The organism is Candidatus Filomicrobium marinum (genome assembly GCF_000981545.1).
Taxonomy (GTDB): Bacteria; Pseudomonadota; Alphaproteobacteria; order Rhizobiales; family Hyphomicrobiaceae; genus Filomicrobium; species Filomicrobium insigne.
Genome location: NZ_LN829119.1, coordinates 3,320,130 through 3,376,774, shown reverse-complemented (window position 1 = coordinate 3,376,774; position 56,645 = coordinate 3,320,130). Strand labels below are relative to the sequence as shown.

General features: G+C 56.1%; 54 protein-coding genes (2 of these 54 cut by a window edge). 38 read left to right on the top strand and 16 right to left on the bottom strand.

Annotated features, from left to right (window positions below):
* The 11 genes from ccmE to YBN1229_RS15720 form a co-directional block, all read left to right on the top strand.
* Positions 1-358: the 3' portion of a cytochrome c maturation protein CcmE gene (ccmE, locus tag YBN1229_RS15770; protein WP_046478375.1), read on the top strand. 101 nt of this gene lie to the left of the window's left edge; 358 of the gene's 459 nt are visible here — the last part of the coding sequence; the start codon falls outside the window, past its left edge; the stop codon is at positions 356-358.
* Between the two features lie 24 nt (positions 359-382).
* The gene (locus tag YBN1229_RS15765) at positions 383-2,362 is read left to right on the top strand and encodes a heme lyase CcmF/NrfE family subunit (protein WP_046478376.1); all 1,980 of its coding nucleotides are present in this window, start codon (positions 383-385) and stop codon (positions 2,360-2,362) included.
* Between the two features lie 19 nt (positions 2,363-2,381).
* Positions 2,382-2,885, top strand: a complete 504-nt coding sequence (locus YBN1229_RS15760) for a cytochrome c-type biogenesis protein (RefSeq protein ID WP_052744008.1) — start codon at positions 2,382-2,384, stop codon at positions 2,883-2,885.
* A 148-nt stretch (positions 2,886-3,033) separates the two neighbouring features.
* Positions 3,034-4,605: a Do family serine endopeptidase gene (locus YBN1229_RS15755; protein ID WP_082101173.1), complete on the top strand. Its 1,572-nt coding sequence runs from the start codon at positions 3,034-3,036 to the stop codon at positions 4,603-4,605.
* A 214-nt stretch (positions 4,606-4,819) separates the two neighbouring features.
* Entirely contained in the window at positions 4,820-5,500 is a 681-nt protein-coding gene (locus YBN1229_RS15750) for a response regulator transcription factor (RefSeq protein ID WP_046478377.1), read from the top strand.
* On the top strand, positions 5,484-6,902 hold the full coding sequence (locus YBN1229_RS15745; protein ID WP_046478378.1) for a HAMP domain-containing sensor histidine kinase: 1,419 nt from the start codon (positions 5,484-5,486) through the stop codon (positions 6,900-6,902). Before YBN1229_RS15750 ends, YBN1229_RS15745 begins: the two co-directional genes overlap by 17 nt.
* A 64-nt stretch (positions 6,903-6,966) precedes the next feature.
* A complete protein-coding gene (locus YBN1229_RS15740) occupies positions 6,967-9,933 on the top strand; it encodes a bifunctional [glutamine synthetase] adenylyltransferase/[glutamine synthetase]-adenylyl-L-tyrosine phosphorylase (RefSeq protein WP_152024990.1) in 2,967 nt (988 codons plus the stop codon).
* A gap of 108 nt (positions 9,934-10,041) precedes the next feature.
* Positions 10,042-11,037, top strand: coding sequence for an EF-hand domain-containing protein (locus YBN1229_RS15735; protein ID WP_052744007.1), 996 nt, complete (start codon positions 10,042-10,044; stop codon positions 11,035-11,037).
* A gap of 57 nt (positions 11,038-11,094) precedes the next feature.
* Complete coding sequence (locus YBN1229_RS15730; RefSeq protein ID WP_244464908.1) at positions 11,095-11,775, top strand: sigma-70 family RNA polymerase sigma factor; 681 nt, start codon at positions 11,095-11,097, stop codon at positions 11,773-11,775.
* Positions 11,776-11,791: 16 nt separating this feature from the next.
* Positions 11,792-12,310 carry a hypothetical protein gene (locus tag YBN1229_RS15725; protein WP_046478380.1) on the top strand — a complete coding sequence of 173 codons (519 nt, stop codon included), beginning with the start codon at positions 11,792-11,794 and terminating at the stop codon, positions 12,308-12,310.
* A complete protein-coding gene (locus YBN1229_RS15720; RefSeq protein WP_052744006.1) occupies positions 12,307-12,792 on the top strand; it encodes a periplasmic heavy metal sensor in 486 nt (161 codons plus the stop codon). Before YBN1229_RS15725 ends, YBN1229_RS15720 begins: the two co-directional genes overlap by 4 nt.
* Before the next feature lie 2 nt (positions 12,793-12,794).
* Here YBN1229_RS15720 and YBN1229_RS15715 read toward each other — a convergent pair whose 3' ends face one another.
* From YBN1229_RS15715 to YBN1229_RS15705, 3 genes are all read right to left on the bottom strand, one after another.
* Positions 12,795-13,874 carry a sensor histidine kinase gene (locus YBN1229_RS15715; RefSeq protein ID WP_244466777.1) on the bottom strand — a complete coding sequence of 360 codons (1,080 nt, stop codon included), beginning with the start codon at positions 13,872-13,874 and terminating at the stop codon, positions 12,795-12,797.
* 212 nt (positions 13,875-14,086) lie between these two features.
* Positions 14,087-16,738 (bottom strand): aminopeptidase N, encoded by a 2,652-nt coding sequence (gene pepN, locus YBN1229_RS15710; RefSeq protein ID WP_046480328.1) that lies wholly within the window; start codon positions 16,736-16,738, stop codon positions 14,087-14,089.
* 209 nt (positions 16,739-16,947) lie between these two features.
* A complete protein-coding gene (locus YBN1229_RS15705; protein WP_052744004.1) occupies positions 16,948-17,856 on the bottom strand; it encodes a diacylglycerol/lipid kinase family protein in 909 nt (302 codons plus the stop codon).
* Positions 17,857-18,001: 145 nt separating this feature from the next.
* Between YBN1229_RS15705 and YBN1229_RS15700 the strand changes: the two genes are divergently transcribed.
* Positions 18,002-18,751 (top strand): phosphatase PAP2 family protein, encoded by a 750-nt coding sequence (locus YBN1229_RS15700; protein WP_046478381.1) that lies wholly within the window; start codon positions 18,002-18,004, stop codon positions 18,749-18,751.
* Here the strand turns inward: YBN1229_RS15700 and YBN1229_RS15695 are convergent.
* The 3 genes from YBN1229_RS15695 to YBN1229_RS15685 form a co-directional block, all read right to left on the bottom strand.
* A complete protein-coding gene (locus YBN1229_RS15695; protein ID WP_082101171.1) occupies positions 18,730-20,034 on the bottom strand; it encodes an NAD(P)-binding domain-containing protein in 1,305 nt (434 codons plus the stop codon). The two genes, YBN1229_RS15700 and YBN1229_RS15695, sit on opposite strands and share 22 nt — an antisense overlap.
* A gap of 70 nt (positions 20,035-20,104) precedes the next feature.
* Positions 20,105-20,725 carry a GNAT family N-acetyltransferase gene (locus tag YBN1229_RS15690; RefSeq protein WP_052744003.1) on the bottom strand — a complete coding sequence of 207 codons (621 nt, stop codon included), beginning with the start codon at positions 20,723-20,725 and terminating at the stop codon, positions 20,105-20,107.
* A gap of 46 nt (positions 20,726-20,771) precedes the next feature.
* Entirely contained in the window at positions 20,772-21,593 is an 822-nt protein-coding gene (locus YBN1229_RS15685; protein WP_046500930.1) for a HalD/BesD family halogenase, read from the bottom strand.
* A 339-nt stretch (positions 21,594-21,932) separates the two neighbouring features.
* Here YBN1229_RS15685 and YBN1229_RS15680 point away from each other — a divergent pair, with 339 nt between their 5' ends.
* The 9 genes from YBN1229_RS15680 to YBN1229_RS15640 all read left to right on the top strand — a co-directional run bounded on the left by YBN1229_RS15680 (position 21,933) and on the right by YBN1229_RS15640 (position 33,991).
* Positions 21,933-22,928: an isopenicillin N synthase family dioxygenase gene (locus YBN1229_RS15680; RefSeq protein WP_052744002.1), complete on the top strand. Its 996-nt coding sequence runs from the start codon at positions 21,933-21,935 to the stop codon at positions 22,926-22,928.
* 17 nt (positions 22,929-22,945) lie between these two features.
* A complete protein-coding gene (locus YBN1229_RS15675) occupies positions 22,946-24,187 on the top strand; it encodes a hypothetical protein (protein ID WP_152024992.1) in 1,242 nt (413 codons plus the stop codon).
* Positions 24,188-24,197: 10 nt separating this feature from the next.
* On the top strand, positions 24,198-25,157 hold the full coding sequence (locus tag YBN1229_RS15670) for a DMT family transporter (protein ID WP_197540859.1): 960 nt from the start codon (positions 24,198-24,200) through the stop codon (positions 25,155-25,157).
* Between the two features lie 48 nt (positions 25,158-25,205).
* The gene (locus tag YBN1229_RS15665) at positions 25,206-26,990 is read left to right on the top strand and encodes a carbamoyltransferase family protein (protein WP_046478383.1); all 1,785 of its coding nucleotides are present in this window, start codon (positions 25,206-25,208) and stop codon (positions 26,988-26,990) included.
* A gap of 29 nt (positions 26,991-27,019) precedes the next feature.
* Positions 27,020-29,098: an SGNH/GDSL hydrolase family protein gene (locus tag YBN1229_RS15660; RefSeq protein WP_046478384.1), complete on the top strand. Its 2,079-nt coding sequence runs from the start codon at positions 27,020-27,022 to the stop codon at positions 29,096-29,098.
* A 197-nt stretch (positions 29,099-29,295) separates the two neighbouring features.
* Positions 29,296-30,288 carry an ABC transporter permease gene (locus tag YBN1229_RS15655; RefSeq protein ID WP_052744000.1) on the top strand — a complete coding sequence of 331 codons (993 nt, stop codon included), beginning with the start codon at positions 29,296-29,298 and terminating at the stop codon, positions 30,286-30,288.
* A gap of 54 nt (positions 30,289-30,342) precedes the next feature.
* Positions 30,343-31,368, top strand: coding sequence for a sugar ABC transporter substrate-binding protein (locus YBN1229_RS15650; RefSeq protein ID WP_052743999.1), 1,026 nt, complete (start codon positions 30,343-30,345; stop codon positions 31,366-31,368).
* Positions 31,369-31,469: 101 nt separating this feature from the next.
* Positions 31,470-32,498, top strand: coding sequence for an ABC transporter permease (locus tag YBN1229_RS15645; RefSeq protein ID WP_052743998.1), 1,029 nt, complete (start codon positions 31,470-31,472; stop codon positions 32,496-32,498).
* Positions 32,495-33,991, top strand: a complete 1,497-nt coding sequence (locus YBN1229_RS15640) for a sugar ABC transporter ATP-binding protein (protein WP_046478385.1) — start codon at positions 32,495-32,497, stop codon at positions 33,989-33,991. The genes YBN1229_RS15645 and YBN1229_RS15640 overlap by 4 nt, the downstream gene beginning before the upstream one ends.
* 8 nt (positions 33,992-33,999) lie before the next feature.
* On the opposite strand, the gene YBN1229_RS15635 is transcribed toward YBN1229_RS15640, so the two are convergent.
* Positions 34,000-34,824 carry an IclR family transcriptional regulator gene (locus YBN1229_RS15635; protein ID WP_046478386.1) on the bottom strand — a complete coding sequence of 275 codons (825 nt, stop codon included), beginning with the start codon at positions 34,822-34,824 and terminating at the stop codon, positions 34,000-34,002.
* Positions 34,825-35,036: 212 nt separating this feature from the next.
* Here YBN1229_RS15635 and YBN1229_RS15630 point away from each other — a divergent pair, with 212 nt between their 5' ends.
* Positions 35,037-35,888, top strand: a complete 852-nt coding sequence (locus tag YBN1229_RS15630; RefSeq protein ID WP_160298723.1) for a pentapeptide repeat-containing protein — start codon at positions 35,037-35,039, stop codon at positions 35,886-35,888.
* On the opposite strand, the gene YBN1229_RS15625 is transcribed toward YBN1229_RS15630, so the two are convergent.
* Together YBN1229_RS15625 and YBN1229_RS15620 are read right to left on the bottom strand one after the other, a co-directional pair.
* Positions 35,885-36,235 carry a DUF488 domain-containing protein gene (locus YBN1229_RS15625; RefSeq protein ID WP_046478387.1) on the bottom strand — a complete coding sequence of 117 codons (351 nt, stop codon included), beginning with the start codon at positions 36,233-36,235 and terminating at the stop codon, positions 35,885-35,887. The genes YBN1229_RS15630 and YBN1229_RS15625 overlap by 4 nt on opposite strands.
* Positions 36,236-36,250: 15 nt before the next feature.
* Positions 36,251-36,721, bottom strand: a complete 471-nt coding sequence (locus YBN1229_RS15620; RefSeq protein WP_046478388.1) for an RrF2 family transcriptional regulator — start codon at positions 36,719-36,721, stop codon at positions 36,251-36,253.
* A gap of 89 nt (positions 36,722-36,810) precedes the next feature.
* Here YBN1229_RS15620 and YBN1229_RS15615 point away from each other — a divergent pair, with 89 nt between their 5' ends.
* The 3 genes from YBN1229_RS15615 (at position 36,811) to YBN1229_RS15605 (ending at position 38,589) form a co-directional block, all read left to right on the top strand.
* Positions 36,811-37,134 (top strand): DUF1971 domain-containing protein, encoded by a 324-nt coding sequence (locus YBN1229_RS15615; protein ID WP_244466776.1) that lies wholly within the window; start codon positions 36,811-36,813, stop codon positions 37,132-37,134.
* A gap of 48 nt (positions 37,135-37,182) precedes the next feature.
* On the top strand, positions 37,183-37,857 hold the full coding sequence (locus tag YBN1229_RS15610; RefSeq protein WP_046478389.1) for a 5-formyltetrahydrofolate cyclo-ligase: 675 nt from the start codon (positions 37,183-37,185) through the stop codon (positions 37,855-37,857).
* Between the two features lie 102 nt (positions 37,858-37,959).
* A complete protein-coding gene (locus tag YBN1229_RS15605; protein WP_046478390.1) occupies positions 37,960-38,589 on the top strand; it encodes a hypothetical protein in 630 nt (209 codons plus the stop codon).
* 27 nt (positions 38,590-38,616) lie between these two features.
* Here YBN1229_RS15605 and YBN1229_RS15600 read toward each other — a convergent pair whose 3' ends face one another.
* Positions 38,617-39,000, bottom strand: a complete 384-nt coding sequence (locus YBN1229_RS15600) for a hypothetical protein (protein ID WP_052743996.1) — start codon at positions 38,998-39,000, stop codon at positions 38,617-38,619.
* Positions 39,001-39,083: 83 nt separating this feature from the next.
* Between YBN1229_RS15600 and pqqA the strand changes: the two genes are divergently transcribed.
* Positions 39,084-39,173, top strand: coding sequence for a pyrroloquinoline quinone precursor peptide PqqA (gene pqqA, locus YBN1229_RS15595; protein WP_046476472.1), 90 nt, complete (start codon positions 39,084-39,086; stop codon positions 39,171-39,173).
* Positions 39,174-39,248: 75 nt separating this feature from the next.
* Here the strand turns inward: pqqA and YBN1229_RS15590 are convergent, their stop codons facing one another.
* Genes YBN1229_RS15590 through YBN1229_RS15580 form a run of 3 tightly spaced genes read right to left on the bottom strand, consistent with a single transcriptional unit; the run spans position 39,249 to position 41,958 of the window.
* Complete coding sequence (locus YBN1229_RS15590) at positions 39,249-39,899, bottom strand: response regulator transcription factor (protein ID WP_046478391.1); 651 nt, start codon at positions 39,897-39,899, stop codon at positions 39,249-39,251.
* Positions 39,896-41,410 carry a histidine kinase gene (locus YBN1229_RS15585; protein WP_046478392.1) on the bottom strand — a complete coding sequence of 505 codons (1,515 nt, stop codon included), beginning with the start codon at positions 41,408-41,410 and terminating at the stop codon, positions 39,896-39,898. Before YBN1229_RS15585 ends, YBN1229_RS15590 begins: the two co-directional genes overlap by 4 nt.
* A complete protein-coding gene (locus YBN1229_RS15580) occupies positions 41,407-41,958 on the bottom strand; it encodes a hypothetical protein (RefSeq protein ID WP_052743995.1) in 552 nt (183 codons plus the stop codon). The genes YBN1229_RS15585 and YBN1229_RS15580 overlap by 4 nt, the downstream gene beginning before the upstream one ends.
* Before the next feature lie 433 nt (positions 41,959-42,391).
* Between YBN1229_RS15580 and YBN1229_RS15575 the strand changes: the two genes are divergently transcribed.
* From YBN1229_RS15575 to YBN1229_RS15520, 12 genes are all read left to right on the top strand, one after another.
* A complete protein-coding gene (locus YBN1229_RS15575; protein WP_046478393.1) occupies positions 42,392-44,272 on the top strand; it encodes a methanol/ethanol family PQQ-dependent dehydrogenase in 1,881 nt (626 codons plus the stop codon).
* Between the two features lie 222 nt (positions 44,273-44,494).
* Complete coding sequence (moxJ, locus tag YBN1229_RS15570) at positions 44,495-45,385, top strand: methanol oxidation system protein MoxJ (RefSeq protein WP_046478394.1); 891 nt, start codon at positions 44,495-44,497, stop codon at positions 45,383-45,385.
* Between the two features lie 108 nt (positions 45,386-45,493).
* A complete protein-coding gene (gene moxG / locus YBN1229_RS15565) occupies positions 45,494-46,090 on the top strand; it encodes a cytochrome c(L), periplasmic (RefSeq protein WP_046478395.1) in 597 nt (198 codons plus the stop codon).
* 118 nt (positions 46,091-46,208) lie between these two features.
* A complete protein-coding gene (locus YBN1229_RS15560) occupies positions 46,209-46,493 on the top strand; it encodes a methanol dehydrogenase [cytochrome c] subunit (RefSeq protein ID WP_046480360.1) in 285 nt (94 codons plus the stop codon).
* A 196-nt stretch (positions 46,494-46,689) separates the two neighbouring features.
* Positions 46,690-47,766: an AAA family ATPase gene (locus tag YBN1229_RS15555; protein ID WP_082101168.1), complete on the top strand. Its 1,077-nt coding sequence runs from the start codon at positions 46,690-46,692 to the stop codon at positions 47,764-47,766.
* Entirely contained in the window at positions 47,763-48,650 is an 888-nt protein-coding gene (locus YBN1229_RS15550) for a DUF58 domain-containing protein (RefSeq protein ID WP_244466775.1), read from the top strand. The genes YBN1229_RS15555 and YBN1229_RS15550 overlap by 4 nt, the downstream gene beginning before the upstream one ends.
* Positions 48,647-49,573, top strand: a complete 927-nt coding sequence (locus YBN1229_RS15545) for a hypothetical protein (protein ID WP_052743994.1) — start codon at positions 48,647-48,649, stop codon at positions 49,571-49,573. The genes YBN1229_RS15550 and YBN1229_RS15545 overlap by 4 nt, the downstream gene beginning before the upstream one ends.
* Positions 49,570-50,577 carry a vWA domain-containing protein gene (locus YBN1229_RS15540; RefSeq protein WP_046478396.1) on the top strand — a complete coding sequence of 336 codons (1,008 nt, stop codon included), beginning with the start codon at positions 49,570-49,572 and terminating at the stop codon, positions 50,575-50,577. Before YBN1229_RS15545 ends, YBN1229_RS15540 begins: the two co-directional genes overlap by 4 nt.
* Positions 50,578-50,643: 66 nt before the next feature.
* Positions 50,644-51,276, top strand: a complete 633-nt coding sequence (locus tag YBN1229_RS15535) for a hypothetical protein (protein ID WP_152024993.1) — start codon at positions 50,644-50,646, stop codon at positions 51,274-51,276.
* A gap of 5 nt (positions 51,277-51,281) precedes the next feature.
* Positions 51,282-52,265 carry a vWA domain-containing protein gene (locus YBN1229_RS15530; protein ID WP_052744138.1) on the top strand — a complete coding sequence of 328 codons (984 nt, stop codon included), beginning with the start codon at positions 51,282-51,284 and terminating at the stop codon, positions 52,263-52,265.
* Between the two features lie 16 nt (positions 52,266-52,281).
* Entirely contained in the window at positions 52,282-52,821 is a 540-nt protein-coding gene (locus tag YBN1229_RS15525; protein ID WP_348270689.1) for an SRPBCC family protein, read from the top strand.
* Positions 52,822-52,823: 2 nt separating this feature from the next.
* On the top strand, positions 52,824-53,792 hold the full coding sequence (locus tag YBN1229_RS15520) for a YncE family protein (protein ID WP_076605405.1): 969 nt from the start codon (positions 52,824-52,826) through the stop codon (positions 53,790-53,792).
* A gap of 31 nt (positions 53,793-53,823) precedes the next feature.
* Here the strand turns inward: YBN1229_RS15520 and YBN1229_RS15515 are convergent, their stop codons facing one another.
* The 3 genes from YBN1229_RS15515 to xsc all read right to left on the bottom strand — a co-directional run.
* The gene (locus YBN1229_RS15515; RefSeq protein ID WP_052743992.1) at positions 53,824-54,375 is read right to left on the bottom strand and encodes a cytochrome P460 family protein; all 552 of its coding nucleotides are present in this window, start codon (positions 54,373-54,375) and stop codon (positions 53,824-53,826) included.
* 200 nt (positions 54,376-54,575) lie between these two features.
* Entirely contained in the window at positions 54,576-55,574 is a 999-nt protein-coding gene (locus YBN1229_RS15510) for a phosphate acyltransferase (protein ID WP_082101166.1), read from the bottom strand.
* 48 nt (positions 55,575-55,622) lie between these two features.
* Positions 55,623-56,645, bottom strand: the 3' portion of a protein-coding gene (xsc, locus tag YBN1229_RS15505; RefSeq protein ID WP_046478398.1) for a sulfoacetaldehyde acetyltransferase. The gene runs 765 nt beyond the window's last position; the window shows 1,023 of its 1,788 coding nt (coding positions 766-1,788); the start codon falls outside the window, past its right edge; the stop codon is at positions 55,623-55,625.

Here is a 56,645-nt window from a genome sequence, read left to right as displayed (position 1 = left end):
TTTTTTTCAGACGCCGAGCGATGTCGCGGCTCACAAGGTTGAAGCTGGTAAACGCTTTCGGCTTGGTGGGTTGGTGGCGGAAGGATCGGTGAAGCGGGGCGCTGGAACCAAGGTCCAGTTTGCCGTAACCGATACACTTGAGACTGTGAATGTCACTTATGAAGGGATACTTCCGGATCTTTTCCGGGAAGGCCAAGGCGTGGTGACGGAGGGCAAGCTGACGGATGCCGGTCTCTTTGTGGCCGATACCGTGCTTGCGAAGCACGACGAAAATTATATGCCGCCGGAAGTGGCGGATGCGCTGGAGAAGAAGGGCGTGAAGCTCGGGCAGGGTGCGACTCATCCGGGCAATCAGTAATCGGCAGGAAAGGGTCTCAAGGCGATGATCATTGAATTGGGCCACTTCGCGCTTGTGCTCGCGGTCGTGGTTGCACTCTTTCAGATGATCGTTCCGATGTGGGGGGCGCGTACGGGTGATGTTCGCATGATGGCGACCGGCGAACCCGCGGCGCTCGCGCAGTTCATCCTTTTGCTTCTCTCATTTTGTGCGCTCACCTACGCGTACGTCACATCGGATTTCTCCGTCGCGAACGTGACCGCTAACTCGCACTCAGCGAAGCCGCTGATCTATCGAATTTCTGGTGTATGGGGAAACCACGAAGGCTCCATGCTTTTGTGGGTGCTTATTCTGGCGCTGTTTGGCGCTCTGGTTGCTGTCTTCGGGGGTAATCTACCCTCGCGACTACGAGCCAACGTCCTGTCAGTGCAGTCGTCGATCGCCTTGGCGTTCGGTCTGTTTATTCTGTTTACGTCGAACCCGTTCTTACGACTTGACCCTGCCCCCTTCGAGGGACGTGGTCTCAACCCAATCCTGCAGGATCCAGCCCTCGCGTTTCACCCGCCTTTTCTTTACGCGGGCTATGTCGGGTTTTCGATGGCGTTCTCTTTCGCCATCGCAGCGTTGATTGAAGGCCGGACAGATGCGGCCTGGGCGCGCTGGGTTCGACCATGGACCTTGGCGGCGTGGATGTTTTTGACGCTCGGCATCGCGATGGGGTCTTGGTGGGCTTACTACGAGCTCGGTTGGGGTGGTTGGTGGTTTTGGGATCCCGTCGAGAATGCTTCGTTTATGCCTTGGCTTGCCGGTACGGCGCTGTTGCATTCAGCACTTGTCATGGAGAAGCGCGAGGCTCTGAAAGTCTGGACCGTTCTGCTGGCGATCCTGACGTTTTCACTCTCTCTGATGGGCACGTTCCTTGTACGCTCCGGTGTTCTGACATCCGTGCACGCGTTTGCTGTTGATCCCGAACGCGGTGTTGCGATTTTGGGGATCATGGTGCTGTTCATTGGCGGCGGGCTAACGCTCTATGCGTTCCGTGCGGGCCAGTTGCGGCAGGGCGGCCTGTTTGCGCCGATCAGCCGTGAAGGCAGTCTCGTGCTCAACAACGTGCTGTTGACGACGGCCACGGTTACTGTCCTGGTCGGTACGCTCTATCCACTCGCGCTAGAGGGGGTTACCGGAGAAAAAATTTCCGTAGGGCCGCCCTACTTTAACATGACGTTTGTGCCCTTGATGGTGCCGTTGCTCTTGGCGATGCCTTTCGGTCCGTTATTGGCGTGGAAGCGTGGCGATATCCGCGGAGCGGCGGAACGGCTTGCGGTTGCGGCGCTTGTGGCCGTCTTGGTCATGGTTGCCGTCTTTGCGATGTTCGGACGTGGTCCGTGGTTAGCGCCTGTCATGTTCGCTATAGGCGTTTACATCATGGGTGGAGCGATCTCGGAATTGGCGTATCGCGCGAAGCTCGGATTGGTCCCCTTTGCAGAGACGCGGCGGCGTTTCTGGAATTTTCCACGTTCTGTTTTTGGCACTGCGTTGGCCCATTTTGGTGTCGGTTTGATGGTCGTCGGAATAACGGCGACAACCGCCTATCAAAGCGAGCAGGTTATCTTGATGAAACCAGGAGAGAGCCGGGAAATTTCAGGATATGATCTGACATTTCGGGGTGTGGCGCCCCAACGCGGACCTAACTACCGCGAGCAGGTTGGAAAGTTCGAGGTTCATCAGAACGGTGCTTTCGTTACAACGCTGTCGCCATCCAAGCGGGTATACGACGCGCCACCGCAAGCGACCTCAGAGGCCGGCATCCATGCTTCTTGGCGCGGAGACCTGTACACAGTGCTGGGTGATGCGCAGGAGGATGGCGGTTATTCGATCCGGCTCTATTTTAATCCTCTCGTACGCTTTATCTGGCTCGGAGCTCTGATCATGTTTGTGGGCGGAGCGGTGTCGTTGTCGGATCGTCGTCTGCGTGTGGGGGCACCACGTCGCTCGCGCGGGTTTGCAGTGGCTCCTGCCGAATGACCGGAGGCATATGCTTCTAATGGCAACCTTCATACGGAAAGTGCGCGTTGGTATTTGTTCGCTGGCATTGGCGACCACGATGTTTGCCGGTGTTGGCGCGGCCGTTGAGCCCGATGAGATACTTAAGGATCCGGCTCTAGAAACGCGCGCCCGAGAATTATCTCTCGAGCTACGGTGTTTGGTTTGTCAGAATCAGTCGATTGATGATTCCAATGCGCCGTTGGCACGGGATCTGCGGCTTCTCGTTCGGGACCGTTTGAAGGCCGGAGATACGAACCGCGAGGTTTTGGACTTTGTGGTTGCGCGGTACGGCCAATTTGTGCTGCTTAAGCCGCCATTTAACACGCATACGCTGCTGCTTTGGCTTGCGCCGGCCCTGGCTTTGATTTCAGGGATCTGGCTAGCCTATCGTGTGTTTTTATCCAGTTGTGGACGCGATGCGGCAGCACAAACGATTTCGGCCGCTCAGTCACTCACTCCTGACGAAGAAGCTGAGTTGCGCAAAATTCTCGATGAGAAGTGAGGTTTTCAGGCTTGTGGTGTTTTGACGAAGAGAACACCCGCTGAATATTACGAATGTTTAATTCTCTCGAAAGGCTGCTGTAAGCGCGCACGCACTATCTCTTGTTGGTGAACATGCTTGTCGTTTCGCTAGATGGAGACGTGCCCCAATGCCTATCGAGACCAATGAGGTTTCAAAAACCCGCGCCGGAGGTATTTTCCGGTCAAAGAATCTTCGCAATGGTTGTGCTGCCGCGGCGCTTATTGCTGCTGCCGGTGTTTCGGCAGTATTTTTCAGCCCGCCCCAGCAAGCGGTTGCTCAGCTCAAGCCGGAAGCTCAGACAGCTGAAGCGCCGTTCCCCCGCGCGCCTCTGACCTTTGCGGACATCGTTGATAAGGTGAAGCCCGCCGTCGTCAGTATCTCTGTGACAAATGGCGGTAAAGCCATGGCGTCCAATGAGGAGAATCAACAGGGCCAGCCAATCCCGGGTCTGCCAGACCTCCCGGACGATCACCCCCTGCATGATTTCTTCAAGAATCTGCCTAAGGAATTCCGCGGACCAGGTGGTGGTCAGCCACGCCGTCCTAGCTTGGCGCAAGGCTCAGGCTTCGTCATTTCCGAGGACGGTTATGTTGTCACGAACAACCATGTCATCGATGATGCCAGCGAGATTCAGGTTCAGTTCGACCAGGATCGCAAATTCGAGGCTGAGCTTGTCGGAACGGATCCTCGCACGGATCTAGCGCTTCTAAAAATTAAGAATCCCGACAACATCAAGTTCCATTTCGTGAAGTTTGCCAATAAGCCTTCGCGCGTTGGTGACTGGGTCTTGGCCGTTGGTAATCCGTTCGGTTTGGGCGGTACTGTGACGGCCGGCATCCTCTCGGCGCAGGGTCGCGATATTGGCTCTGGTCCATATGACTATCTGCAGATCGATGCAGCGGTGAACCGTGGCAACTCTGGTGGTCCGACGTTCAACCTCAACGGTGACGTGGTCGGTGTGAACACCGCGATCTACAGCCCCTCGGGCGGCAACGTAGGTATCGCCTTTGCTGTTCCCGCAGCGACGGCGACTGACGTCATCGCGCAGCTGAAGAACAACGGTACGGTTAGCCGTGGATGGTTGGGTGTTAAGATCCAGAACATCGACGAGGATACAGCTGCCAGCCTTGGTTTGAAGGAACCGAAGGGCGCTCTGGTTTCGGAGGTTACGCCGAACGGTCCTGCTCAGGATGCAGGTCTTGAAACCCAGGACGCTATTCTGACGGTTGATGGGTCTGAGATTTCGGATAGCCGGGATCTTGCTCGTAAGATCGCAGCGTATTCGCCGAACACCAAGGTTGATGTTGGTGTCTGGCGTGATGGTAAGGAGAAGACCATCAAGGTTGATCTCGGACGCTTTCCAACCTCGAAGGACGAACTGGCGGCTCTGAATCAGGGGCAGCCGGCCGAGCCAAAGACGGCTGAGCTCGATCAGCTGGGTTTCTCGCTTGCTGCAGCTAATGACGATAATGAGGAAGGCGTTCGGATTACGAATGTCGATCCTTCATCCGACGCAGCTCGCAAGGGTCTCAAAGCCGGGGATCGGGTGCTTGAAGTTCAGGGCGTGAAGGTGTCGAGCGTTGATGACGTCGTTAAGGGGCTCAAACAAGCGCGCGAAAAGAACCGTCCCGCGGTGTTGCTGCATGTGATGTCCGGCAACGATAAACGGTTCGTCGCTGTTCAACTTAAGAAGAGCTGAGCGCATTGTGCTCACGCAGCCAAGTGAGTGCCACATAGACTAAATGTCGGGAGTGGTTCGGGTCATTAGGACCACTGAACCACTCCCGTCTTCTTTTTTAAGAGCGTTCGCATTTTGGTAGGGCTTATGAGAACCCTGGCGGTATCATAATCGTATAAAATTCAGGCCGATAAGGTTTTAATCGGATATCTGCCGGAAGGGTGGATTAGAGACGATGCGCGTGCTCATTATTGAAGACGACAGCGAAGCAGCCAGCTTTCTCGTAAAGGCGTTGAAGGAAAGCGGGCACTCCGCCGACTGGGCAGAGGATGGCGAGACCGGGCTCGAAATGGCCCGTGAAGGCGGCTATGATGTTCTGATTGTTGATCGAATGCTGCCGAAACTCGATGGTCTAACAATCATCAAAACCTTGCGTGAAGAAGGAAAGCAAACTCCAGTCCTCGTGCTTTCCGCGTTGGGCGCTGTCGATGACCGCATCAAGGGCTTGAAAGCCGGCGGAGACGATTATCTCACGAAGCCTTATGCCTACGCTGAACTGCTAGCGCGAGTTGAAGCGCTCTCTCGGCGAACCGTGCCTGAAGAGCAAGTCACGCGTTATGCGGTCGCGGATCTGGTGCTTGATCGTTTATCGCATCGCGTAACCCGTGGAGGTGAAGCCATACAACTTCAACCTCGCGAATACCGTTTACTTGAGTATCTCATGAAGCACGCTGGGCAAGTCGTAACGCGGACTATGCTTCTTGAAAATGTCTGGGACTATCATTTCGATCCGCAGACGAACGTGATCGATGTGCACGTGTCCCGGCTTCGGGCCAAGATTGATAAAAGCTTCGATCGGCCGCTGCTGCATACGGTGCGCGGCGCTGGGTATGTGATCCGTGACGGTAGCGAATAAGCGGACAACAACAGCTTTCTATACGACCGTCTTCGGTGTCACGGCGGCGGCTGTGGTCGCGTTTCTTGTCGTCGCGGCACTCGTTGTTGCCGGTCTTGTGTGGCAGACGAACAAAGTGCTGAGCGAACAGGTTTTGCGGACACTTTCGTCTGAGGCGCAGGTCTTAAGTGCGACGGAGGCGACGGGGGGGCTGGATGCTATCACGCGGGCGATCAATGTTCGCTCTGAGTTAAATCAATCCAATCTCTACTATCTGACGGACGCTACGGGTTCCAAACTCGCGGGCAATCTTTCTCGTTTGCCGTCCGAATTGGCCGATGGGATGACGGGTGGGGTTTTCGACTACACCTCGAATGGCAAAAAGGGAGGATCGGAGCGGATTGCCGCTGGTCTTCCCGTAAGGTTGAGCGGCGGCGGTCTTTTGATTGTCGCGCGTGACATTGAGGATCAGCGGGCGTTGGCGGCCCGCATCCGTATCTTGGCGCTCATTGGCTTTGGCTGCCTTGGCGTTGGTGGTTTGGTTCTGGGTCTGGTGATTGGGAAGAGCGTTCTGTCGCGTGTTGAAGGGATGCGCCAGGCGAGCCGTGCCATTATGGCCGGAGACCTTGCCCAGCGATTGCCCCGCTCGCATACGGGAGATGAACTTGATCGTCTCGCCGAGAGCTTTAACACGATGCTGTCTCGAATTGAGCAGCTAATGACGGGCTTCCGCGAGGTCTCAGATAACATTGCTCATGACCTGAAGACGCCTTTGAACCGACTTCGCAACCGCGCAGAAGCGACGTTGCGAGATGCCACGACGAGTCAGGAATTGCAGGATGGTCTGGGACAGACTATCGAAGCGGCTGACGAGATTATCAAAACCTTCGACGCATTGCTTCTGATTGCGCGGTTGGAGGCCGGCGCCGTATCTTCCACTTTGGAGCCTGTTGATATTGGCGCACTGATACGGGATGCGGTGGAGCTCTATGAGCCTGTGGCGGATGATGCCGGGCTGGCACTGACGTCCAAGGTTGAGCATGACGTGAAGCTCAATGCCAACCGCCGGTTAGTCGCTCAGGCAATAGCTAATCTCATCGACAATGCCATCAAGTATTCCTCCCGACGCAGCCGTGTTGATGGCGACAACCGGCTGGCTGGTCACGTGGAGGTTAACGTACGCCGTTGTGGCGGCAATCGCGTCGAAATTAGCGTGAGTGATGACGGACCAGGGATTGAAGCTGTTGATCGGCAGCGCGTTGTCGAACGCTTCGTGAGGCTGGAGGAGAGCCGCACAGCACCGGGAACGGGGCTTGGGCTGAGCCTCGTATCTGCAGTTGCGCGGCTACATGGCGGTGCTATCCGTCTCGAAGACAACAAACCTGGCCTGCGTGCCGTTGTGGATTTACCTGCCGGTCCCTGATACCTCGATAGCGAAGTCCATAACGCTCGGGCATCGAAAACGGGCGAGGATGCGGAGCGATGAGATGGGACTAACAGATCACGAAGCGAGCGGCGCTCTCTATACGCGCATAGCGGAAACTCCTTATGCATCATCTCCAGAGCGCTGGAGGGGTGAAGTCGCAGATTTGCGGGCTTCTGCGGAAGCAGCGGGCTTTGAAAGCGCGACCATCAGCCAAATTCTGTCGGCCCCAAAAACTGAACAACTTCTGATCGGCACGTTTTGCGGCTCCCCCTACTTGTTTGGGCTAGCGCGTCGTGATCCTGCCCGCCTCTTTCGGGTTCTGGCGACGAACCCGGAAGATTTGTTCGAAACACTTAAAGTGCGTTTGGAGAAGTCGACTCAGGCTGCGACAGAGGCCGGCGATCAAGCGGCCATCATGCGTGCGGTTCGCGAATTTAAAAGCGAGGTAGCGTTGCTGACTGCGCTGGCCGACCTGGGTGGCGTGTGGTCGGTCATGACAGTGACGCGGACTTTGAGTGAAACGGCGGATGCTGCTCTGCGTGCGAGCGTCCGCTATCTCTTTGCCCGTGCGATTGCGAAGGGAGACTGGCTTGCATCGGAGGAGGGGGCAGAAGGCGTAGACGGATCCGGTTACATCGTGCTGGGAATGGGAAAGTACGGTGCCGACGAGCTGAACTATTCCAGCGATATTGATCTTATCGTCTTTTTCGACCGGGATCGCGCACGGCTCCGCGAAGGTGTCGAAGCGCAGACGTTTTTTGTGCGGCTGACACGCGAGCTGGTGAAGCTGATCCAGGAGCATACGGCGGACGGCTACGTCTTCCGGACAGATCTCCGATTACGGCCCGATGCTGGGGCGACGCAGTTGGCCATGTCGACCGATGCGGCAATGGCCTACTACGAAAGCTTCGGGCAAAATTGGGAGCGGGCAGCATTAATTAAGGCGCGTGCCGTGGCGGGTGATTTGCGTGCCGGCGAGGCGCTCTTGCGGGAGCTGCAACCCTTTATCTGGCGCAAGTACCTTGACTTCGCAGCTATCGCGGATGTGCATGCGATGAAGCGGCAGATCCACGCCTTCAAGGGCTTCGGCAAGATCGGTGTGGCTGGGCATAACATCAAGGTTGGTCGCGGCGGCATTCGCGAGATTGAGTTTTTCGCTCAGACGCAACAACTCATCGCCGGTGGGCGTCAGCGAGACCTTCGTTCAAGACGAACCCTCGATACCCTAGCTACGTTGGCTGAGCGTGGCTGGATTCGAGAAGACGTTCGGGATGATTTGGTGCAGGCCTATTGTTTTCTGCGGCGTATCGAGCATCGACTTCAGATGGTGGCAGATGAGCAAACGCAGCTGCTGCCAGATGATCCTGAGAGACTCGAGAGCTTGGCCCTGTTCAGTGGGTATGAAAACGTTGAGCAGTTTTCCCTGGCACTGAAAGCCGTGTTCGAAAAGGTCCAGGCACATTACGCTGCGCTCTTTGAGGATATGCCGGAGCTTACGAAACGTGGCTCCAATATGGTTTTTGCGGGGGGAGAGGACGACCCGGAAACAGTAGCGACATTAAAAGCCATGGGGTTCTCTCAGCCGTCTACCGTGATTGCCATGGTGAGGGGCTGGCATCATGGCCGTTATCCTGCAGTACGGTCTCCGCGATCACAGGAACGGTTGACGGAGGTTCAGCCGCTGCTGATCGAAGCGCTTGCTGCGACTGTGGATCCGGATGCGGCGATCGCGACGTTTGATCGGTTCCTCTCACAACTTCCGACAGGCGTGCAGCTATTTTCATTGCTACGCGCACATCCCGGGTTGATGCAACTTGTTGCGCACATTATGGGCTCGGCGCCTCGGTTGGCAGGCGTGTTATCGCGGCGGCGGCGTTTGCTCGATGCGGTGCTCGATCCGCGTACCTATGATACGCGCCCCTCTGCGGCGGAGCTCGACGAAATCATTGCGACGGAGATTGCGGCTGCTCCAGATTTTCAAGGCGTGCTCGATGCTTCGCGCATTGTCGGGAATGAACAGGGCTTTCTGATTGGCGTACGTGTTCTGTCCGGGACGATCGATGCCAGTCAGGCTGGCGGCGCTTATGCGCTTGTTGCCGAACGTCTCATTGCGGCGCTTTTAACAGCCGCGCGTGATGAGCTTGCCCGTGTGAACGGTCAAATTGCCGGAGGCGAGGTGGCTGTCATTGCCATGGGTAAGCTTGGCAGTCGTGAGATGACTGCTGCTTCTGACCTCGATCTGATTGTCGTGTATGATTTTGTTCCGGGTGTTGAGGAATCGAATGGTGAGCGACCTCTCTCGCCGTCGCAGTACTATGCGCGTCTGACGCAGCGATTGATCAGTGCGCTTTCGGCTCCGACGGCGGAAGGCAAACTCTATGACGTGGACATGCGCTTGCGGCCGTCAGGTCAGCAAGGACCGGTCGCGACGAAGATTTCGAGTTTCGTCAACTATCAGACCGAAGAGGCGTGGACGTGGGAGCATATGGCTCTCACGCGCGCACGGGTCGTGGCGGCGACCGGTGACCTCGGCGAACGGGTCACCACGTCAATCCGTGATGTGTTGGTTCGCCCGCGTGATCGGAGCAAGATTGCCAGTGATGTCCGTGAGATGCGTGAGCGTATTTTTGCGGAGAAGGGGGCGACTAATATCTGGAATCTTAAGCACGTGCGTGGCGGGCTTGTGGACCTCGAATTCATCGCTCAGTTTCTGCAACTTGTCTCGGCGGGCCAGAATCCGGAAGTGCTTGATCAAACTACCTACACGTCTCTGGAACGGCTGCGCGATGCCGGTTTCCTCACGGCTGGACAGGCTGATGTCCTTTTGCCGGCAACACGACTCATTCACGATCTCACTCAAATTTTACGTATTTGTACGGATGGCAATTTTGATCGTGATACCGCCCCGCTCGGCTTGAAGGAACTCCTGGCGCGGGCAGGGGATGCTCCCAGTTTTATTATGCTGGAAGAACACCTTACGGTGACCTTGGCCGCCGTGGCCGATATGTTCGAGGAGATTGTTCGTTAAATTTTTTCTGCGCTGCGACGGAATACACTCACTCCTTGCGTTCTTGCTGTCATGAGGGTCACGCCTGGGCCTTTAAATCTGCGTGATGCGCAAGGAGGTTGAAGACTTATGCGAAAAACTTTGATGCTGACAGCTGGTGTTCTGACGATCATGGGCGCTGTTACAGCAGGAGCAATGGCTCGAGGTGACTTTGAGCATCACGGTAAACATCATGGGTTTCATGGCAAGCATGGATATCACCATGATGGCGATTGGGGGCGCGGAGGTCACGGCAAGGGTCATCACCGACTTCATCGCAAACTCGCCAAGCTTAAGAAGCTCGATGCCGATGGTGATGGCGTCGTAACTCTGGAAGAGTTCCTGAAACCAAGCGAAGAGCGCTTTGCTGAGCTCGATACAGATGGCAAGGGCAGCCTGACCGGTGAACAGCTGGTGGCGCGTCAACAGGCGCAGTTGGACTACCGCATCAAGCGTATGCTGAAGCGCTATGATACTGACGGCGATGGAAAGATCTCGAAAGAAGAATTCCGAAAGCCTGCGCAGGACCGTTTTGCCGAGCGCGACTTTAACGGCGATGGGAAGATCACCGATGATGAACTTCCCCCCCGATTTGGACGGAGCGATCGGCACCGTGCTGACGATGTTGAGGACGCCGACGATCGCCAGGCTGAGGCTTCCGACGATGGTGACCGCGAAGAAGGGCGCGAGCATAAGGGCAAACGTTACCACGAAGGACGTTGGCATCGTGGGGATCACCATGGCGGTAAAGGGTGGCGCGGACGCCAGGCGCGAGATCTAGACCGTGTTCTCGAACGGGTAGACAGACGGTTTGCGCGCATGGACAAGAACGATGACGGTGTGATCGATCAGGATGAGATCGGTGGCCGTGGAGCGGAGCGGATAGCCTATAAGCAAAAGCTTCGCATGCACGTTCTTGACGCCAACAAAGATGGAAGTGTGAGCAAGGACGAATACCTTGCCAAGACTAAGTCACGTTTTTCGATGATGGATCTCAACGGCGACGGTAAGGTGACCGTTGATGATCTCCCGCCGCGTGCTGCGCGGTACTGGGAGGCCAAGGCGGATGCCAAAGACCAGAAGTAATGGCTGGCATTCGGAGGTCATGACGTGTTGGCACGTCAAAGACATTTGAGGTTCAGCGTGGCGGCAAAGTCCGTCCTGCCCGGATCTGGAAGCGGTTCCGGGCAGGAGTTCGAAACGCAAAGGCCGTTGGGGGTCGATACTGACGCGTCATTGGGGGCGGTGCCTCTCGACGACGACCGTGTTCTTATGGCGCGGCTGATTGAAGGTGATGACGGCGCTTTTCGTGGCCTCATTGATCGTCACTTAAGAGCTGTCGTTGGTTTGGCTCGACGGTTGTTGGGTGACACTGCCGAAGCTGAAGATGTCGCCCAAGAGGCGATGTTGCGTCTGTGGCGTACGGCAGACCGAATTGAAGTCGGCGCCAATGGCGTTCGTGGATGGCTATTTCGTGTGGCGCGCAATTTGTGCATCGACCGTCAGCGTACCAATCACAGACTGAGAGTCGTGGAGGAGGTGCCCGAGGAAATCGAACCGCCGCGACAGTTGGATGGATTAGAGGCGGCTGACGTGAGTGCATGCGTCGAACAAGCGATGCAAGAATTGCCAGAACGGCAAAGGACCGCGCTTTTACTGTTTCACCACGAGGGACTCAGTCTCATCGAGATTGGGAAAGAAATGGGGACTTCATCGGAAGCTGTCGAATCTCTGCTGGCGCGGGGACGGCGGGGACTGAAAGGCAAACTTGCCGGTGTTTGGCGGCAACTGCTGGATATAGAGCCTGAAGGGCTCGAAGAATGAGCGTCGGAAGGAAGACATGACGAGCGAACAGAACAGACAGCGCGACATGGAGCGACTGCGGTATTTGCTCGAAGTTTATGGAGGCGACCGCGATCGCTGGCCCGCGCGCGAACGATTGAGCGTGGCAGCGTTTTTGGCTGAGGACGCAGCGGCTCAACGATTGCTGAGGGAGGCTTGCGTCCTCGATGATGTAATCATGAACTGTCAATTGCCATCGGGACGATCCGATTCAATGCGCCTGAATGATCTGGGTGACCGGATCATGGCGCGCGCGCTTGCTGAAAAGAGGCAGGCGGCTTCGTTCAGGCAGACACTACCGAACGTCAGGTCCTATCAGTCGGTCCGCGCCCGGTTGTGGCAGGCCGCGACCCTTATGGCGGCTTGCCTCGTCACGGGCATTATGGTCGGGCAAAGCGGCTTGGTTGCGTCACCCGTTGAGCAAACGTCGGAAGTTAGCAGTCTTGATGAGGAGACATTTACGACTTCGTTGGCCGACGATGGCTTCGTTATTTTCGCCGAGGAAGATAAAATATGAGCGATCAAGGCAGCTCTGGCTCAGGATCAGCGCAGCAAGCTGGCAGGAGAGGCTGGCTGTGGTGGGCGTTTGTGGTGTCTTTGTCGCTGAATCTCCTCGTAGCGGGCTTTTTTATCGGCGCAAAGATTTCACACCATGGGTGGCGACCGTGGAAGGATCACGGGGTCAGTGGCTTTGCGCATCGGCTGGAGGGCGAACGTCAACAGCTCTTTCGCGAACTTGCTCAATCCTACAAGGAGCACTGGCGATCGTTTCGTAGGGATATTCGCAACAGGCAAGTCGAAGCTGTTCAGCTTTTGAAGGCCGATCCATTCGATAGAGAGAAGTTTGTCTCCGCCTTGAACGAGATTCTCGCGGAAAGGGTGACGGCCCGGCGCTCGTTGTCGGAGCAGTTTCTAACCATGATCGACAAGATGACGCCGGAAGAGCGTCGTGCTTATGCTGAATGGTATGAGGAGTGGCGCGGGTCTCGGAAGCGTTGAGCTCAGGAATTCTGTGCGACTGATGGGCTATTAAGATAATCAAAGAAGTCCGACTGTGCGGCGCGGTCAAGCTGCGTAATGGCCCGCCAACATCCCTTGCTACTTTGGGTATCGAGACGCACGCCGTTAATGTCGAAGAGTGCGCGCGCGAGATGGATCGACAGAGTGTCGCTTAAGCGTTCATGCGAACTATACGCGCGTACATCAAGATACGTGATACTACGCTCCGGTGTCGCGGTGACCTCGACCCGGCTATCTTTGGCTGCGTGGCTGACGGCTTCTTCGAACAGGTTGATGATGGCTTGGCGCAGTGCGCGGGGATCTCCCAATATTTCCAGATCAGCTGGTGCCTTCAGATGAAGCTGAACATTGCGTGCACGCGCGGTCGGCTCAATGAAATGCCATGCATCTTCTAGAAGTGGTTTGATCGCCAGACGGTTGCTCACTGCGCCATTTCCCAAGCGGATGCATGACAGTGCGGCCGTTATAGCGAGCGTGTCTTCCGTGGATTTGAGCAATGCCTGACCGCTGTCGCGGATATGGCTGACGTATTCGCGATAAAGGGGGCGGCCGAGGGGGCCGTGCAATTCCGCCTTCATAAGCTCAGAAAAGCCTAGCACCGCATTAAGTGGTGTCCGTAGTTCATGACTCAAGCGCGCGCACAGGCCAGCCCAGGCATCGGCGTCGTTCGCCGGAGCTATCTTATCGATAAGGCTTTCATTTGGATAACAGCTTGAGGCTGGGCTTGATAAAGGAGCTCCAGTCGTAAAGTTGAGCGTCAGCGGATCAAAAGGCGCTTCTTGAACGGGAAATGGGGCCGCCTGGATCGACGCGGCAGGATCAGCCGCCTGGTTTTCGTCAGTCTGATTGTTCGCAACGAAGGAGCAATCGCGTACCCACTCCGACGTCACCAACGAAACTACCGCGCCGATGATAGCCAAGGTCGCGAGAATTGGAGCTGTGGTGACGTGGGCAAATGCTGCCGTGATCAAGACTATGCGCAAGGCAAGGCCTGAAAAACGCAAAACACATCGTGCGAGCTGATGGGACACCGTGGGGCGGTCGACGTCAGAGTGAGTCACTCGCCTCATCGCGAAAGACACAAGTCTCCCGTGAGGGCGGACAGACACCGTCCACGCCATTCGCATGCCCCGCCATATTTGTAAATTGCCGCCCCCGCCCCCGCTGACAAACTCGGTACTGCCTGCCACGCGAATCGCTATTTCAGTTCACCTCATTAGGGTGTCACTGTCGAGGAGATTAATTCAATTCGCGTCCTGTTATGACGATGACGTTATTCATCGAGGATTCGAAGCACAATCTCATGTACATCCCGAGAGGGGTCGGGATGTTTCGTAATTTTTGTCAATGCGTTACGGGCGAGTTTTCGACGTTTTGGTTCAAGTGCGCGCCAGCTCCGCATGGCATTGAGAAGACGCGCGGCGATTTGCGGATTGAAGCGATCGATAGCGAGGATTTGCTCGACTAAGAATTCGTAGCCTTTGCCGTCTGGTCGGTTGAACTGAACGGGGTTCATCAGGGCGAAATTGCCGATCAGCGCGCGCACTTTGTTGGGAGCGGTAATGTCGAAGCGCTCATGCCGCGTGAGTGCACGAACAACGTCAAGGGCGTTGTTGCGCGGCGATTGGGCCTGCGCCACGAACCAAGTGTCAATGACAACATGGTCTTCGTGCCAGCGTTGATAGAAATGGTCGAGCGCTGTGCGCCGCTGGGGTGAGTTGCTGGCGGCGAGCAAGTTGAGTGCGTGCGCGGCCTCGGTCATATTTGAGGCGTTAAAATATTGGTCGGCGGTTCGGTTTATTGCCGTTTTTGAGCCCAGAGACGCGAGCAGCTGCAGGGCGGCATTGCGGGCGGCGCGTTTGCCGGCGTTTGCGGCATCCGGTGAGAACGGTCCGCTCTCCTTCAACGTGTCATGGATGGCCGCAAGCTGGTCTTCCAGCCGACGTGCAATCAACCGTGTGAGTTGACGATGAGCGCGATAAATGAACGTGTGATCGACGTTCTGTCCTATCTCGGTTGCGACATCGCTTTGTGATGGTAGCCGCATCAACTCGGCTCGGAAGGCCCAATCGAGGTTATCGTCGACAAGGGCAGCGCTAAGCGCTTTGGCAAAGCCAGTGCCACGCGAGGATCTTTTGCCGCGTGAGAGAGCCTCAACCATCGCCACCATCGTGCGCATTGCGTATGTATTGGCGGCCTGCCAGCGGTTGAAGGCGTCACTATCGTTGGCGAGCAGAAAAGCTAGGTCTTTTTCGCTGAGTTCAACTTCCAGGTGGACAGGCGCTGAAAATTCTCGAAGGACCGACGGGACCGGGCGCGCCGGGACGTCAGTGAAGGTGATCGTTTGGCTGGGTTGGCGGAGATGTATGATGTCGTCCTGCAGGGCGTCTCCTGCATCCGTCGTCAGCGGCAGATCGTGGCCATCCGGACCCAGCAGGCCAATGCGAACCGGGATGTGCATCGGGTTCTTTTGTTGCTGCCCCGGTGTTTGCGGGGTCGTTTGCTTCAGGGTTAGGGAGTAGGTCTGCGCACGTTTATCGTAGGATGTGCGGCATTCCACATGCGGCGTGCCAGATTGCGAATACCAAAGAGCGAACTGCGAAAGATCGCGCCCCGAGACCTCCGCGAAGCATTCCAAAAACTGTTCGATGGTTGCGGCTTCTCCATCGTGCCGCTCAAAGTAGAGGTCCATCCCGGAACGGAAAGCCTCGGCGCCGAGGATCGTCGCGATCATGCGTACGATTTCGGCACCTTTTTCGTAAACCGTTGCCGTGTAGAAGTTGTTGATTTCGATATAGCTTTCCGGTCGGACAGGGTGTGCCAGAGGACCGGAATCTTCAGGAAATTGATGGGCCTTTAGCTGGCGAACGTCCGATATTCGTTGGACGACACGTGAACGCTCGTCGGCGGAGAATTCCTGATCACGGTAGACGGTGAGACCTTCCTTTAAACAGAGCTGGAACCAATCGCGGCAGGTAATGCGGTTGCCGGTCCAGTTGTGGAAGTATTCGTGCGCAACGACGCTTTCGATAGCTTCGAATGTCGTGTCCGTCGCGGTTTCTGGTGATGCGAGTACAAGTCGGTCATTGAAAATATTTAGCCCCTTGTTCTCCATCGCGCCCATGTTGAAGTCGGATACGGCGACGATATTGAAGACCTCGAGATCGTACTCACGGCCGAAACGTTTTTCGTCCCAACGCATTGAGCGTTTCAGTGAGTCCATGGCCCATGCAGCGCGCTCCTCCTTGCCGTGTTCGACGTAGATCGTCAGCCCGACATCGCTACCGCTTGCGGTCTTGAAATCTGCCGCGATTGACGACAAGTCGCCAGCGACCAGCGCAAATAGGTAGCAGGGCTTGGGATGCGGATCATGCCACACGGCGTAATGACGTTCGCCGCGATCAGAGGTGCCGCGTTCCAGGCGGTTTCCATTGGATAGCAGGACCGGTGCTTCTTTCGGATCGGCCTCCAGTCTAACTGTGTAGGTCGAGAGCACATCAGGGCGGTCCAGGAAGTACGTTATGCGCCGGAAGCCTTGGGCTTCGCATTGTGTGCAGAAAACGCCACGCGAGCGATAGAGGCCCTGAAGGGATTTGTTCTGGCTCGGATCGATCGTCGTATGGATCTCAAGCGTAAAGGGTTTGATCGGCGTTTCGGGAATAGTCAGCGACGTCTTGGTTAGCCGGTACTGCGAACGGGTGAGCGTGTTCCCGTCCAGGATCACGGCATCGAGTTTAAGGTTTTCACCGTCGAGGATTAGGGGCGCATTGTGAACCTGAGATTTTGGGTTGTGTCGTACCTTGAGACGCGAACGAACCTTCGTCGCTGCTGCATCGAGTTTAAAGTCGAGATTGACGCTCTTGATCAGGAAATTTGGAGGACGGTAATCGCGCAGGTAGATGGGGCGCGGTGTGTCTGTTTTCATTTTATGTTCCGGCAGCGCTGGATCGGGGGCGTGGAGCTGCGGCATACGCCCAGAATGTCTATGATTTCGTTTTCTTTCGAGGGTTCTGGTGAGAGGATTGCCCATGCGGGCTCGTAGAGCAAGGGTGGCGTGAGCGCTCGCAGGCCCAGTACACAGACTGTCTGCTTAAAGGCTTGATCTGAATGTCGGATGACACGGTCGTTCGAGGGTTAGGTCCCGTACGCTGGAGGAGGGCAAAGGACACGCAAGCTTGATGGCCGGATGGTGTATCGAAGTGGAGCTTTAAAACTCTCGACTTCGCCATCGTTCGTCAGGCGCACAGAGCGCCGAGGCATCCGGATTGTAAATTCAGTTGCGGATATTTTTTCAACCTCAGGATCGCTTTTCCATAGTCCGAGCATTGCACGTACCACAGCGACGGATAAGGCTGCTCCGTTTTTATGCCGTGCTGCGTATAAGGTCAGGTAGCCTCGGTCCATTGCTGTTTTTGTGAGCATCAGGCTTGGAACTTCGTCGTATTCATTGCTGGTTACCACAACCGATAACGCACGCATGCGATGCCGTTCACCGTCCTTATCGACGGCGATAGAGATCATGCGTGTGCTAGCTAGCATCTGTCGCAGGATGCGAATGTATCCTTGCAAGCGTTCAAGGGCCGCTTTGCCGCGCAGATGTTGACGTTGTTCGGCGAACCCCGTTGGAAGCCCAAACATCGAATTGCAGAGGAAGATTTGGCCGTTGACGGCGGCGACGTCTATGGGAACGGAGTGCCCCTCTGCGAGCGTATTCAGTGCAGCGTCGATCTCGAGCGGGAGGTTCAGATCCCGTGCAAATCTGTTCATGGTGCCGAGGGGGAGCACTCCGAGCGCCTTATTGGTCCCGATCAGGTGTTCGGCGGCTGAACGGACAGAGCCGTCACCGCCGCCTATAATAAGTGCGTCGATATCTCCTTGCGCGGCCGCCGAGATCGCGCCGACAAGCTTTTCCGGTTCGACGCACTCCACGCGTGTTTCATGCCCGCCATCGCGAAACGCTTGTGCAACTTTTTTTTCGATATCACGGGGCGATAGGTCGAGTGCGGTTCCGGCTCGGCAATTTACGATTGTATGGGTACGCATGGCTTATGAACGTCTACCTTCGTTCGGACGTTCCAGTGCCGTGTTACTGATGAGTGACGGCGTGTGTGGAACCATGATGCTCAAGCCTATAGATAGGCCATTGGTTCGACATCAAGCGTGCGAATGGCAGGAGGTGGAGTAGAGAATGGCCGACGATCAAGGAGCAGCGCCCAGGAGCACTGTTGAGCGCCGTAATCTTCTCCGGCGTTTGGCGTCCGTTCGGCAAATCGAGAAGCTGCCGATGTTCTTTCTTGCGTCGCTGGCTGTGCTGACCTTTGTGTTCGTGCAGATTGCAGCCCTCGTCTTTAGTGGAAATTCGCGCAACTTTGACGAATGGTTGCTTCGCGCCATGCGCGCCCCTGGCGACAATGGTGGGCCAATTGGACCCGCTTGGCTTGAGGGGACCGTGCGTGACTTCACAGCGTTGGGAAGTACCGGCGTTGTCGTCCTCATCGTTGTTATCTCGGCGTTGTTTCTGCTCATAACGCGAAAGGGGCACTCCGCGCTTTATGTGGTTTTGGCAGTCGTGGGCGGGACGCTGTTGAATAACCTCTTGAAGATCGGTTTTGGGCGACCGCGTCCTGATATCATCACGCATGGCACAGAGGTTCATACGCTTAGTTTTCCTTCCGGGCATTCGATGATGTCGGCGGTCGTTTATCTAACGTTGGGCATGTTGCTGGCGCGCTCCCAGCCCGACCCGAGGGTGAAGATTTTCATCTTTTCTGTCTGTGTCCTTCTGACATTGATGATTGGACTGAGCCGGATTTATCTTGGCGTTCACTGGCCAACGGATGTGTTGGCCGGCTGGACCCTCGGGGCGGGATGGGCGCTGTTGTGTTGGATGCTGATGCTGTGGCTGCAGGGCCAGGGTCAGGTCGAGAGTGACCGTTGAGTGGAATGTGCCGCCCTTGCCAAGTGACGCGATAAGCGTCGGGCCGTAAAGGCCGCACCAATTGAAAACCTCATCACAGGCCCAAAGGTGTTGGCTGAGATTGGGCCAATGAAATAGAGGCCTGGAATGGACGATTCGAAGTTGGCCGAAAGCCTGGGCGTTGGGCCTATCCGGTCTAGATTGTCGATGATGTCGGGCGCAATGAAGGGAAGTCTGGATACGTCTTGCCGATAACCTGTGGCCGCAATGACGTGGTCGACAGTGATGGCTTTTTCCCGACCACTTATGTCTGAAAGCTGGAGCCGTATCTTCCCGAGCGCTTCATGAGCGTGGCGCAGGTCGTGACCGAGTAGGCGGGGGACCTGCGCCATCCGTTCTTTCATGAACCAGCCGCCTGCCGGCCCGAGAAACTCCTTGACGGTGCGTAGCCGGACTTGGTCGGGAAGGTACCGAAAGGCCCACGGCATATCGGTGCATGCGCGGTTTTGCCAGCCGGGGCCTATTCCCGACATGGGGCGATATAATCTTTCAAGCAGAGGGCGATGGAGCGGCTCGTCCAAGCCAAACTCGATAGTAGATTTACGTGCGATGAGCAGGGGCTTGGCGCCCGCTTCTTGCAGCAGCACCGCGGAATCTATGGCTGATGATCCAGCGCCGATTACAGCGACGTGTTTATCCTTGAAGATGGAAAGATCGTGGTGTTCCGCACAATGCGTGACCAGTTCCTGTGGTAGTCCGCTCAGTTCGCCCGGTGTGTTGCGGAAATAATCGAGGCCGATGCCAATGACCACGTTGCGGGACGTGAATGATTGTCCGTTTGCTAGCTCAAGGATGAAGCCCTGATGGTGGCGCTTTACGCGGATGACGGTCGTTTCTTCGACGTTGGGGACGAGGGCTTTTTGGAATGCCAAGCCGTAAGCCGTGAATGTTTCTAGCTTAACGGGGAGCCCAACGTCTTCGAAGGCTATGCCGTGGTCCTCGCAGTAACGACGTATCGTGAAGCTCTGGTCGGGATCATAGAGCGTTGAGGAAAAACCCGTTGACTTGAGCTGCATGCCTTTCGGCATATTGTCGCGCCAGGATTTCATTGGTGTGCCGATGATGCGGAAATCCGTTCCCAGTCCGTGTAAGTGAGCAGCAACAGACAGACCGAAGGGGCCGGCTCCGATGATCGTCACCGGCACCGGCTTCGGCGCGGGGCCATGTTTGCTCAAGGCTTTCCGCGTGACCGCGTTGCGGGTGGGGGGGGCGGGTGTTGTCGTCTCTATGTTTTGAGTGCTCATCGCAATATGCCTTCAATATAAAATGTTTTGTGCCCTAATAATTTCGTCAGGCAGATGAAATCGCTCGTGCTTATTTGGCGGATTTTATTTGTTTGATCATTGCTATATGAGGAATCCGATCCTCGATGTAGGGCGCGCCGACGGCAACAAATCCAAATGAGGCGTAGAAATCTTTCAAATAGGCCTGTGAGGATATTTTTATTGGGATGTCACTGTTTTCGTTCTCAAAACGATCAAAATACTTTTCAACGAGCAGTCGTCCCAGGCCGCGGCCGCGCATCTTGTGGGTGACGACCACGCGACCAAAGCTTGCGTAGCCTGGCGCAAAGAGATCGGGTGGTAGAGCCCGAAGATAAGCAACCACCTTTTTATTCAAGAGCCCGAGCAGATGCAGGGACTGCGCGTCCCTGTCGTCAATATCCGCGTATGGAACGCCCTGTTCTACGATGAATATTTCTTGCCTGAGGCGCAGTACGGCATAGAGCTGCTGTGCTTGTAGGTCCTCAAATTGGGACCAGCTCCACGTGATCGCGTGGGGGCATATGTGGCACTTCTCGCGTGCATCGGCTTTCGTGTCAGAAGAATTCGTGCATGGCGATATGGTTTCGGCACCCTTGCACGTTGGTTCGGATGCGGGTGAGATCGGCATGCCGCTTTCTGGCGGTTTCGCCGGGAGGGCTGAGTATAACATTGATCTCTCGTTTAGCGTTTCGGGAGGGTGCACGGTGCGAGATCGTCTAAGCAGCCGGCGTATTGCCGTTGCCGTAAAGTAGATCGGCAGTGTTGGCGTATTCAGTTTCGCGCGTCGTCTGGAAGGCCATGTTTATGACGCTGCGTCGCGCACCCTCTGCTGTGATTGGGACAACCCGATGCAGATTTAGGTCGGCGCGAAGCAGATAGGCGTCGCCGGCTTTATGATGGAGCCTTTCGACGAGGCTATTCTCCTCAGCCCATGCGATGAGATCCGTGATGTTTTGGTCCGCCTGACGCTTTTTGCGGCGGCACAAATCTGACCAGTTTGGGATTATTTCCACTTCGCCGCCTTGGCCGGGATCGGGAGTTTCCGCGAAGATGACGAGCGCATATGGAGGATCATCCAAATGCCAGCCGTGTGTGTCGCCACTGCTTTGGAGGAAATTGGCGACCATGAATTCTTCGGGGTGGATACAGGAGAATATCGGACGGCCCGAAATTGCCTCGACGCACGCCCGCAGCGCGGTGTGGTGATACAGCCGGTAGAGAAAACGGGAATGTTCTTTGATCGCGCGGCCGCCAAGGACGGAGAGATTTCTCGGGGAGAGGTATCCCGGCATTTCAAAAGTTCGGCGGCTGGCTGTCGCTTCGAGACGCCGCAACTCGGCTTGCAGGAAGTGCAACGCTGCTGGGGTGAGGAAGTCCGGCAGTTTTACGTAGCCGCCTCGTAAAAACTGCTCGTGCATGTCTGCTAATGTGCTTGGCTCGAAATCCTTCGACATCGTCAGGTCAAATAGGGCTTCGGTCCAATCCAGAGTTCCTGATTGGTTTTGTTCCATCCCATGGCCTTCGAGAGCTAGGTGCATCGCTTGTCTCCCCTTAATTGTTCTTGGGTGCCGCTTTGTCCTTTGGACGTGATTGGTCGTCCTGCAAGTCGCGTTGCCATGCAGGTGGACTTTACGTTCTTTCAAGTGGCTTGGTGAGTTCTGTGCAGATGAGTTCTCTAAAGTGTAAAAAACATTTGTTTATTCTCTGAACAACGTAGAAAACTGTTTTAAAAAAAACAACTTCGAAATGCGATCGAACTATAGACATGCGCTTTGGATTGAGTCAATGATCGACAAATCTAAAAAACAATATTTTGCTTTTTTAAATTTTCGCAGCTGGTGTTGGTTTGTTGTTTTCTATTGAGGGGTTTCATTTTTATGCGAGAGCACATTATTCCAGTCGTCGATGTGGGTTTGTTGCGCGATCGAGATCCGTTGGGGTCCCGTGAAGCCGCGCGTCAGATCGGGCAGGCCTGTAAAGACATCGGTTTTTTCTACGTGCGGAATCACGGCATCGCCGACGGTGTGATATCCGATACCTTCCGTCAGGCTGAGGCCTTCTTCTCGTTGCCGCTTGCTGAGAAGATGAAGTTCTCCATGGAGCGCCATAGCCGTTGCTTTCGAGGATATGCGCCCGTCCTCTCGGAATTGGCGGATGGCAAACGCAATTCCTACGAGCTCATGGAATTCAGTGTCGAATTTGATGACGAACACCCCGACGTGGTCGCCGGAAAGCCGATGCATGGCCCCAATCTTTGGCCATCCTTACCCGGCTATCGCGCGGCTATTATGCGATATGTGGCAAGTATGAATGAGTTGGGCTTTGACCTGATGCGCGGCATTGCCATGAGCTTATCGCTACCGGAAGACTTCTTTTACGACGCATTCAACGAGCGCTCGTTCTGGCAGTTTCGGACGACGCATTATCCTGAACCTCAGTCCGTGCGGCAGATGGCCGAGGATGCGCCGCAGAGCGGACCTGTCTCGGAAATCGAGATTGGGGATTACAGCTGTGGTGCTCACACTGATTATGGGTGCTTGACGATCTTGCTTGCGAACAATCCTGGCCTTCAGGTGCGCAACCGTGATGGGGAGTGGTTCGACGCGCCGGCAATTCCTGGGGCCTATATCTGCAATATCGGGGATATGCTGCAATACTGGACAGGCAATTTGTTTGTGGCGACGTTGCATCGTGTTTTGACGAACCAATCGCGCATATCGTTGCCCTTCTTTTTTCAGCCCGACTACGAAACGGTCGTGCAACCCTTCGGTGGCGTAACGGATATCCGACTTGAGGATTTTCCGCCGCTCAAATACGGACCTTATGCCTTCGAAAAATACAAAGGCATTTATCCCAACTGTTGCGTTGCTTAACGGTCGTCGGTGATCAAATGGACAAAGCGGCATTGAAGGGCGCGCTGCTGCCTCACGACCGGCGCGCGATGCGTTTCATCTCCAAATATCGCACGAAGATCTATGCTGGCCTCGGCGGGTTGGCGTTATCGCTGCTCGTCGTGGGGGCTTTAAATCTGCCCTTCATGGTGGCGCTTCTGCTTGTGTTCGCGCCGGTTGGGTTGGCGTTCGTGCTGCCGAGGTATGTGACGCTGATCTGTGCGGTTGAGGATGACTTCAATCAGAGAACAGCGCTGGTCACGCCAGCGCGGCTGGTGCGATTCCTGTTCCATGTCCCGATCGTCTTTAGCGTGCTCGCGATTGCTCATGCAGCTCGCGGTGACGCATGGGCAGGATGGAGTGTTGCATTCGCGTTGACGGCTGGAGCTGCCGGGTTGCACGCGGTTGCTGCCACGTTTGCTTATCGTGGTTATGGCGATCGGATCAGCAACAGCATCCTGGCAATCTCAGCAATTATTTGGCTTGTCGTCACGGCCGAAGGGCATTGGAGCTTGTGGGTTCTGACGGTGTTTCTTGGAGTGCTCTTTGGCCTGGATACGGCAAGAGGGCTTCTTTCTGACCTGAGGTCCCGCCTTTTTCCGAGACGAGGGATCGGGGTGTTTTTCGGTTCCTTCAACCCGGTCCACAAGATGCATTTGGCGCTTTTGAGCAACCTTCTGGCGGACCGTCAGCTGAACAAGATTTACGTGCATGCCACGACGATTCCGAAGCTGCATCGTGTGGCTCTGGCGCGTGGAGAAATTGCAGTTTGTGAACGTGCTGGCGTTAGGGAATACCGTGCTTCGCATTTTGCGGATACGGGCAAGAACTACTTCCCGACCGGCAACTGGTTTTATGACTATGAATTGCGGTTGGAGCTTTTGAAGGCTGCAATAAGCGACGCGGGTCTGAATGGACGTGTCGAAGTTCTCAACCTGCCGGATCTTTATGAAAAATCGGGTTTTGCAGGTGTGCTTGGCCGTATCAAGTCGCTGCACAAGGGCCAGCCTGTACATGGTTTGCATGGCAGTGATCCCGGCGGCATGTGGGTTCGCAATATCTTTGATAGCAGCGGCTGGATCTACCCTTGTCCGATTGTCCGTACGGGCGTCGTGTCGGCTACGGCAATTCGCGCCGGAGCAATCGGCTTGACGTCAGTCACGGTCGAGAAATTTCTGGCGGCGAAGCGGCGCGGGGAAGACTTTGTTTTCCCGTCCGGCTACGTCTTCCGAAACCGGTGAGGGGGCAGCGATGACCCGAGGCGCGACCGGTGCTTTTCACCCTTTGTCTGTTACGCGAGAGAAGGGCAATCCGATGCGCGCTTGCGAGTGGGGGCTGCTCGTTGGGCTATCCATGCTGTGGGGAAGCGCGTTCTTCTTTACTGCCATTGCCATTCATGAATTGCCGACATTCCTCATCGTGTTTTTGCGCGTTGCCCTGGCGGCGGCGTTGCTGTGGCTGGCACTGAGCATGATGGGATTGCGCCTGCCGCGAGAGGCTGAGGCATGGAGAAGTTTTTTCGTATTGGGGCTGCTCACGAACGTTCTGCCGTTTTGCCTGGTCGCGTGGGGGCAGCTTCGGGTTGCGTCCTTTGTTGCCTCGATCCTGAATGCGGCCGCGCCTTTCGCCACGCTCTTACTGGGTCACTTCTGGACCGGAGAGGAGCGGTTGTCGGCTCACAAAGTGTTGGGACTTGTGGTGGGGACGACGGGAATTGTCGTCCTGCTGAGCGGAGGGTGGCATGTCGGCGTTTCACTCGCAGATGCGTTGGCGTATCTGGCGTGCCTGGGTGCGGCCATCTGTTATGCGCTGGCTGCCGTTGTAGGTCGGTTCAGGCGGTTTGGAGAGCCTCCGATCGTTCGCGCCGCGGGCCAGCTTGTTGCGGCATCCGTTCTGCTGCTTCCGGCTGTTGTCATCTCTGACAACCTTTTCGGGTTGAGGCTGCCGAGTTGGTCAGTGGTTGGCTCGGTTCTCGCGTTGGCGGTGTTATCGACCGCGTTGGCTTATATTGTCTATTTTAAACTTCTGAGGACCGCTGGCGCGACTAATCTTCTTCTTGTGACATTTCTTATTCCGATAAGCGCTATGTTTTTTGGGATTGTACTTCTGGGAGATTCTATTGGTGCTCGTGAAACTTGTGGGTTGATTTTGGTAGGTGTTGGACTTTTGGCTATTGATGGTCGTGTGTTTTGTTTTCTTGTCGGCAAGTGATCTGGTTTCACTTTTTTTGTTAATTTTCTTTTTTTTATGGGGATTTTTATGGCTGTGTTTGTCGGAATTTCAGCGCACTATCACGACTCCGCGTGTTGTTTGATCAAGGACGGTCATCTCGTGGCGGCGGCGGAGGAGGAGCGCTTCACCCGCATCAAGCATGATAATGGCATTCCATCCAATGCTTTCCGCTATTGTCTGCGGGAGGCTGGCGTCACGATCGCGGACGTGACAAGCCTTGCGTACTATGAAAATCCCGCCAAGAAGGTTGCGCGTCAGCTATGGGCTGGGCTGCCCGGTATTCTCAACAACCCCAAACAGCGTTTTCGGATAGATCCAGGACGTGCTCAAGACGAAATACGAGATTGCTTGGGGTACGACAGGGAGATCGAATTTGTCGATCATCACCTGTCTCATGCTGCTAGCGCTTTTTATTTTTCTGGGTTTGATGAGGCTGACATTTTTACGGTGGATGGCGTCGGTGAATGGGCGACGACCACCTATGGCCGCGGGGTTGATCGGAAAATAGATCTCTTTGAGGAAGTTTCGTTTCCTCACTCCCTTGGGCTATTTTATAGCACGATCACGGCCTATCTCGGTTTTGAAGTCAATGATGCCGAATACAAGGTGATGGGGCTTGCTCCTTATGGCTCGCCTCGATACCTGGATAAGGTTCTGCAACTTATTGATTGTTGGGACGGCGGACAGTACCGCCTGAACATGGAGTACTTCGATTTTCTCGGCGGGGATCGGATGTATTCGGATCGCTTGTGTGAGCATTTTGGTGAGCCGCCGCGTGTGCCGGAGTCAGAGCTCACGCAATTCCATAAGGACATGGCCGCCAGCGTGCAGCGTGCCCTTGAGGTTATCCTGCTGGATAAGGTGGCGTATCTCCACGCGCGTCATCCCACTGAAAACCTCTGTATGGCTGGCGGTGTCGCTCTGAACTGTGTGGCAAACGGCAAGGTCCTGCGCGAGGGGCCCTTCAAGCGCCTCTTTGTGCAACCTGCGGCAAGCGATGCCGGAGGCGCGCTCGGTGCGGCGGCAGTGGCATGTGTTCGTCACGGCGAGGATCGTTTATCCCGCGAGAGACAAAAGCACGTTTACCTGGGGCCGAAATTCAGCGCCCGGGATGTCGCCCGTGTCGTCAATCCTAGTCCGCTCAAGCAGTGTGCGTTGGACTATTCGGAAGATCCTGAGGGGCTGATCCAAGCGACTGCTGAGCGTTTGGCGGACGGCAAGGTGATCGGGTGGTTCCAAGGGCGGATGGAGTTTGGGCCCCGCGCGTTGGGCGCGCGCTCCATCATCGCCGACCCGCGCAGGCCGGAGATGCGCGACCGGATTAACGCGCTTGTCAAGATGCGCGAAGCGTTCCGGCCCTTTGCGCCCGCCGTTCTCGAGTCAAAGATGGCGGAGCATTTCGAGATCGACCATTCTTCGCCTTTCATGCTCGAGACGTGCCGGGTGGTTTCGAGCCTGGCGTTGCCGGCGATCACGCATGTGGATCAATCGGCGCGCGTTCAAACGGTCAACGAGCACACCAATAAGCGGTTCCACGATCTGCTGATTGCGTTCGATAAGCTGACGGGCTGTCCGATCCTGCTCAATACGTCCTTCAATCTGCGTGGGGATGCCATCGTGCTCGAACCTAACCACGCGATCTGGACCTTTGCGATTTCGAACATCGACGCGCTTGTGATGGAGGACTTCATTATTGATCGCACCGAGCGTCCGGAAGCCTGGTCTGAGATCATCGAGATGATGGGCGCGCGTCTCAAAAAGAAGCGGCGCGCTGCCGATGCTGGTCGCGCCAACGTCTATTCATTTCTTTAAATCAATTTTCAATTCAGGGAGCTGGTGCCGTGGGTGAGCAAATCACGCGCAAGGAGTTGGCAACACGTCTGGCTGAGGCGATCAAGGACCGTGCGACGTTGCCTCTGCTGCAATTGTTGTGCGATTCGCAGGTGGAAGGCGTCGGTGAGGTGGCGGATATATGGACCGGTCCCTTCTCTTCGCTTCGGGACGATATTCTGGGGTTTTCTGGCGGCGAGGGAGAGGCTGGCGCCCGGGCGGTTGGTATCTGGGAAGAGGAGCCAACGACGGGGGAGTTTGTCCGGTCGCGGCGTCATATCGATCTTTGGCGGTTTTGCGCGAACGTCGACCGGATCCGGAAAAAAGGAAACCGCAAACGCGTTGCGTTTTTGGGTGAATCGGTTGCGCGCGGCTTTTTCTTCAGCCCGCAATATGGCCCCGCGCAGGTTCTTGAAAAACAGCTCGCCGCCGTCGGGCCGAGTGTCGAGGTCGTCGATCTCGCCCAGAGTAATTGCGGGCCATGGTGGCTCGTAGAGATGACGCGAGCTGCCGCTGCGTTGCAACCCGACGCTATCGTTGTTTTTGCTGGGAATAACTGGCGTGCCGGTTCGTTATCTAGAGCATCCACGGACGCCTTTGTGCAGGATGGCGGATTGCTGGCTGAAGATGGGGGGCTTTCTGCCCTGATGGCGCGGCAACAGCGTCGCGCCGCAGAAATTGCTGAGCACACAGTCAGAGAGTTGGCGAAGGCTGCGCATGACATGGGCGTACCGCTGATCCTCGTTCTGCCAGAGATCAACGTTGCGGATTGGCTGAGTTGCCCGATCGGAACCCTTGATGTTCCGCTAATGTCTGAGCTGGATACGGTGGCCTGGGTGGACGTGTTCTCTGAGGCCCGAGAGGCGGCCGATGCTGGTGATTTCCGTGAGGCGGAAGATCGCGTGCAAGAGGCCATCAATCTTGATGGCGGGACTTGCTCCGCCAGTCTCGAGCTGCTTGCTCACGTTCAATTAAAGCAGGGGAAGACGCGTGAAGCCTCGGCAGCTCTGCGGCGTAGTCGTGACATTGTCGATGAGACGCGGGTGTTGCCGGGCATTTTCTCTGTCGTCGCGGAAGTGATCCGGAAGGTTGGGCGGGAGGTCGGTGCTCTCGTGGTCGATCTGCCTCATGTCTACCATCAGCACTTTGGGAACAGTGTTCCCGGGCGCGGGCAGTTCCTCGACTATTGTCATCTGAATGCTGAGGGTATTCGCGTTGCGATGGCGGGAACGGCGCAAGCGGTGGTTCAGGCTCTCTTCCATAGCACCGCGGATTTGCAGCGACTTGTTGAGGCCGGACCTTCTCCGTCACCGGAGCAGGAAGGTTGGGCGCATCTCTTGGCGGGCATTCACAATGCGCACTGGGGACAGGGTACCGAAATCTGTAGCTTTCATTTCAAGCGTGCGGCGTCGTGTTATCCGCCGATCGGAGAGATCAGCATTCCGCTCGTCTATGATGCGTTCCGACATGGCGTGCCACCGTTGCTGCTCTCGTGCTTCGGTGAGCTCGTCAAAAATCAAATCGCTTCGACCTACCTCATGGGATACGGCCTGATCGGCCGAGGGCTGATCCGGGAGCATGACCTCTTGAAATCGATTGTCGCTGCGTTCCCCTCGCTCGGTAACATCTCGTCGGACCCGGACTTTGTGCTCGGAGAGATTGACGAGCTTGACCTTCTCGATGCGCATTGGTTGCCGTTAATGGATGGTAACCGTTGGTATCGGCGTGCCTTCAAGGCGGCTTACGAGTTGGAGAGCGCCTTTCCGTTCTTTAGTGCTCGGTCGCAGAAGCTGGAGCTCTCAATTGTCTCTCGTGTCCCAGGCGCGCGTCAGTCGGGCGATATCATTGTCAAACTGAATGGTGCTCAGGTCGGCCGGGTTTCGGTTCAGGATCAGTGGTGTGATCAGCGCATCGTGTTGGACAGTTCACGGGTCAAGCAGGGGCTCAATTCGCTGAGGTTAATCTGGCCGAATGTGCCGCGTGCTGATCTGCGTCCAAGCCTTAAGGTTCGCTTTGAAACGGGGCAGCAACTCGACACGCGCACCCATTTCGGGCATCTCCATGAGTTGAGGATTTCTGCTGCCACCTGATTTTGTTGCCGCACGGACCGGGCGTGACAGTCTGTGCGGCAGCGCAAGATTTACGTTCATTTTTTATTGTCCATTATTCGGACAACTTTTCTCTGCGTCCTAATTGAAGTGATTTTGGATCGTTGGTAGATTTCTTGGTGCTACCTATCAGTATCTAGATATTGGCGCATCTTCGCTCCTTGGAATATGTCCGATAAATGATCGCGATGAATTCAATGTGGTACTCCGTGGCCGGACGTTTCAGTCAGGAACTTGTCGTCGCTGGGCTAGCGGTTGCGTTGGCGTTGGTGTTCGCGGCTGCAATTCCTGGGTTCGCGACGTGGGGGAACGCAATGGCGCTCCTGCGCAGCATCGCGATTATCGGGGTGTTGGCGCTTGGTATGTCTGTCGTCATTATCGGCGGGGGGATCGACCTGTCGCAGATTGCTGTCGCGCTCGTTTCCGCAGGCGTTGCCGCCATCATGATCAACGGCGGATTTCCTGTTTCGATTGCGCTCCTGGTGGGGCTTTTCGCAGCAATCGGCATGGGGCTCGCTAACGGATGGTTCGTTGCCTATCTCGGCATCCCATCATTGTTCGCAACGCTTGCGAGCGCGTTGCTCTTCATGGGCGCGGCCCGGTCGACGCTCATGCCGTCGACCATCATAAATTTGCCGCCCGGCGACGGCGCGTTTCTCGTGCTTGGGACAAATTGGGCCGGTGTTCCTGTTCCTGCGCTCATATTTGCTGTCTCAGCTGTCGTGATGCATCTGTTTCTGGCGCACTTAGTCGTTGGGCGTTTCGTCTACGCGGTGGGGGACAATCCAGCTACCGCACGTCTCTCTGGGTTGCCGGTTCGTCGGCTGCGCATGATGACATTCGTGATGGCTGCTGTGATTGGCTATCTGGGTGGTCTCGTCATGGTCGCATCCACGGCGATGGTCGATCTGGGAACGGCCAAGTCGACATTCATTTTCGACGTCGTCCTAGTTGCTGTTGCCGGGGGTGTGAGCTTGTCGGGTGCACGCGGTGGCGTCGCCAGTGTGCTTGCGGGGACGGCTTTTGTCGGCGTGCTGCTCAACGGCATGTCCATCCTCGACGTCAATTCTCAGGTCCAAACAGTCATCAAAGGAAGCTTGCTGTTGGCCGCCATCGTGCTGGACAGCCAGTTGAGGCCGCATGACGAGGAGGCGGAGCGTCACAGCATCTGAGCCGCGTCGTGTCGCGGTGCGTACAACAAAATTTCAAAGGGAGGTTGGGTGATAATGGTCGATTTTATATCCGGGAAGCGCTGGGCGATTGGGCTGGTTTCCGCGTTGGTGGTGACGTGGGGCTTCATGGACGGAGCGTCTCACGCCCAGACCGATCCACGGTCTCAGCTTCGAATTGATTTTGATAAGGCGGCGAAGGGTAAGACAGTCGCCTGGGTGCCGATCACGATGGGGACACCTATCGATCAGATCTGGACGGCCGTCATGCAGTCGCACTTCGACAAGTACGGCATCAAATTCATCGTCCGCGATCCGAACTTTGACAGCAATGCGCAGCTGCAAGCTGTGACGTCGCTCATCAATGAAAAGCCCGACGTTCTGATCGTCCAGAATATCAACGTTTCATTGCTGGCGAGAGAGTTGAAGCGGGCAATGGAGAACGGCATCTACGTCATCCAGGTCAACATGATGTCGAACCAACCCTCCGATGCCTATGTGGGGGTCGACAATGTTGACTCGGGGCGGCTGATCGCGAAGGACATCGTAGCTCAATGCGGGGGTGGCAAGAGTTCCGGCAAGGTCGCGATCGTGCAAGGCGAAGCGACGTCAGCGGGGAGCCTTGATCAGCTCAAGGGAGCGATGGAGGTTTTTGCTGCGGATAAGTCGATCAAAGTTGTTTCGACGCAGGCGGCCAATTGGGATGCCAACAAGGCGAACGAGATAACGGCGACGGTGCTGAGACAGCACCCCGATCTCTGCGCGACTTACGGACATTGGGGGATCATGCAGCAAGGTGCGGCCCAGGCTGTGAAGGCGGCGGGTCTGCAGGGCAAAGTGAAGGTTTATGCGTCGAGCGATGGTCCACGTTCGGACTGTGAGATGGTCGAGCAGGGCCTCTTTTATAAGGTGCTGTCCTATCGGGCCGATATCCAGGGGATGCAGATTGCCGATGCGGTGCTGACGCTGTTGCAAAGCGGTGAAAAGCCGGGAGCAAAGCGTTTGACGCTTCTCTCCAACAACTTTTGGGTCACGGGCCCGGCTGAGCGTCATTACTGCTACGACCTTTCGTTGACGCAATGACGCAGGCTGAAGATCGCAGTGCCTCTTTCCTCCGAGGTGCTCTCGCTCGGTCGCCATCCCTCAGGGTGGCTGGCCGAGCTTTTTCGGAGAGGGAGAGAGGTTTGCTTTCGCGCTATCCCGTATTCAGGCGCCGCTTTGGCGACAGCCTCGATGCGGCCGTGCCCCTGCTTGTGATGTGTGGTCTGTTTGCGGCTTTCGCGCTGCTTGTGCCGAACTACCTGAGCGGTTCCAACTTGCAGCAATTGATGCGCGATTATGCAGAGCCTTGCCTGGTCGCGTTGGCTCTGGGGATCGTTGTCTTTGCCGGCGGGATCGATTTGTCGGTGGGCGCCATATTTGCCCTGGCTAATTTTACGGCTCTCTACCTTTTCCGGATTGAGATGTGGCCTTTGCCAGTTGCGGTTTTGGGTGTGCTGTCTGTCGGTGCCGTTATAGGCGCGATCAACGGTGTCCTGATTGCTTATCTTAAGACCAGAGCTTTCCTGACGACACTCGCGATGTTGTTGATTTTGCGCGCAGGGCTGGATTTCGTCACCAACGCCTACACGATCGAGCTCGCGAATGCCTGGCGTGACACAGAGGGTTGGTACTGGCTTGGGGCCGGATATTTTTTGGGTGTTCCAAGCAACATGGTGATCCTGCTCGTTGTGGCTCTGGCACTCCATCTGTTCCTTACGCGCCTTCGTCCGGGGTTGCACATTATGGCCACGGGAGCTGATCGCAAGGCTGCGCGTCATGCTGGAATAAATACGCGGCGCGTTACGCTTCTGGCTTATGTGCTTAGTGGATTGATCGCTGCTCTGGCTGGGTTGTTCTATGCGGCCCGGCAAAGTAGCGCGGGTTCAGACACAGGTCTTGGCTGGGAAGTGACCGCCTTAACCGCGGTGGTGCTGGGTGGCGTAAGCTTGTCCGGTGGTGGCGGTTCGGTTGGACGCGTCATGATCGGTTCTGCGATCTTGTTTCTGCTGATGAGTGGTCTGTTGCGTATGAACATGCCCGGCGGGGCTTCTTCAGCGTTGATCGGTGCGACGCTGTTGGGGGCTGTCGGCATCCACATTCAGTGGTCGCGGCGTCGTGCGCGTTCGCGATCTGTCAGGTCGCCTGTATCAGACCAACGGGGCGCTCCATGACCGATGCCGCAACGTGTTTGAGTGTTCGCAAGGGGACCAAAAGTTTTGCTGGCTCAGTTGCCCTGGACAGTGTTGATTTTGAGGTGAAGGGTGGCGAGATCCATGCGCTCATCGGTGAGAATGGCGCGGGCAAATCGACCCTCGCAAAAGTGATGGCAGGCGCCGTTCCTTTAACGTCGGGTTCTCTGCTTATCGATCAACAGGTATGTGCGTTTCACTCACCCGCCGACGGTCTCCGTGCTGGCGTGGCGATGGTCTATCAGGAGACCAGCCTTATTCCATCCCTGACTGTTGCTCAGAATATCCTGCTGGGCCACGAACCCTGGTTGAATTCATTTGGGACGGCTGAGCGCGCTGCACGACAAGCTCTCAAGTCGCTTGACTTCGATGTGGAGCCAACCGCCCTGGTTCAGGATATCGGCCCTGCGGAAAGGCAAATGGTCGAGATTGCGCGGGCTGTGCATCTTAATGCGCGTGTCCTTATTTTCGATGAGCCAACAGCGTCACTCTCACCAGCAGAACGGGATAAGTTTTTCAATTTGCTGGAAGCTCTGCGCCGACGCGGCAAGGCTGTCGTTTTTATCACGCATGCATTGGAAGAGGCTTTGACGATTTCTGATCGCATTACCGTGCTGCGGGATGGAAGGCGGGTCGTTTGTGGACCAGCTCAAAGTTTTGATCGCCAACTGTTGGTTCAGCTGATGGTTGGGCGTGATCTTGATGAACGCTCGACGGAACTGGGACACTGTGGCGTGGGAGGCCTGGAGCTTCTCGCCGTGGACTCTGTCGGCAGCGGTGTTGATGGTCCTCGTATTTCTCTTTCTTTGAAATCTGGCGAGGTGGTTGGGCTCGCCGGGCTGGTCGGTGCTGGACGGTCTGACTTGGCGAAGTTCATCGCGGGCCTTTCCCGTCCTCAGAATGATTGCAACTGGTCTATTCGGCTCCGTGGAGAGGCTGTGACCTTTAACACGCCCCGAGATGCCATTGCGGCAGGGATCGTTTACGTCACCGAAGATCGCAAGTTGGACGGTCTGTTCGAAACGATGACAACAGATGACAATATCTACCTTGCGGCTCAGGCCCGACGCAGGGGGTGGCTGCGGATCTACTCGCGGGCTATCCGGAAGCGTCTGGCTGATTATTGGCGCGCGCGATTAGCGATCCGAACGCTTCATGGCGATGCGGTGGTCTCAGTCTATTCGGGTGGCAATCAGCAGAAGGTCGTGATTGCGAAGGCCCTCGCGCAAGACCCTGAAGTGATTATTTTTGATGAGCCAACACGCGGTGTTGATGTCGGTGCGATTCCGCAAATTCACGATGTCATCCGAGAGGTCGCCGAAGATGGTAAGGCGGTACTCGTGATATCGTCCTATCTGCCGGAGATTCTTCGCCTATCAGACAGGGTGCTCGTCATGCGCGATGGACGAATTACTGCTTCGTTTGATCGTGCGGATGCAAGTGAGGACCTCATCATGCATGCCGCCGTGCATTGATGGAGGGCTTAGCGTTTCGGTGAAGGCAGCTCTGCTAGAAACATTCGGTGTTCGATGTCCGTTGCTGCGGTCATTAAGGCTTTAGCGCATTGCTTGAGTTGGGCGTCGTCGAGCCACCCGGTAATGAATGTTGTGCCGATACCTGCGACGGGGTGGCCCGACGGATCGCAAATGGCGGCGCCCATGCCGCTTGTCGATCGGTCGAGGACAATATTGCCGTAGATCCCGTAGCCCGCGTCCATCGAGTCGGCGAGCGATTTGCGGAAACCCTTTTCATCGAAGCCATCGATGCGGCGGTACCGCGGCATGCTGAGCTTGATGATGTCGCGGACCTCGTCAGGGTTCATTCGGGCAAACATGCCCATACAGGCGGGTGTCATGCCGAATGGGCCGCGCATGCCCGCCCAACCTCGTCCAACCTGTATCTGTGATGGGCCTTCGTAGCGGCCAACGCAGACGAAGTCCAAGCCGGAGCGGACGCTAAGATAGACGACCTGCGAGAGCTTTTCCGCTAAGGCGCTGAGGGTGGTCGCTGCGGTGCGTTCCAGTGGATGGCGGCTAATTGCCGAAAAGCCAAGCGCAGCGAGATCGGCGCCGAGGTTGAAGCGGCGGGTTTCGGGATCACGGGATACCCAGCCTACGGTCATCAGCATTTCCAATACGCGATAAACGGTGGGGCGGGGTAGAGACGTCCGAGCAACGAGATCACTCAGCTCGCATCCCTCTTGCGGGCCCTGTGCGATCGCCTCAAGCAATGTGACGGCTCTGTTCAGGCTGCCGGCGGGTAGATCGGAAGCATGGACGGTTCGTGACGAGCTGTGACCGTTGGACATCGGTCTTTCCTGAATGTTCGCGCTGTGTCCAATTATTGAACACCTGCAGTGGCGTTCAATAATTGGCTCTATTTCGATTGATGATGCTACTAAATATGTGTGTTCATTGATATCTTATGGAAAGCATGTTCGATATTCGGCTAGTTTGCTTCGTGGGTTTCAAACCCGACCTGTTGCTGCTTCTCAGGACGCGTCAACGCATGAGGACAACTATGACATTGCATCCGAATTCCGCTGGAGCCAATGCGGTAAGCTATGTCTTCTACCGGGTTTTTCGCAACGTAATGCGTTGGGTGCGGTGGGCCGTTCTTACGGCTTCGACAGTTTGTCTCTTGTGGACTGTGGCGTCAGCGGAGACAGTGTCCAAGAAGACGGTCCGAGATGTGGCCCGTACTCTCTTTCTGGCTCAGGCGGGAGAGCGGGTAGATTTGTCGGGCAGCGACCTGCGTGGGCTTGATCTCTCAGGGCTAGATTTTAAAGGGGCAGATCTGTCGCGCGCCAATTTATTTGGCGCGGATTTAACTGCAGCCAATCTCGCAGGCGCTGATCTGACGGGGGCTGTGCTTGACCGCACCGTTCTCGTGCGTACCGACTTTACAAAAGCGGCTTTACAAAACGCATCGATCCTGAGGCCGAGTGTGGCGCCCGACCTTCGTTTTGTTGCGCAGGACTTGCCGTTATTTCGCGATGCTGATCTTCGTGGTGTTCGGATTACAGCGCGACTTGGCGGAGCTGATTTCAGTCGTGCAGACCTTACGGGGGCAGACTTTGCGCCGGCTTCAGAACGTGGTTTGGGTGGCACGCCTACCCATGGTCTGGCGCATGTTAACTTCACGGGGGCTAAGCTGGTGAATGCCAATATGGCGGGGCTCACGCTGACATTTGCGAAGTTTCGGAATGCGAATCTGCGTGGTGCGAATCTTTCCGATGCAGACCTTTCGCGCGCTGATCTGAGAGGTGCGGATCTTGCGGGTGCCAACCTCGCGGGGGCAGACTTGACGGATGCTGATTTGGAAGGGGCTACGGGGCTTTCGCGTCAGGACGAAGGTCCGATGGATCGCTAAGTTTGATTTTCTATAACTTGTTTGAGCACGACGGCTTGATTGTGTTTGCGATCCTTAGCGCCGAAAACGAGCGTCACCCTTTGGGCGGCAGCTTGTTTGCGCAGATCGTCAAGCTCGGCTTCGTGCTGTTCAAGTTCAATGCGATAGAGCCGTTGGAATTCCTCCCAACGTTGGGGCGCGTGCCCGAACCATTTGCGGAGTTCCGCGGAGGGAGCAAGGTCTTTGGCCCAAAAGTCGAATGCGGCTTGTTCCTTGGTAACCCCACGCGGCCAGATGCGATCGACCAGAATGCGTATGCCATCACCGGATGAGGGTGGATCGTAGGCGCGCTTTAGGTGGATGCCCATCGCACAACGATCCTCTCACACGCAATCTGAAGTTGCGCCGTGTCTTGTTTCCGCGGTGTGTTTGTCTTGGGTTCGGTTTCTCGGGACCAATGCGCAGTCGAAGAGCGTCGTGGTGTCGAGTTCTCGCAGAAAGGCTTCGCGGGCGGCGTTTAGCTTTTTGCTAAGTCGGCATCTTTCGGAGGGTGGACAGGTCGCTTCTTCCGCTCTGAGGCACTCGAGTGTTGCTTTGCGCGACTCTAGAAGTCGGACGATTTCTCCGAGCGTAATCATTTTAGGATCACGTGCGAGGCGAAATCCGCGTGCTGTGCTGCCATGTTGAGCTTCAAGAACGCCGCATTGGGCCAGATCCCGTATGACTTTAACGAGATGATTGCGTGAGGCCGCGAACTCTTTGGCGATCTCGTCGATAGAAAAAACTCTTTCTGGCTCAGCAGCTAAGCGCGTCAGCGTCTGCAGTCCGTAGTCCGTATACATCGTAAGGCGCATCCGTCGGGCCTCCCGAATAACTCGTTGCGCCGTCGATTATGCCACCATAAAGTGGTATTTCAAATGCATGTTTTATTCTGGTGGCAAAAGTGATTGACGAGCAGTTGCCCGAGGGGCTGGTCGCTTACCGGAAAACGCCGGTTTTCGACCAGGACACTTTGCCGAACGGTTTACGCAAAACACACAGGACCAAGGCTGGTGTTTGGGCGGTGATCCATGTCGTCGAAGGGCGTTTGCGCTACCGGTGTTTAGAGCCGCTTTCCGAGCAGATCCTTTCACCAGGTGTGACGGGCATCGTTCGTCCGGAAGAGGCGCACGAGGTGGAGCCGTTAGGTGCTGTCCGATTTTATGTCGAGTTCTATAGCGCTTCATCTCAAGACGGTTCACCTCATGTCGACGGGATCGAGGTGTAAGCATCCGTCGTGAAGCAAAGGCACGTCGAAATTGGCCAGGAGCGTCGTATGTCCGGGAGAGATGATGATCGCGATGAAGGCGGTAGCTACGCATCTCCACCTTGTCTCATGCATGAAATAGACCCGGCCTACATGGGGCTTGATGTGCAACAGCAGCAGGACGTCTCACGCTGGAGACGCAGCGAGTGTCTTCGGCTCATAGATGCGCGGCTTGCGATGCCGGTTGTCGAGCGTACGGCGCATGCAGACGCCATCGTATCGCGGCTCGACGAAATTATAGGCGGCGTGGAGGGAAAGGTGGTCAGCGCTTACTGGCCGATGCGTGGGGAGCCGAACTTGCGCATTTGGTTGGAAGCTCTGGAGATGCGCGGGGGCACCGGAGCTTTACCTGTCGTGGAACAGAAGGGAGCTCCGCTGATCTTCCGCCTCTGGCGAAAAGGCGAACCGCTCGAGAAGGGCATATGGAACATCCCTGTTCCGTCGCACCGTGCGGCGGCTGTGACGCCGGATGTGATTATCGCTCCTGTCGTTGGGTTTGATAGAGCTTGTTACCGGCTGGGTTATGGCGGTGGCTACTTTGATCGGACGTTGGCATGCGCCACGAACCGTCCGCTAACTGTCGGTGTCGGATACAGTGTCATGGAAATTCCGACCATATATCCGCAGACCTATGACGTTGCGATGGACGTTGTCGTGACAGAGCGAGAGGCGATCCGACGCTAACTGCGTTCGAACGGGAAAACTCGGCAATAGTTTGTGCCATGACACGCCTCGGCGCGTGTGCGAAGCCTCGCCCTCCCAATGTTTAGGCAGGAGTAGCCGAACGTGCATCGTCGTCTTGTTTTTTGCGGGGTTCTGGCTCTTTCAATTTTGGGTGCTGCACGCAGTGCCCATGCAGACTGTAGCGCAGAGGTTGATGCGGCGTTTGCAAAGCTCAGGCAGGCAGCTGCTTTCCGTATGATGACGAAGATTGTGAACGATCAAGGTTCGCTCAGCATGTCGGTTGATTATGTGCCGCCGGATCGTATGCATCAAACAGTCGAGACGGGAACTTCGGCTGGGACCGTTGAACTGATCGTAATTGGATCGGAAGCCTGGTCAAATCAAGGACAAGGTTGGGCGAAGGTGCCGGACAAATTCGCGAAAGAGGTTTCTGGGCAAATGCGCCAGTCCCTTTCGGGAAACAAAAGCGCGAATGCTGCTTATGAATGTCTTGGTGAGAAAACTTTCGAGGGGGGCGAGTACGTGGCGTACCGCACGGAGTTACCTCCCGTCGCGGCAAAAACGGGCGCTGAAGCCGTGCCGGGTAACGTTCAAATGCTTTACGTTGACAAGGAGACGGGACTGCCTGTGCGGAACATCGTGACCAAGCCCGATGCTCCGAATGAGCGGCTTTTCGACGGTACCTTTCAATTGAGAGAGGATCTGAAGATCGATGTGCCTGCGACGCGGTAAGTTTGCTTGTCGTATGCGTGTCGGGCCTTAGAGTTCCAGGTGTTTTTCTCCCGGTTTTAAATCTGGAAGACGTCCTTCAGGCAGGCACGGGGCCGCCGTGACCTTGCACCGGGTCTTGCCTTTATAGGCTTCGCAGAGCGTTCGTTTGCGCTGGGCCCGATCCCAATTTTCATAGCCAGGTCCTTTTGCGCCGGCGCGTGATGACCACCACAGGATTGCGCGCTTCTTCGCTTCGGACTCCGTGGATGCGATTGCCCATCCGCTCTCAATAACAGATGCGCAAATAGAAGCAGCGCGCAGCGGCGTTGCGATTGAAGCTCCTAAAATTAATGTGGCCGCAGCAAGGATTGCGCCTTGAGAGAAATTGCGTTTTGTCACTTTATTTCTCAAATCGATGCGATCAGAAAACATGACTTGCGCTCATTCTCCGATGTGTCCATAAAAATAATTGGGAAGCATAACGGTTTGTGTGAAACTTTTGGAGGAAACGAGAAATGAAGGTTTGGAATAAACCTCAGGTTCGCGAGCAGGAAGTTGGTCTCGAAGTTACGAGCTATCTCCCAGCTGAGATCGACGTTATCTAAGCGTTCCAATTTTGAATAAGTCTGGCGTGACGGCCGCTTGCGGCCGTCACGCTTTTTTATGTGCATGCCAGAACGTTAGAGATGTCGTTTGATCGACGTTGCGGGCAAATGTTGAATGGCTATGCGCATCAGTTCCGGCAGTGTCCGTACGCCAAGCTTGTTTTTGATCTGCGCGGCTGTGTTCGCGATCGTTTTGTAGCTGACGTTCAGTTCTTCCGCGATGATGTTGTAGGGTTTGCCTTCAGCTATCAAAGAGAGTGTCTGCAACTCTCTAATCGTTATTGTATTCAATGGGTTATTTGATCCTCTCGCGCTGATGAAGGCGACTTCCGATGCGAGTTCATGGCTGAGGTAAGTGCCGCCGTCCCGTACGCGCTGAAACGCTTTTATGAATTCGTCGGAGCATGTGTCTTTCAAGAGAAAGCCGTTGGCGCCGACTTCCAGTGCCCGGCTCACAATTACCGGGTCGCTGTGCATACTGAAAACCAGTATGGGTGTTTTCTTATCGTGGATGCGTAGTCTGCGTATGAAGTTCAATCCATCGAGAGCGCCTGTGTTCACAGCGAGATCGACGACGATAACGTCAGGCTTTTGGGCGCGATATTGGCGGAAGCCGTCTGATAGGCTTGCCGCTTGAATGACGAACTCTACGCGGGCGTCCTGCAGCACACGCTTGCAACCCTGAAGCACGATGGGATGGTCGTCGATCACGAGAACTTTTGTCATGCGCGGTTTCCAAAAAATTCTGCAGCTAGTCTTTTTTCGCCGGTCGAGCGCCCCGCAGGAACGGTAATATCTATGGCGGTGCCTGAGGGCCAATTGCCGCTAAGTGAGAATGTGCCGTTTAGGGCGCGCACTCGCTCACGCATCGTGGCTAATCCGAACCCGTTGGGTGCAGGGTCCCGGATCCCTTCTCCGTCGTCGCGAATGTTGAGGCTAATCTGAGAATATGCGGCTTCGCCGTCTGGGCCGGTAATGGTTTCATGAGCCAATTGGACAACGATATTCTTGGGATTAGCGTGACGCAGCGCGTTTGTTATGCCCTCCTGTATACAGCGGTAAATGGTGAGATCTATAGATTCACCGTAGCTCAATTGCAGATCGTTTGTGATCGTGCTGAACCTGATATTGGGGTGACGAAGCTCAAATTCGGTAGAGAGTTTTGTTATGAGCTCTTTGAGCGTTATGCGGCCCAAAGCGATCGGTCGGAGCTTTTTCAGTAGCCGCCTATTTATGGATTTGAGCCGGTCACTGATCGTCCGTATTTCACTGATTCTGCTAGCGATTTCGGAAGATATTTTTTCAGGAAGTGGTTGAGCGTACTGCTCGATCGATGAGGCATTGACCATTATCCCGAACAGGCAGGGGCCGACTTCGTCGTGAAGTTCGCTTGCGATTTGTCGGCGTTCTTCCTCCTGGACGGTGATGAGATCCCGACAAAGGCGGGAATTTTCGGCATTTACGGCGTCCAACGCTGCGGCGAGTTGATTGAAGTGGTCGGCGATCATGCGCAGCTCGCGGACTTTGGGAGGTTCGACGCGCACTGCGCTGTGACCGTGCTCCAAACGTTTCATTGCGCCGGCCAATCCGACCAGGGGATCTAGGATGCGGCCGAGCACGACGTATAGGGCACTCAACATAAGCAGATTTGTGCCGATCCAGAGTAGCAGCATCGTGCGGTAGTCGTTCCATACTTCTGCGATTTCATCGGAAGGCTCGCCTTGGATCAGAACGGTTGCGATGGGCTGATTTTCTACCCTTATCGGAACGTTGAATCTATTTGCCGGTGGACGAACCATTTCAATGAACCATCGCGGTACCGAAGCTGGTTCTCTTTCGTTCGAAGGTTCCTGAGGCGGGCGGTTTTTGCTCGGGCCCCTTTCTCCGTTGGCTCTGACCACTTCTATTCGGACGTGGCGAAGATGTTTGAGTTGAGCCTCAAGAGTTTGAAGCAGATTCCGTGCCTCTGTTTCGTTCAAAAGAGAGCGTGCCGTTTCCCGCACGAAACTCTCCGCTAGATCCATGGAAGCGCGCATCTCGATGCGGGTACGGTTTCCGGCGTCCAGAACTTTTAGAAAGCATGCAAACAGCGACGTGACGACGGTGACGGCCAGGAAGGCGATGAGGATCTGAGTGCGAACCGGTCGACGGTACCAAAGATTTTGCAGGCGTTTGATAAGGCTGGGCAGGAGTTCCGCGCCGCCTTTGGATTCGCTTTCGGAAGCGGTGAGGATCATTGTTGCGCTCCATATCTCGATTTGAGATCAGCGAGTGCTTGATCGCGATTGTGGTTTGCGGTGCGCAGGTTGAAATAGTGTTGGCAAAGAGAGCCAAAGCCTTCGTCATGCGTATTCTCGCCGACAATTCGCGAGAGTTCTTCGATGATCTCGATGGCTGGTTCCGGTGCACCGATTTCCGCTAGCATGCCTTCGAGTTGGACGGCGCGATTGGCGATCATTCTTGGTGATTCACGAAACTGCCCGGCAGCGGTGTTGAGAAGGGATGCAATGCGTTCAACCGCTGGGCTCCCCGGCGTTGCGCTCTGACCGTCAATTCTGCTGGCAAGCCACACTTCCGGTTTGGTTCCTTCATTCGCTTCTAGCCAATGGTCCTGCGTCAGAGGCTTCTCCGGGTCTTCTTGCGCTGCCGGGTGTTGGGCAATGGTCTCGGCGGGATCGTCAGAGCATGCGCCGAGGGCTGCGCTTGTCAGGATGCACGCGACTGCCATAACCCGCTTAACGGCAGGGCGGTGGCGATGACCAAAGTGGGTAGCGTTGTGGCGCACGGCTGAGCCTCATTCGGGTGAATCGCCAAGGCTACGCAGAGCTCCGTGCCCGATAAGGCAGGATTGCCATTCCCTTGTATTTAGCGGTTTTGGGGCTGGCCTCAGCTGTTACATCGTTACGATTTTGTGAGGGGTGAGGAAAGGCAGTCCTTGTTGCCACTTCTTCCCGGCCAGTTCTGGTAGTCGGACTAAAGACGGGCGCTAGGGCCGGCTCTAGCGTAGCGCTGCGTGTTGGATACGACTTCGCGGTGTCGAAAAAGAACGGCTCCAGGAAGTGGAATCTGCCGCATCGGTTTCGGGCGGAGCATGTCCACTCCGGTCCTCGCCTGTACCGCGCATCAAAGGCAGCTCTGCACATCAGTATTCCGGCGATGTCGGAGGCTGGGGAGCGTGATTGCCTTGGTCTAGGGAACGAAACGTGAGGTTTCCATAAATGAAAAAATCCTGGAGAACGTCCCTGTTAGTGTCTGCGTCACTTGCGGCGTTGGCACTCGGGGTGTCGGGCGCAACCGCGAACGACAAGCTCGTCGAGCTCTCAAAGAGCAACGACAACTGGATTATGACGGGCAAGACGTATCACGCGAATAATTATAGCCCGAACACTCAGATCAATACCGACAACGTTAAACAATTGCGCCAAGCTTGGTCGTTTTCGACCGGTCTTCTGCACGGGCATGAAGGCACCCCGCTCGTCGTTGACGGGGTTATGTACGTGCACACGTCTTTTCCGAATAATACCTTTGCGCTTGATCTGAATGACCCCGGCCGCATCATCTGGCAGCACAAGCCGAAGCAAGACCCCGCTGCGCGTTCTGTTGCGTGTTGCGACCTCGTGAACCGCGGTTTGGCCTACTGGCCTGGTGACGGTGATGTGAAGCCGCTGATCTTGAAGACGCAGCTCGATGGTCACGTTGTTGCGCTTGACGCCAAGACCGGAGAAGAGCGCTGGAAGATTGAAAACTCGGACATCAAAGTTGGTTCGACGCTGACGATCGCTCCTTACGTCATCAAGGATTTGGTTCTTGTCGGATCGTCCGGTGCCGAGCTCGGCGTTCGAGGCTACGTGACGGCTTATGACGTTAAGACCGGCGAGCAAAAGTGGCGCAAGTACGCGACGGGTCCGGATGGCGATGTCGGGATTGGTGACAACTTTAACAAGGCCAATCCACACTATGGTCAGAAGGGGCTCGGCACCGGCACCTGGGAAGGTGACGCCTGGAAGATCGGCGGCGGCACGAACTGGGGCTGGTATGCGTACGATCCTGACCTGGAGCTCTTCTACTACGGCTCGGGTAACCCAGCTCCGTGGAACGAGACCATGCGTCCCGGCGACAACAAGTGGACTATGACCATTTGGGGTCGGGATGCCGATACGGGTATGGCCAAGTTCGGCTATCAGAAGACCCCACACGACGAGTGGGATTACGCCGGCGTCAACGTCATGATGCTTTCTGAGCAGAAGGACAAGTCGGGTAAGATGCGCAAGCTTCTGACCCACCCCGACCGGAACGGCATTGTCTATACGCTTGATCGCGAGGACGGCACGCTGATCTCGGCGAACAAGCTTGATGATACGGTCAACTGGGTAAAGACAGTCGACCTGAAGACTGGCTTGCCGGTTCGTGATCCTGAGTTCTCCACGCGAATGGATCACAAGGCGACCGATATCTGTCCGTCGGCCATGGGTTATCACAACCAGGGTCACGACAGCTATGATCCAGAGAAGCAGCTCTTCTTCATGGGCATCAACCACATCTGCATGGACTGGGAGCCCTTCATGCTTCCCTATCGTGCCGGTCAGTTCTTCGTCGGTGCGACCCTGTGGATGTATCCGGGCCCGAAGGGTGATCGCCAGGGTTATGAAGGCCTCGGCCAGATCAAGGCCTATAACGCCATCACCGGTGAGTACAAATGGGAGAAAATGGAACGCTTCTCCGTTTGGGGCGGCACCATGTCGACGGCTGGGAACCTCGTGTTCTACGGTACGCTCGACGGCTTCCTGAAGGCTCGTGATAGCCGCTCCGGTGAGCTGCTTTGGAAAGCCAAGCTGCCTTCGGGGTCGATTGGCCATCCGATGACGTTCGAGCACAACGGCACGCAGTTCGTTTCCATCATGTATGGCGTCGGTGGTTGGCCGGGCGTTGGTCTGGTGTTCGATCTTCAGGATCCGACTGCCGGTCTGGGTGCTGTCGGTGCCTTCAAGAACCTTCAAAACTACACGCAGATGGGTGGCGGTGTCGCGGTCTTCTCGCTCGATGGCAAGGGACCTTATGACGACGTGACCGTCGGCGAGTGGAAGGGTGGCAAGGGCTAACCCTACATCAGTCTCGATCCCGGCTGCCGGATCTCCGGTAGTCGGGACTTCGTGGACGTAGGAAGCCGGTGGTCGCGATCTCCCGAGTGCTCCTCCGGCTTCCCTTGCTCCAATAACTCCGCTGGTCCTACCGCCGTGTGATTTTGGCACCCTTGGGCGGCTTCGCACGCAGACGGAGAAGAACATCAACGACGCGGTCACAAGACAAAGAGGAAGCAGTCCATGTTCCGTACCAAATCCTTTTCGCGCGTCGAGTGCTGGTTGCCCGGTGCGCTCGCATTGGCAGTGGCTGTCGGCGCTGGTTTCCCCGTCAAGGCCGCGAACACGGCGTCACAAGATATCGCGCCGGACCCCTCGATACTTAGAGTTTGCGCGGCAGCTAATGAGCACCCTTATTCCACGCGCGATGAGCGTGGATTTGAAAACAAGATAGCCAAAGCGATTGCTGAGGCGATGGGCCGGACACCGTTGTTCGTCTGGCATAACAAACCGGCTATCTACCTCGTTCGCGACAAGCTCAATATGCACGTGTGTGATGTGGTGATGGGGGTCGACACCGGGGACGAACGGGTCGCGACGTCCGAGCCCTATTATCGCGCGCCCTATGTTTTCGTTGAGCGCGTCGAGTCCGATCTCAACATTACCAGTTGGGAAAGCCCTGACCTTGTCAAGGCGGACAAGATCGGTTTTGTGCCCGGTTCTCCCGCACAGGTCATGCTGACAAAGCTTGATCTCTTCAACGTACATTTCAACTACATGAACTCGCTGACGAACTTCAAAAGCCGTCGCAACCAATACACCCGCATTGATCCAAAACGGCTCATTGGGGAAGTCGCCGACGGCACGTCTGATCTTGCCGTTGCCTTTGCCCCTGAGGTGGCGCGGTACGTCAAAGTGAATCCTAAGCTCAAGATGGTTGTCATCCCAGACAACAACGTTCGCGTTGATGGCGAGAAAGTTCCACATCACTTCAGTCAGTCGATCGCCGTTCGCAAAGAAGATGCGGCATTGCTCGATGCCATAAATCTCGCGATCGAAAAGGCTCGTCCGCAGATCAGAGAGATCCTGACAGAAGAAGGGATCCCGCTCGTTGAAACGTCATCGAGAAGCTAGCGCGCAGGTCTTGGAGTGCGTGCTGCGATTGCCGTGCACTCCGTGATTGCTCGCTCCAACAGATGTGAATCGCAACGCGATATAAAGGTAGAGAAGCGACCAACAGTAATGAAAAAATCACTGATCATGACTGCGGCTGCCAGCGCAGTGTTTGTGTTTGGTCTCGGTGTGGCTTCGGGCCAGGTAACATTCCGGCACACGATTACCGGTGAAGTTCTCAATCTCGATGACTCGCTGCCCGAGGGGCGCGATACGGAGGCTGTTCGTCAATTCTTGCAGACTGGAATCAACCCCTACACGGAAGTGAAGGAATGTCTGCCAAAGGGTGAAGAAGCTTATCTGGTCGCTTGCTCGGGATGCCACGGTCACTATGCCGAAGGCAAAGTTGGTCCGGGCTTGAACGATAGCTATTGGACCTATCCCAAAAACAAAACCGACAAGGGATTGTTCGAAACAATCTTTGGTGGTGCGCAAGGCATGATGGGGCCGCATGGAAGCCACCTGCAGTTGGATGAAATGCTGCTGATGATGGCTTGGATTCGTCATCTCTATACTGGTGATGTGGCCGAGGCCGATTGGCTTACTGACGAGCAAAAGAAAAATTTCACGCCATTCAAGCCTGACAAATCCGCAGAAGAAAATAGTTCGGCGTCAGAGGAGCAAAAGACTGCGGCTCTGGATGCCTGCAAAGTTTCCGCGCAATGAGCTCATCCTTTCCGTCCGAAGTAGGTGGAATTTCCTTTGCGAGTTGGCGGATTGAAGCGGTGGCCGCATGGCCGCCGGGTGAACTGGCAAGACCTGAAGACCCATGGAGGAAACGAAAATGAAGACATTGATTTCGGTCATCGCCGCTGCTGCTCTGCTTTCCGTTGCTGGAGGCGCAATGGCCTATGATGGAACGAAATGCAAAGCCCCTGGCAACTGCTGGGAGCCTAAGCCTGGCTATCCTGAAAAGGTGGCCGGCTCCAAGTATGACCCCAAGCATGATCCCAAGGAGCTGAACAAGCAGTCGGCATCGATTGCTTCGATGGAAGAGCGGAACGCCAAGCGCGTGGAGAATTTTAAGAAGACCGGAAAATGGGTCTACGACGTTTCCAAGATCCAATAGTGAGCTTGGTTTGACGCCTCGGTGCAGTGCTACGCTTGCAAAACCGCTCTGCTTCCTCCCGAGGTGAAATGGGGCGCGGCCAAGTCGCGCCCCTCCTTTTGCGCCGGTGACCGGCTCTTCAGTGCTCTCCTAGGGTTCTCGTGGAGGATATGATGAGCTGTGACCGGAGTGGCCGCGTGTTACTCCAGGAGCAGGAATGTCAGTTGAACGCATAGGCCGGCCGGCAGCGCCATCTCCTTCGGAGTTTGCAACAGTGGACTTGGCGCACTGGCGCGAGCGTGCTCGGTCCTTTGAGCGCGAACTTGGCCAGGTGATTGCTGGGCAAAAGCGCGCATTGCATTTGATGACCATCGCGGTGTTTGCACGTGGTCACGTTCTGCTTGAAGGCGATGTCGGCGTCGGAAAGACGACGCTTCTACGCGCGGCGGCCCGAGGAATGGGGGGTGCGTACGAACGCATCGAAGGCACTATCGATCTTATGCCCGCGGACTTTGTCTATCACACCTACCTTGCTGAAGACGGGCGCCCGAGAGTTGAACCTGGTCCCGTGCTGCGTCACGGATCAGATCTTGCGGTCTTCTTTTTCAATGAGATCAATCGCGCCCGTCCGCAGGTGCACTCGCTTCTACTCCGCTTGATGGCAGAGCGCAGCGTCACCGCATTCAATCGCGAATACCCATTGCCGCATCTTCAGGTTTTTGCCGATCGCAACCGTATTGAACGCGAGGAAACATTCGAGTTGCCTGCAGCCGCACGGGACCGGTTTCTTATGGAGATTGGTATCGAAGCGCCGCAGGATTTAGAGACACGCAGGCAGCTCGCGTTTGATTCCAAATATCATGATGCGGACGCGTTGGTTGCAACGGTTCCAGAGGCAATTCTGGATCACGTACAACTTGGTGCTGTTGCGAAGGCCATCCAACATAGCGTGCATACGAGTGCAGCCCTGGAGCGCTATGTGCTCGATCTTTGGCAAGCCGTTCGTTATCCGCAGACAGCGGGAATTTCGATACCCGGTGTCGACATGGCGCGCTTTGTTCAAGGGGGCGCGAGCCCTCGCGGTGTCAGTTATCTGCTGCGCGCTGCACGTGTTGCGGCGTGGCTTGCTGGACGCTCGATGGTTGTTCCGGAGGATCTTCGCGATGTCTTTGTGGAGACCATGGCGCATCGGATCTTCCTCGATCCAGTCTACGAGTTGCGCCGGGATGCCCTTGTCAGAGAGCTCTGTGACGCCCTTTTTGAAACAGTTGCGGCCCCTTCGGATGGCGCATGATCAATGATCGCGGGAATTCAGTCGGAGCGATGCCTCCTGCCGTTGATATACCTTTCCGCTTGGCTTGGCGGAGTAGCGGCGTGCGTGCCGGCGCTCACCGATCACGCCAAGGTGGGACAGGCGGACTATTCAAAGACCACGTGTCGTTGTTGGATAATCCAGATCCGCGTCGCATCGATTTGCGTGCGAGTGCCCGCGATCCGCTGGAGGCGTTGCGAGTTCGCCGCTTTGAGCAGAACAGCGCGATTACCGCGTATGCGTTGGTAGATGTTACGGGCTCGATGGGTGTCGTCGGGCATACGAGCAAGATTTCTCTTGCTGCGGATCTCGTATCGGTTCTTGCAGCCTCTGCCCGTCGCATTGGTGATGCGTTCGGAATTATTGCTTGTGACAGCGACGTGCACGGCGAACTCTTTCAACGCGCCACGCGCGCGCGCGCGGGCGAGGTTGAGTTCGCGGCAGAACTGCGCGGGCTTACACCTAATCGCCGGGGCGTTGAGGGATTGATCCGGGCATCTGAATTGATTGCGGGCCGTCGCAAGCTGGTCATCCTGATTTCAGATTTCCAGATGTCCTCTCAAGAAATGGAGGATGTTTTCGCTGCGCTTAGCCCTCACGACGTGGTTCCAATTCTTTTGCGCGACTCCGCTGAAGTTGAAGGATTGCCGAATTGGGGACTTTTGGCGCTTCGGGATGCTGAGACGGGGCGACGGAGACTTGTTGCGGTGCGCCCGTCGCTTAAGACGCGTTGGTGTCGCGTGGATGCAGACCGTCGTGGGCGTTTGCGTGCAATCGCAAGCCGTCATGGCCGAGAGCCTTTTGAGATCACAGATGTGATCGATTGGGATCGCTTGGCCTCCTACTTCGCGGGAGGTGGCATATGATCCTTCGTGTTCTTGCAGGGGCCTTGTTTTTAGTTTTGGGGAACGGTGTGGCGCGCGCTGACACGCCTACCGTTCATGTTGTCGAGCCACGTTCCGTTGGTTATTTCATCGGGGATGTGCTCACGCGAGATGCCGACGTGGCAGTGGCCGACGACGCCAAGATTGATCCTGCGAGCATTCCGCGACCGGGGCCGCTCAATTACTGGCTAGAATTGAAGTCGGTTGACGTTGATGAGTATGTTCGAGGCGTGCGGAAGCATTATCGGATACGGCTCGCATACCAAACATTCTATGCACCGCTCGAGCCGCGTAAGCTGGAAATTCCCGCGATCAGGTTTCGGGTCCTTCGACCCGAGAGGGAGAGCACGCAGGCAGTTGTTCCGTCCTGGTCGTTCATTTCATCGCCTCTCCGTGAAATCATGCCGGAGAAAAACGGAGAGGGTGGTCCGGCAAAGTTGTTGCGTGCTGATGCTCCGGTCTCTTTAAGTTCCACGACTCTTGAACGCACCAGTATGGCGATTGCCGGGGTGACCGCAGTCGTTGCCCTGTTGTTGCTTGCCCATCATCTGGCCCTGTGGCCATTTCACCGTCGTCGTCGCAGGCCCTTCACTCAGGCGATGCGTACCGTGCGTCGAGAAGCAGCAAAGGCGGCGCAGTCGGCCAACTATAGGCTCGCACTTCTTGCTTTGCACCGCGCGTTTGATGAAGCCTCGCAACGACGCGTGCTGGCGGAGGACCTCGATAGTTTTTTGGTTGCGCGTCCGGAATTTGAGTCTTTGCGACCTGATATCGAGCGTTTTTTTCAGACGTCCCGGCGGGCGTTTTTCGCGGACGATATGTTGGGGAGTCGCGCTGAGCTACCACTCTCGGATCTAGCGACCTTTGCCACGTCTATGAGCGAGTGCGAGAGGGCGGTGGCATGAACCTGGCCTTTGCTCACCCTCTGTTTCTGTTGGCGCTGCCATTGGCATTGGTGCCTCTGGTTTGGCTCAGCCAGCGCACTCACGATTATGCGTCGCTTGATTTTATGGATCCAGATTGGCTTTCAACCGCGGTCGACTGGGGGCTTCGTGCGCTCCTAAGTTTGAGCCTTCTCGGTTTGGTTTTGGGATTGGCGGGGCTCCATGTTCGCGGGACGAGTATCGAACGCGTTGGGACTGGAGCGCATATTGTTCTCTTGATCGATCGGTCAAGTAGCATGGATCAGACGTTTGCTGGCCGTCAGCCGACTGGGGACGAAATGTCGAAGTCTACGGCGGCGCGGGTTCTGCTCGAAGATTTTATTCAGAAGCGTGCGCATGACCGGTTCGGGGTCGCGGCGTTTTCCACGGCGCCGTTTCTTGTGCTTCCGATTACGGATCACAAGGAAGCCGTCCTCGCCGCCATTCGTGCAATCGATCGTCCTGGGCTTGCGTTCACAGATGTCGGCCGGGGTTTGGCTTTGTCATTGGCAACACATGAGGCTGATCCGGCTGCAGCTGCGCGGGCCATCGTGCTTGTGTCCGATGGCGCTGCGGTTATCGACCGTAAAGTTCAGGAACTTTTGCGGCAGGGCTTCAGTAAGCGACGGATCAATCTTTATTGGCTCTATCTGCGCACGGAAGGCAGTCGAGGGATCTACGAAGAACCTCGGCAGGGAGAAGAGGATACTCCGCAAGCACTGCCCGAGCGGCACCTGCACAAATTCTTCCTGACGCTTGGCGCACCCTACCGAGCCTTTGAGGCGGATAACCCGCAATCCGTGGCTGATGCCATTGCGGAGATCGATAAGCTCGAGCGCGAACCTATCCGTTATGTCGAGCGTGTTCCTCAAACGGACCTCGCGCATTGGGCCTACGCGATCGCTGCGGTGTGCCTCGCGATTTTGCTTTTGGCCAAGCTTTGCGAAGTGGGTATCGCGCGAACTTGGAAGGGGGCGAATGTTTGAGATGCTTAAGACGCGTCGGTGGTTGCGCCCTGTGATCTTGGTGATTGGTCAATTCCGAGGAACTGCATGATGCGCGCAACAACGCTAAGTGACTCTGCGAGTGCTGGGCGTACAGAGCGTCTTTCCGATGAGCGGCCGCGATTTCTACCGTTCAGAGGCATCATCATCATAGCGGTGCTGGCTGCCAGTAGCATTGCATTCACGTATGCGGGGGGACGCTACCTCGAAAAGCGCGCTAGCAATGCAACGGTGAGAGCTTTGGTGGCGGGAGAGGATGTCGCTGTCGATCCCGTTTACGCGTCTTCGGAGGTTGTGATGGCGCGCCTCCATTTTCTCCTATTCCGGGATCGGCTGGATGAAGCGCAAAGTCTTCTTGATGAAGCCGTACCGTATATGAAGCCAGCCGCTCAAGCAGATGCACTCTACAATCTGGCGAATGCCCGCATTCGTCTCGCCTTTCATGCGATTGAAAAGCGGGACCTTGATCATGCGATCCCTCTCGTGCGGCTCGCCAAGGATGACTACCGGAAGGCTCTCGGCGTTCGGCCGGAGAATTGGGATTACAAATACAATCTGGATGTTGCTATGCGGCTCGTGCGTGATTTTCCGCAGCCGGATTTCAGTGAAGACGAGGACGCCGAAGGTGAATCCAAGCGCGTTTGGACGGACCTTCCCGGAATTCCAAGAGGCCTACCGTGATCAAGATGGCGCTTCGGGATATCCGGTTCTGGCTGACAGGTGCGGCTTGGCTACTAGCGCTTGCGGCGCTTTTTGTTCCGCGTGTTGAGCTTGTTAGACCGGTTCTCGATGTTGTGGCTGTGTTCGACATCACCGGCAGTATGAATACGCGCGATATGAACGTAGACGGGCGCGCCGGAAGCCGTCTTGAAGCGTCGCAGGCCGCCGTCCGGCGCTTGTTGACGAGTCTGCCTTGCGGCTCGCGTTTAGGGCTGGGGGTTTTTACGGAACGCTCGTCTTTCCTGCTGTTTGAACCTGCCGAGGTGTGTGCGAACTACGCGGCGCTCGATGGCTCCGTGCGACAACTGGATTGGCGGATGGCGTGGGCGGCTGACAGTCACGTGTCTCGTGGTCTTTACAAAGCAGTTGAGATTGCCAGCAGTGTGGATGCCAATCTTGCGTTCTTTACAGATGGGCAAGAGGCCCCGCCGCTGCCCGCCTCTGGAGGCCCGGTATTCGATGGTGAGCCTGGCACCGTTAGCGGATTGATCGTAGGCGTTGGCGGGCGCGAGAAATCGCCAATCCCGAAGTTTGATTTTGATGGTCGGGAGATTGGCACATGGGGCCGCGAAGACGTTCCTCATGAAAACCGTGTTGGTCTTCCACCTAAGGACGCTTCTTCCCGGCCGGGATATCATCCTCGCAATGCTCCGTGGGGTGGTGCGACTACGGCTGGTGATGAACATCTCTCGTCGGTGCGGGAAGCCTACCTTGAAACGCTCGCGGAACAGACCGGGCTTGGATATGCCAATCTCGCCGAGACCCGTGACTTGGTCTCGTCACTTCAGGCTGTCAGCCGCTCACGGCCTGTCAAAGCCGCTGCGGATATTCGTCCCTACCTTGCGAGTGCCGCTTTAATTCTGCTTCTGCTGATCAGCGCGTTGCTCCCTGCTCTCGATCGCGTGCGCCGATGGCGTCAGCGCGATGTGATGCCCCGTGTTCCAATTTAAATCGGAGAGAAGATCAATGATGCGATGGTCCTTGCTGTTGCTGGGTGCCCTGACGTGTTTAGGGCCGTTGGCCGCATCGGCTCACGGTCCCACCCCGCAGAAGGTCGAAGAAAAGATTGTTTTGAAGAGTTCGCCCGCGGACGTCTGGGCTGTCGTCAGCGATTTCGGAGGATTAGCTAATTGGCATCCTGGCGTCGAAACAGCAGAGGCCACTGGGGGCAATAAACCGGGTGCCGAGCGTACTCTGACCCTTAAGTCCGGTGGCGTCATTGTCGATGGACTGGATGAGTACAATGCCGAAGAGATGTCCTACGGATATCGTCTTTCCAAGGAAAATATCGAAGCGTTGCCGGTAAGCTTTTACTCGGCGACCTTGTCGGTAAAGCCAGGCGATGGCGGCGGTAGCGAAGTCGTTTGGCTCGGACGATTTTATCGGGCGGACACGAGTAATTTCCCTCCCGAGAACCTGAATGATCAAGCTGCCGTGAAAGCCATGGAGACGTTTTTCCGCGAGGGGCTCGAGGGTTTGAAAGCTAAAGTCGCCGCAGGCAAATGATCATGCGCTGCAGCGTTGTGACGTGGTGGCGAACGGGCCTTCTTTTTGTGGTTAGCCTACTGGTGTCTTTTCCTTCGGTCGCTTCGTCTTCTGAACGGCTCTTTGTGGTCAACCAGGCCGGTTCCTCAATCAGCGTTATCGATGTTGAGGCGATGGCGGTTACAGACACGATATCCGTGGCAACGGCGCCCGCAGCTATTGCGGCGTCAGCCAAGATGCGCCGGATCTTCATCACGCATCCGGAACGGAGTGAGGTGACGGTTCTTGATGCCGATCGCCTCACTGTTGAGAAGACGTTTGAGGTGAAGGGGACGCCTTTCGGCATCGCTGTGGATGCCGATGATCGTCTACTTATCAGCGATTGGAATTTGCACTGTGTTCACGTGATTGATGCGGTATCCGGAACTGAGATTGTGCGCATTCCGGTGGGGCAGTCGCCAGCGGGAATCGTTGCGGGTGCTCAGTTCGCGTACGTTGCTAATCGTGAGAGCGATAGTGTGAGCGTCATCGATCTGTCGACGCTTCAAGTCTCTGCTACAGTTGATGTGGGCCGCGCGCCCTTTGCCATTGCGCTTAGTTCAGATGAAACTCAGGCCTACGTTGCGAACGTGCAGGCCTCCACCCTTAGCGTGATCGACACGGACGTTCCGGCCAAGTTGCGCGATCTGGAGACCGGCAAACTTCCTTACGGTATTGGTTTGCCTCCAAATGGCGCGCGCATTGTGGTTGCCAATCAGCAGTCAGGCACGGCTTCGATTTTTGCGCGCGATGGATTTGAACTGCAACACGTCGTGCGCATCGGAGATTATCCGGAGGGTGTTGTCGTCGCGGACGATGGACGCAAAGCGTTCATCGCGAATTGGTTTTCGGATGATGTCTCCGTCATCGATCTCGATGCTGCGCGCGAGATTGCACGGATTAAAACAGGCAAAGGCCCGCGAGGATTGGCTTTAATTCGCTTCAATCCCTAGCGGTGATGTGCTGCTCCAAAACGCGCCTAGCCTATTTTGTGAGGTGCTCTAATGAGAAGATGTGCTGCGTATCTTTTAAGGGGGCATGACATCCCCGACAGCTGTTGAGATCCTTGTTCAGCCGCTTGCCATCGGGGGAGAATATGGCGAAGTCCCAGTCGCCGTTTTTCAACTCTTCAGAGAAGGCTGAACCCCATCCCGTCCTTTTTTCCATGACTGCTACAGCTAACAATTTGTCCTTGATACGGCGTCCTAGTGAGCTCGTGATTATGTTGCCCTGCGCGTCCTTCTTAGCGGCGTAGATTTCACCAACCAGAATTGAGCCTGAGGGAAGCACCCCATCTTCCTTTGCTGCACTGAGCGCTCGGTCGTTCGCGAATAGTCGTATGATCTGATCCGGGTTCTGTACGCGGTCGAGACTCAGGTAGTTTTTGAAATCGCTGGCATAGTCTTTGGGGAACGCAATGCGCTGTTCGTTCGCGCTGGCTGCGGTTGTCGTGATTATTGCCGCGATCGCCATGCCAAGTAATTTCTTCGACATGCTTTCCTCCCTTATCGCGCCCGCGACCGGTCTTGCCGGCATTCGGGCGGACCCTCCGCAGGGCCTGTGTAGCCAAGTTGCTTGGCCGGCAAACATGCATTGATGATGCATGTTATTTCGGGGGCAAGGTTAAAGCAATATCAAATATACATCTTTTAACTGGTCATGCATGCAGGTGTGCGTTCGCTCCGCCCGTGCAACACACTGGTGCAACGTCGATCCTGTTACGAAATGTGAGTTTTCTAGACCGCCGCTGTCGCCTGTTCTTTTTGAGGCTCAGCGCGTGGCGGTGCGAGAAGTGACGCCAAGGCTAACGAGGCCAAGCGCGCTTCCGGTGGATCTGCGCGGCTCGTTAGAACGATCGGAACCAGACCGCCTAGGACCACTCCTGCCGCACAAGCCGAACGGAAATAGACCAGCGCTTTAAAGAGTACGTTGCCGGAGACGAGATCGGGAACGACGATTGCGTCGGCAGCACCTGCGACTTCGTCGTTTTGGAGGTTCTTCGCTTGGGCCGCAGTCTTGGACAAAATGAGGTCGAGCGCGAGCGGACCACTGAAAGCCGCGTCCGAAATGTTTTCGCGCGCCCAGTCTCTAAGCTCACGGGCTTCTTGTGCTGAAGGCACCGATGGAATTGGTTCTTCGGTTGCTGAAAGCAGAGCGACCTTTGGTTTCGCGATGCCGACGGCATGTGCAACATCGACGACGGCTCGAAGAGCCAATTTGCGTGTCTCAAGATCTGGCGCGACGTTGACAGCGCCATCCGACAGAATGATCGGGTGGTCGCTGTGTGGTGGCGTCATGTGGAAGACGTGTACGAGGCGGCTGTCGCGGCGAATACCCGTCTGCTTATTCAGCACCGCTTTCATCATAACGTCGGTGTGAATCTGGCCCTTCATCACGATATCTGCGCGCCCGTCGCGAACGAGCTGCATGCCGGCAAGCGCAGCGTCCTGCTCGCTGTCGGCCTCAATGATTTCGTATGGGGTGATGTCCCAGGAAAGTTTGGCGGCTTCTGCTTCGATGCGCGCGCGATTGCCGATGAGGATCGGCTCGCATATCCCGGCGCGCACGGCGCCTTCTACGGACATCATCGGCAATGCGGCATCGGCACAAATCACGGCTGTGCGGGCCTTGCCCATCTGTTGAGCCCGCGCGAGGAGTTCGCGCGGGCATCTTGGTGTGATGTCAAGAAAATGGTGCTGGCCGCGATCGGGGGCCTTCGATTCCGAAGTTGTCATTTGCTTCCCTCTCGTGCGTCGCGGCGCAGCCTTTTCTAGTGACGTGTTTTATAGAGACGCGAGAACTTGTTCAGACTGCATGTCGCCCGGCTCGATGCCAGCGACCTTCACAGGCTTCTTCATCGCATCGCGACGGAATGGTTCGCCAAGTTCCTGGTTGAGCAGAATTTCGATGAACGTGGTCACCTTATTTTCCATCTGCTCGCGCACGGCTTCCTTAAGCGCCGCTGAGAGTTCTTCCATCGTCTTCACCGTAACACCCTTGAGCCCGCAAGCATCGGCGATGCGTGCATAGCTGCACTCACGGCTGAGCTCGGTTCCGACGAAGTTGTTGTCGAACCAGAGCGTGGTGTTGCGCTTCTCAGCACCCCATTGGTAGTTGCGGAAGATTACCATGGTGATGGCCGGCCAATCTTCGCGACTGCAGGCTGTCATCTCGTTCATCGAGATGCCGAATGCACCATCGCCAGCAAAGCCGATCACAGGAACATCCGGGCAGCCGATCTTCGCGCCGAGGATCGCCGGGAAGCCGTAACCGCAAGGACCGAACAGGCCCGGTGCGAGATACTTTCTCGGCTCTTCAAACGTCGGGTACGCGTTGCCGATTGCGCAGTTGTTGCCGATGTCCGACGACACGATCGCATCCGCAGGAAGCGCGGACTGAATGGCACGCCAAGCCATGCGTGGTGACATGTGCTCGGGTTCGCGCTTGCGAGCTTCTTCGTTCCAGTGCGTGCCGGGATCATCGTCTTCATGGTCCATGCTCGACAACGTCTGCAGCCATGCCGACTTGGTCTGGTGGATGAGCGCCTTGCGCTCTTCGCGGCCAGCGTTACCGGCGGACGCATCCATCTTCTCGAGGATCTGCTCGGCAACTTTCTTGGCGTCGCCGCAGATGCCCACCGTGACCTTCTTGGTCAGGCCAATGCGATCGGCATTGATATCGACCTGAATGATCTTGGCCGACTTTGGCCAGTAGTCGATGCCGTAGCCCGGCAGCGTGGAGAAAGGATTGAGGCGCGTGCCGAGGGCCAGAACGACGTCCGCTTTTGCGATCAGCTCCATCGCGGC

What these genes read in the sequence shown, in the direction of transcription:
- YBN1229_RS15765 (WP_046478376.1), top strand. Translation starts at nt 383, where the DNA reads ATGATCATTGAATTGGGCCACTTCGCGCTTGTGCTCGCGGTCGTGGTT.
- YBN1229_RS15760 (WP_052744008.1), top strand. Translation starts at nt 2,382, where the DNA reads ATGGCAACCTTCATACGGAAAGTGCGCGTTGGTATTTGTTCGCTGGCA.
- YBN1229_RS15755 (WP_082101173.1), top strand. Translation starts at nt 3,034, where the DNA reads ATGCCTATCGAGACCAATGAGGTTTCAAAAACCCGCGCCGGAGGTATT.
- YBN1229_RS15750 (WP_046478377.1), top strand. Translation starts at nt 4,820, where the DNA reads ATGCGCGTGCTCATTATTGAAGACGACAGCGAAGCAGCCAGCTTTCTC.
- YBN1229_RS15740 (WP_152024990.1), top strand. Translation starts at nt 6,967, where the DNA reads ATGGGACTAACAGATCACGAAGCGAGCGGCGCTCTCTATACGCGCATA.
- YBN1229_RS15735 (WP_052744007.1), top strand. Translation starts at nt 10,042, where the DNA reads ATGCGAAAAACTTTGATGCTGACAGCTGGTGTTCTGACGATCATGGGC.
- YBN1229_RS15725 (WP_046478380.1), top strand. Translation starts at nt 11,792, where the DNA reads ATGACGAGCGAACAGAACAGACAGCGCGACATGGAGCGACTGCGGTAT.
- YBN1229_RS15720 (WP_052744006.1), top strand. Translation starts at nt 12,307, where the DNA reads ATGAGCGATCAAGGCAGCTCTGGCTCAGGATCAGCGCAGCAAGCTGGC.
- pepN (WP_046480328.1), bottom strand. Translation starts at nt 16,738, where the DNA reads ATGAAAACAGACACACCGCGCCCCATCTACCTGCGCGATTACCGTCCT.
- YBN1229_RS15705 (WP_052744004.1), bottom strand. Translation starts at nt 17,856, where the DNA reads ATGCGTACCCATACAATCGTAAATTGCCGAGCCGGAACCGCACTCGAC.
- YBN1229_RS15700 (WP_046478381.1), top strand. Translation starts at nt 18,002, where the DNA reads ATGGCCGACGATCAAGGAGCAGCGCCCAGGAGCACTGTTGAGCGCCGT.
- YBN1229_RS15695 (WP_082101171.1), bottom strand. Translation starts at nt 20,034, where the DNA reads ATGAGCACTCAAAACATAGAGACGACAACACCCGCCCCCCCCACCCGC.
- YBN1229_RS15690 (WP_052744003.1), bottom strand. Translation starts at nt 20,725, where the DNA reads ATGTTATACTCAGCCCTCCCGGCGAAACCGCCAGAAAGCGGCATGCCG.
- YBN1229_RS15685 (WP_046500930.1), bottom strand. Translation starts at nt 21,593, where the DNA reads ATGCACCTAGCTCTCGAAGGCCATGGGATGGAACAAAACCAATCAGGA.
- YBN1229_RS15680 (WP_052744002.1), top strand. Translation starts at nt 21,933, where the DNA reads ATGCGAGAGCACATTATTCCAGTCGTCGATGTGGGTTTGTTGCGCGAT.
- YBN1229_RS15675 (WP_152024992.1), top strand. Translation starts at nt 22,946, where the DNA reads ATGGACAAAGCGGCATTGAAGGGCGCGCTGCTGCCTCACGACCGGCGC.
- YBN1229_RS15670 (WP_197540859.1), top strand. Translation starts at nt 24,198, where the DNA reads ATGACCCGAGGCGCGACCGGTGCTTTTCACCCTTTGTCTGTTACGCGA.
- YBN1229_RS15665 (WP_046478383.1), top strand. Translation starts at nt 25,206, where the DNA reads ATGGCTGTGTTTGTCGGAATTTCAGCGCACTATCACGACTCCGCGTGT.
- YBN1229_RS15655 (WP_052744000.1), top strand. Translation starts at nt 29,296, where the DNA reads ATGATCGCGATGAATTCAATGTGGTACTCCGTGGCCGGACGTTTCAGT.
- YBN1229_RS15650 (WP_052743999.1), top strand. Translation starts at nt 30,343, where the DNA reads ATGGTCGATTTTATATCCGGGAAGCGCTGGGCGATTGGGCTGGTTTCC.
- YBN1229_RS15640 (WP_046478385.1), top strand. Translation starts at nt 32,495, where the DNA reads ATGACCGATGCCGCAACGTGTTTGAGTGTTCGCAAGGGGACCAAAAGT.
- YBN1229_RS15635 (WP_046478386.1), bottom strand. Translation starts at nt 34,824, where the DNA reads ATGTCCAACGGTCACAGCTCGTCACGAACCGTCCATGCTTCCGATCTA.
- YBN1229_RS15630 (WP_160298723.1), top strand. Translation starts at nt 35,037, where the DNA reads ATGACATTGCATCCGAATTCCGCTGGAGCCAATGCGGTAAGCTATGTC.
- YBN1229_RS15625 (WP_046478387.1), bottom strand. Translation starts at nt 36,235, where the DNA reads ATGGGCATCCACCTAAAGCGCGCCTACGATCCACCCTCATCCGGTGAT.
- YBN1229_RS15620 (WP_046478388.1), bottom strand. Translation starts at nt 36,721, where the DNA reads ATGCGCCTTACGATGTATACGGACTACGGACTGCAGACGCTGACGCGC.
- YBN1229_RS15610 (WP_046478389.1), top strand. Translation starts at nt 37,183, where the DNA reads ATGTCCGGGAGAGATGATGATCGCGATGAAGGCGGTAGCTACGCATCT.
- YBN1229_RS15600 (WP_052743996.1), bottom strand. Translation starts at nt 39,000, where the DNA reads ATGTTTTCTGATCGCATCGATTTGAGAAATAAAGTGACAAAACGCAAT.
- pqqA (WP_046476472.1), top strand. Translation starts at nt 39,084, where the DNA reads ATGAAGGTTTGGAATAAACCTCAGGTTCGCGAGCAGGAAGTTGGTCTC.
- YBN1229_RS15590 (WP_046478391.1), bottom strand. Translation starts at nt 39,899, where the DNA reads ATGACAAAAGTTCTCGTGATCGACGACCATCCCATCGTGCTTCAGGGT.
- YBN1229_RS15585 (WP_046478392.1), bottom strand. Translation starts at nt 41,410, where the DNA reads ATGATCCTCACCGCTTCCGAAAGCGAATCCAAAGGCGGCGCGGAACTC.
- YBN1229_RS15575 (WP_046478393.1), top strand. Translation starts at nt 42,392, where the DNA reads ATGAAAAAATCCTGGAGAACGTCCCTGTTAGTGTCTGCGTCACTTGCG.
- moxJ (WP_046478394.1), top strand. Translation starts at nt 44,495, where the DNA reads ATGTTCCGTACCAAATCCTTTTCGCGCGTCGAGTGCTGGTTGCCCGGT.
- moxG (WP_046478395.1), top strand. Translation starts at nt 45,494, where the DNA reads ATGAAAAAATCACTGATCATGACTGCGGCTGCCAGCGCAGTGTTTGTG.
- YBN1229_RS15560 (WP_046480360.1), top strand. Translation starts at nt 46,209, where the DNA reads ATGAAGACATTGATTTCGGTCATCGCCGCTGCTGCTCTGCTTTCCGTT.
- YBN1229_RS15555 (WP_082101168.1), top strand. Translation starts at nt 46,690, where the DNA reads ATGTCAGTTGAACGCATAGGCCGGCCGGCAGCGCCATCTCCTTCGGAG.
- YBN1229_RS15550 (WP_244466775.1), top strand. Translation starts at nt 47,763, where the DNA reads ATGATCAATGATCGCGGGAATTCAGTCGGAGCGATGCCTCCTGCCGTT.
- YBN1229_RS15545 (WP_052743994.1), top strand. Translation starts at nt 48,647, where the DNA reads ATGATCCTTCGTGTTCTTGCAGGGGCCTTGTTTTTAGTTTTGGGGAAC.
- YBN1229_RS15540 (WP_046478396.1), top strand. Translation starts at nt 49,570, where the DNA reads ATGAACCTGGCCTTTGCTCACCCTCTGTTTCTGTTGGCGCTGCCATTG.
- YBN1229_RS15535 (WP_152024993.1), top strand. Translation starts at nt 50,644, where the DNA reads ATGATGCGCGCAACAACGCTAAGTGACTCTGCGAGTGCTGGGCGTACA.
- YBN1229_RS15530 (WP_052744138.1), top strand. Translation starts at nt 51,282, where the DNA reads ATGGCGCTTCGGGATATCCGGTTCTGGCTGACAGGTGCGGCTTGGCTA.
- YBN1229_RS15525 (WP_348270689.1), top strand. Translation starts at nt 52,282, where the DNA reads ATGATGCGATGGTCCTTGCTGTTGCTGGGTGCCCTGACGTGTTTAGGG.
- YBN1229_RS15520 (WP_076605405.1), top strand. Translation starts at nt 52,824, where the DNA reads ATGCGCTGCAGCGTTGTGACGTGGTGGCGAACGGGCCTTCTTTTTGTG.
- YBN1229_RS15515 (WP_052743992.1), bottom strand. Translation starts at nt 54,375, where the DNA reads ATGCCGGCAAGACCGGTCGCGGGCGCGATAAGGGAGGAAAGCATGTCG.
- YBN1229_RS15510 (WP_082101166.1), bottom strand. Translation starts at nt 55,574, where the DNA reads ATGACAACTTCGGAATCGAAGGCCCCCGATCGCGGCCAGCACCATTTT.